General features: G+C 60.3%; 49 protein-coding genes, 1 tRNA gene and 1 pseudogene (2 of these 51 running past the window's edge). 34 read left to right on the top strand and 17 right to left on the bottom strand.

Annotation, left to right across the window (positions count from 1 at the left end; all coding sequences use genetic code 11):
- The 7 genes from KO536_RS06205 to KO536_RS06175 all read right to left on the bottom strand — a co-directional run.
- Positions 1–640, bottom strand: the 5' portion of a protein-coding gene (locus KO536_RS06205) for a FadD3 family acyl-CoA ligase (protein WP_219261449.1). Its footprint begins 947 nt before the window's first position; the window shows 640 of its 1,587 coding nt (coding positions 1–640); its start codon is at positions 638–640; its stop codon lies beyond the left edge, outside the window.
- Between the two features lie 17 nt (positions 641–657).
- Positions 658–1,689, bottom strand: a complete 1,032-nt coding sequence (locus KO536_RS06200) for a ferredoxin--NADP reductase (protein WP_219261448.1) — start codon at positions 1,687–1,689, stop codon at positions 658–660.
- Between the two features lie 33 nt (positions 1,690–1,722).
- Positions 1,723–3,483 carry an FAD-binding protein gene (locus tag KO536_RS06195; protein ID WP_219261447.1) on the bottom strand — a complete coding sequence of 587 codons (1,761 nt, stop codon included), beginning with the start codon at positions 3,481–3,483 and terminating at the stop codon, positions 1,723–1,725.
- Complete coding sequence (locus KO536_RS06190; protein ID WP_219261446.1) at positions 3,480–5,225, bottom strand: FAD-binding protein; 1,746 nt, start codon at positions 5,223–5,225, stop codon at positions 3,480–3,482. The genes KO536_RS06195 and KO536_RS06190 overlap by 4 nt, the downstream gene beginning before the upstream one ends.
- 59 nt (positions 5,226–5,284) lie before the next feature.
- Positions 5,285–6,472, bottom strand: coding sequence for an acyl-CoA dehydrogenase family protein (locus KO536_RS06185; protein ID WP_219261445.1), 1,188 nt, complete (start codon positions 6,470–6,472; stop codon positions 5,285–5,287).
- A gap of 135 nt (positions 6,473–6,607) precedes the next feature.
- Complete coding sequence (locus KO536_RS06180) at positions 6,608–8,173, bottom strand: amidase (protein ID WP_219261444.1); 1,566 nt, start codon at positions 8,171–8,173, stop codon at positions 6,608–6,610.
- A 59-nt stretch (positions 8,174–8,232) separates the two neighbouring features.
- Positions 8,233–9,669, bottom strand: a complete 1,437-nt coding sequence (locus KO536_RS06175) for a coniferyl aldehyde dehydrogenase (RefSeq protein ID WP_219261443.1) — start codon at positions 9,667–9,669, stop codon at positions 8,233–8,235.
- A 173-nt stretch (positions 9,670–9,842) separates the two neighbouring features.
- On the opposite strand from KO536_RS06175, the gene KO536_RS06170 reads away from it, so the two are divergent.
- The 6 genes from KO536_RS06170 to KO536_RS06145 all read left to right on the top strand — a co-directional run bounded on the left by KO536_RS06170 (position 9,843) and on the right by KO536_RS06145 (position 15,858).
- Complete coding sequence (locus tag KO536_RS06170) at positions 9,843–10,823, top strand: flavin reductase family protein (RefSeq protein WP_219261442.1); 981 nt, start codon at positions 9,843–9,845, stop codon at positions 10,821–10,823.
- A gap of 25 nt (positions 10,824–10,848) precedes the next feature.
- A complete protein-coding gene (locus KO536_RS06165) occupies positions 10,849–11,622 on the top strand; it encodes a glucose 1-dehydrogenase (protein ID WP_219261441.1) in 774 nt (257 codons plus the stop codon).
- Positions 11,623–11,695: 73 nt separating this feature from the next.
- Positions 11,696–12,487 carry a fumarylacetoacetate hydrolase family protein gene (locus KO536_RS06160; protein ID WP_219261440.1) on the top strand — a complete coding sequence of 264 codons (792 nt, stop codon included), beginning with the start codon at positions 11,696–11,698 and terminating at the stop codon, positions 12,485–12,487.
- Positions 12,488–12,508: 21 nt separating this feature from the next.
- The gene (locus KO536_RS06155; RefSeq protein ID WP_133077422.1) at positions 12,509–13,438 is read left to right on the top strand and encodes an acetaldehyde dehydrogenase (acetylating); all 930 of its coding nucleotides are present in this window, start codon (positions 12,509–12,511) and stop codon (positions 13,436–13,438) included.
- A 10-nt stretch (positions 13,439–13,448) separates the two neighbouring features.
- Positions 13,449–14,471: a 4-hydroxy-2-oxovalerate aldolase gene (gene dmpG / locus KO536_RS06150; protein ID WP_219261439.1), complete on the top strand. Its 1,023-nt coding sequence runs from the start codon at positions 13,449–13,451 to the stop codon at positions 14,469–14,471.
- Positions 14,472–14,544: 73 nt separating this feature from the next.
- Positions 14,545–15,858, top strand: coding sequence for an MFS transporter (locus KO536_RS06145; RefSeq protein ID WP_219261438.1), 1,314 nt, complete (start codon positions 14,545–14,547; stop codon positions 15,856–15,858).
- Here the strand turns inward: KO536_RS06145 and KO536_RS06140 are convergent.
- Together KO536_RS06140 and KO536_RS06135 are read right to left on the bottom strand one after the other, a co-directional pair.
- Positions 15,831–16,913: a nitronate monooxygenase family protein gene (locus KO536_RS06140; RefSeq protein ID WP_219261437.1), complete on the bottom strand. Its 1,083-nt coding sequence runs from the start codon at positions 16,911–16,913 to the stop codon at positions 15,831–15,833. The two genes, KO536_RS06145 and KO536_RS06140, sit on opposite strands and share 28 nt — an antisense overlap.
- Positions 16,914–17,004: 91 nt before the next feature.
- Positions 17,005–18,564 carry a murein L,D-transpeptidase gene (locus KO536_RS06135; RefSeq protein WP_219261436.1) on the bottom strand — a complete coding sequence of 520 codons (1,560 nt, stop codon included), beginning with the start codon at positions 18,562–18,564 and terminating at the stop codon, positions 17,005–17,007.
- 144 nt (positions 18,565–18,708) lie between these two features.
- Here KO536_RS06135 and KO536_RS06130 point away from each other — a divergent pair, with 144 nt between their 5' ends.
- The 10 genes from KO536_RS06130 (at position 18,709) to KO536_RS06085 (ending at position 28,728) form a co-directional block, all read left to right on the top strand.
- Positions 18,709–19,428: a murein L,D-transpeptidase catalytic domain family protein gene (locus KO536_RS06130; RefSeq protein ID WP_219261435.1), complete on the top strand. Its 720-nt coding sequence runs from the start codon at positions 18,709–18,711 to the stop codon at positions 19,426–19,428.
- A gap of 53 nt (positions 19,429–19,481) precedes the next feature.
- Entirely contained in the window at positions 19,482–20,339 is an 858-nt protein-coding gene (locus KO536_RS06125) for a GNAT family N-acetyltransferase (protein ID WP_219261434.1), read from the top strand.
- 223 nt (positions 20,340–20,562) lie between these two features.
- On the top strand, positions 20,563–21,333 hold the full coding sequence (locus KO536_RS06120; RefSeq protein ID WP_219261433.1) for a FadR/GntR family transcriptional regulator: 771 nt from the start codon (positions 20,563–20,565) through the stop codon (positions 21,331–21,333).
- A gap of 94 nt (positions 21,334–21,427) precedes the next feature.
- Positions 21,428–22,630: an ABC transporter substrate-binding protein gene (locus tag KO536_RS06115; protein WP_219261432.1), complete on the top strand. Its 1,203-nt coding sequence runs from the start codon at positions 21,428–21,430 to the stop codon at positions 22,628–22,630.
- A gap of 69 nt (positions 22,631–22,699) precedes the next feature.
- A complete protein-coding gene (locus KO536_RS06110) occupies positions 22,700–23,560 on the top strand; it encodes a branched-chain amino acid ABC transporter permease (protein ID WP_019821837.1) in 861 nt (286 codons plus the stop codon).
- Between the two features lies 1 nt (position 23,561).
- Positions 23,562–24,572, top strand: coding sequence for a branched-chain amino acid ABC transporter permease (locus KO536_RS06105; protein ID WP_133077413.1), 1,011 nt, complete (start codon positions 23,562–23,564; stop codon positions 24,570–24,572).
- On the top strand, positions 24,569–25,327 hold the full coding sequence (locus KO536_RS06100) for an ABC transporter ATP-binding protein (RefSeq protein ID WP_133077412.1): 759 nt from the start codon (positions 24,569–24,571) through the stop codon (positions 25,325–25,327). Before KO536_RS06105 ends, KO536_RS06100 begins: the two co-directional genes overlap by 4 nt.
- Entirely contained in the window at positions 25,327–26,022 is a 696-nt protein-coding gene (locus KO536_RS06095) for an ABC transporter ATP-binding protein (RefSeq protein ID WP_133077411.1), read from the top strand. Before KO536_RS06100 ends, KO536_RS06095 begins: the two co-directional genes overlap by 1 nt.
- A 16-nt stretch (positions 26,023–26,038) precedes the next feature.
- Complete coding sequence (locus KO536_RS06090; protein WP_133077410.1) at positions 26,039–27,319, top strand: Zn-dependent hydrolase; 1,281 nt, start codon at positions 26,039–26,041, stop codon at positions 27,317–27,319.
- Positions 27,316–28,728 carry an amidase gene (locus KO536_RS06085; protein WP_219261431.1) on the top strand — a complete coding sequence of 471 codons (1,413 nt, stop codon included), beginning with the start codon at positions 27,316–27,318 and terminating at the stop codon, positions 28,726–28,728. Before KO536_RS06090 ends, KO536_RS06085 begins: the two co-directional genes overlap by 4 nt.
- A 153-nt stretch (positions 28,729–28,881) precedes the next feature.
- On the opposite strand, the gene KO536_RS06080 is transcribed toward KO536_RS06085, so the two are convergent.
- Positions 28,882–28,956, bottom strand: a tRNA-Gln gene (locus KO536_RS06080).
- Positions 28,957–29,307: 351 nt separating this feature from the next.
- On the opposite strand from KO536_RS06080, the gene KO536_RS06075 reads away from it, so the two are divergent.
- Positions 29,308–29,814: a GNAT family N-acetyltransferase gene (locus KO536_RS06075; RefSeq protein WP_133077408.1), complete on the top strand. Its 507-nt coding sequence runs from the start codon at positions 29,308–29,310 to the stop codon at positions 29,812–29,814.
- Between the two features lie 127 nt (positions 29,815–29,941).
- Complete coding sequence (locus KO536_RS06070; protein ID WP_133077407.1) at positions 29,942–30,781, top strand: endonuclease; 840 nt, start codon at positions 29,942–29,944, stop codon at positions 30,779–30,781.
- 13 nt (positions 30,782–30,794) lie between these two features.
- On the opposite strand, the gene KO536_RS06065 is transcribed toward KO536_RS06070, so the two are convergent.
- Positions 30,795–31,373, bottom strand: a complete 579-nt coding sequence (locus KO536_RS06065; RefSeq protein ID WP_219261430.1) for a nucleotidyltransferase family protein — start codon at positions 31,371–31,373, stop codon at positions 30,795–30,797.
- A 213-nt stretch (positions 31,374–31,586) separates the two neighbouring features.
- On the opposite strand from KO536_RS06065, the gene KO536_RS06060 reads away from it, so the two are divergent.
- The 4 genes and pseudogenes from KO536_RS06060 to dusA all read left to right on the top strand — a co-directional run bounded on the left by KO536_RS06060 (position 31,587) and on the right by dusA (position 34,346).
- Positions 31,587–32,168: a hypothetical protein gene (locus tag KO536_RS06060; RefSeq protein WP_133077405.1), complete on the top strand. Its 582-nt coding sequence runs from the start codon at positions 31,587–31,589 to the stop codon at positions 32,166–32,168.
- Positions 32,169–32,480: 312 nt separating this feature from the next.
- The gene (locus KO536_RS06055) at positions 32,481–32,627 is read left to right on the top strand and encodes a hypothetical protein (RefSeq protein ID WP_257622818.1); all 147 of its coding nucleotides are present in this window, start codon (positions 32,481–32,483) and stop codon (positions 32,625–32,627) included.
- A gap of 3 nt (positions 32,628–32,630) precedes the next feature.
- A pseudogene (locus KO536_RS06050) lies at positions 32,631–32,942 on the top strand (helix-turn-helix domain-containing protein).
- 393 nt (positions 32,943–33,335) lie between these two features.
- Positions 33,336–34,346, top strand: coding sequence for a tRNA dihydrouridine(20/20a) synthase DusA (dusA, locus tag KO536_RS06045; RefSeq protein ID WP_219261429.1), 1,011 nt, complete (start codon positions 33,336–33,338; stop codon positions 34,344–34,346).
- 69 nt (positions 34,347–34,415) lie between these two features.
- Here the strand turns inward: dusA and rssC are convergent, their stop codons facing one another.
- The 3 genes from rssC to KO536_RS06030 all read right to left on the bottom strand — a co-directional run bounded on the left by rssC (position 34,416) and on the right by KO536_RS06030 (position 37,110).
- Positions 34,416–34,898 (bottom strand): anti-sigma factor antagonist RssC, encoded by a 483-nt coding sequence (gene rssC, locus KO536_RS06040; protein ID WP_133078382.1) that lies wholly within the window; start codon positions 34,896–34,898, stop codon positions 34,416–34,418.
- Positions 34,895–36,079 (bottom strand): two-component system response regulator RssB, encoded by a 1,185-nt coding sequence (rssB, locus tag KO536_RS06035; protein ID WP_219261428.1) that lies wholly within the window; start codon positions 36,077–36,079, stop codon positions 34,895–34,897. Before rssB ends, rssC begins: the two co-directional genes overlap by 4 nt.
- A 341-nt stretch (positions 36,080–36,420) precedes the next feature.
- Positions 36,421–37,110 (bottom strand): VacJ family lipoprotein, encoded by a 690-nt coding sequence (locus tag KO536_RS06030; RefSeq protein WP_219261427.1) that lies wholly within the window; start codon positions 37,108–37,110, stop codon positions 36,421–36,423.
- Positions 37,111–37,416: 306 nt separating this feature from the next.
- On the opposite strand from KO536_RS06030, the gene KO536_RS06025 reads away from it, so the two are divergent.
- Complete coding sequence (locus KO536_RS06025; RefSeq protein WP_133078380.1) at positions 37,417–37,680, top strand: DUF4404 family protein; 264 nt, start codon at positions 37,417–37,419, stop codon at positions 37,678–37,680.
- 75 nt (positions 37,681–37,755) lie between these two features.
- Here KO536_RS06025 and KO536_RS06020 read toward each other — a convergent pair whose 3' ends face one another.
- Positions 37,756–42,612 carry an NAD-glutamate dehydrogenase gene (locus KO536_RS06020; protein ID WP_219261426.1) on the bottom strand — a complete coding sequence of 1,619 codons (4,857 nt, stop codon included), beginning with the start codon at positions 42,610–42,612 and terminating at the stop codon, positions 37,756–37,758.
- Between the two features lie 493 nt (positions 42,613–43,105).
- Between KO536_RS06020 and KO536_RS06015 the strand changes: the two genes are divergently transcribed.
- From KO536_RS06015 to KO536_RS05965, 11 genes are all read left to right on the top strand, one after another.
- Positions 43,106–43,462, top strand: coding sequence for a hypothetical protein (locus KO536_RS06015; protein WP_219261425.1), 357 nt, complete (start codon positions 43,106–43,108; stop codon positions 43,460–43,462).
- A 35-nt stretch (positions 43,463–43,497) separates the two neighbouring features.
- Entirely contained in the window at positions 43,498–44,244 is a 747-nt protein-coding gene (locus KO536_RS06010; protein WP_219261424.1) for an amidohydrolase family protein, read from the top strand.
- Positions 44,245–44,611: 367 nt separating this feature from the next.
- Complete coding sequence (locus tag KO536_RS06005) at positions 44,612–45,571, top strand: MoxR family ATPase (protein WP_016780594.1); 960 nt, start codon at positions 44,612–44,614, stop codon at positions 45,569–45,571.
- A gap of 3 nt (positions 45,572–45,574) precedes the next feature.
- Entirely contained in the window at positions 45,575–46,519 is a 945-nt protein-coding gene (locus tag KO536_RS06000; RefSeq protein WP_095023509.1) for a DUF58 domain-containing protein, read from the top strand.
- Positions 46,516–47,010 carry a DUF4381 domain-containing protein gene (locus tag KO536_RS05995; RefSeq protein ID WP_095023508.1) on the top strand — a complete coding sequence of 165 codons (495 nt, stop codon included), beginning with the start codon at positions 46,516–46,518 and terminating at the stop codon, positions 47,008–47,010. Before KO536_RS06000 ends, KO536_RS05995 begins: the two co-directional genes overlap by 4 nt.
- Positions 47,003–48,079: a VWA domain-containing protein gene (locus KO536_RS05990; RefSeq protein ID WP_133078376.1), complete on the top strand. Its 1,077-nt coding sequence runs from the start codon at positions 47,003–47,005 to the stop codon at positions 48,077–48,079. The genes KO536_RS05995 and KO536_RS05990 overlap by 8 nt, the downstream gene beginning before the upstream one ends.
- Positions 48,076–49,809 carry a VWA domain-containing protein gene (locus KO536_RS05985; RefSeq protein WP_219261423.1) on the top strand — a complete coding sequence of 578 codons (1,734 nt, stop codon included), beginning with the start codon at positions 48,076–48,078 and terminating at the stop codon, positions 49,807–49,809. Before KO536_RS05990 ends, KO536_RS05985 begins: the two co-directional genes overlap by 4 nt.
- Positions 49,806–51,440, top strand: coding sequence for a BatD family protein (locus KO536_RS05980; RefSeq protein ID WP_095023505.1), 1,635 nt, complete (start codon positions 49,806–49,808; stop codon positions 51,438–51,440). Before KO536_RS05985 ends, KO536_RS05980 begins: the two co-directional genes overlap by 4 nt.
- 66 nt (positions 51,441–51,506) lie before the next feature.
- A complete protein-coding gene (locus KO536_RS05975) occupies positions 51,507–52,748 on the top strand; it encodes an exonuclease SbcCD subunit D C-terminal domain-containing protein (protein ID WP_219261422.1) in 1,242 nt (413 codons plus the stop codon).
- Positions 52,745–56,386 (top strand): AAA family ATPase, encoded by a 3,642-nt coding sequence (locus KO536_RS05970; RefSeq protein ID WP_219261421.1) that lies wholly within the window; start codon positions 52,745–52,747, stop codon positions 56,384–56,386. Before KO536_RS05975 ends, KO536_RS05970 begins: the two co-directional genes overlap by 4 nt.
- The gene (locus tag KO536_RS05965) at positions 56,383–56,970 is read left to right on the top strand and encodes a glutathione S-transferase (RefSeq protein ID WP_219261420.1); all 588 of its coding nucleotides are present in this window, start codon (positions 56,383–56,385) and stop codon (positions 56,968–56,970) included. Before KO536_RS05970 ends, KO536_RS05965 begins: the two co-directional genes overlap by 4 nt.
- Positions 56,971–57,079: 109 nt before the next feature.
- Here KO536_RS05965 and KO536_RS05960 read toward each other — a convergent pair whose 3' ends face one another.
- Together KO536_RS05960 and KO536_RS05955 are read right to left on the bottom strand one after the other, a co-directional pair.
- Entirely contained in the window at positions 57,080–57,253 is a 174-nt protein-coding gene (locus tag KO536_RS05960) for a hypothetical protein (RefSeq protein WP_162837101.1), read from the bottom strand.
- Between the two features lie 141 nt (positions 57,254–57,394).
- Positions 57,395–57,671 carry the 3' portion of a lactonase family protein gene (locus tag KO536_RS05955; protein ID WP_219261419.1) on the bottom strand. 896 nt of this gene lie beyond the right edge of the window, so the window shows 277 of its 1,173 coding nt (coding positions 897–1,173); its start codon lies beyond the right edge, outside the window; its stop codon occupies positions 57,395–57,397.

Below are 57,671 nucleotides of genomic sequence, written 5' to 3'. Positions count from 1 at the left end.
CCTTCACGTACTCGCTAAAGGCACGCAGGGTTTGACCGTGGGCGCTCATCACGCCTTTTGGCTTGCCCGTGGTGCCTGAGGTAAAAAGTAAATCGCTAAGGTCATCGGGCCCCACACTGGCTGCACGCAACAGCGCGGCAGATTCGCTGGTGGCCGCCCCCAGGGCCAGAAATCCATCCCAGGCCAGACCGCTGGAACTGGCTGGCGTGGCCTCTCCCAACAACACCAGGCACTTGAGGCTGGCCGGTCGATAAGACGCCAGCAAGGCCAGATAATCCGTACCCAGGAAGGCCGGCTGCATAAACAGCAGGCGACTGCCGCTGCGCTGCAGGATATCGGCCGCTTCAGGACCTTTCATCCGGGTGTTGATCGGCACCATGACCGCACCCGCGCAATGAATACCCAAGGCCGCAATGATCCAGTCGCGCCCGTTGGGAGCCCAGATTGCCACCCGGTCCCCCTTGCCGATGCCCTGGGCCATCAGGCTGCGCGTCACAGCCAGGGCTAGGCGCGGCAATTCGCTGTAGTCGGTGCATTCACCATGCGCCTCTATCGCCGTGCGCCCGGCATGTTGCACCGAAGCGCTGAACAGCAGTTGCGGGATCGAGCGCGGCAGGGTCTGTTGCAAGCTGGAAGTCATCGGTCACTCGTCTCAGGCTATTCGGGAAAACACACACGCAGTTGTTCGCTGTTGGGCACCGATTGGCACGCCAGCACCCAGCCGTCATTCAGTTCTTGTTGGTCAAGGGCATCGTTGCGCAGCATCTCTACACTGCCGCGCTCAACCGTACACATGCAGGTCGCGCAGGAACCCACCAGGCATGAACTGGGCGGTTTCAAACCCGCGCGCTGCATGGCGTTGAGCAGGGTTTCGCCTTCAGCACAGGGCACTTCGAACTCTTCACCGTCAAGGCGAACCGAAAGCTGGCTGCCAATCACATCGGTGTTGACCGGGCCCGGGACCGCCACGCTGCCCTCTTCAGGCAACGACACAAACCGCTCGACGTGGATGCGCCCATGGTCCATGCCAATGTCATGCAAGGCGCTGACAGCAGCGTCCATGAACGGGCCAGGCCCGCATATATAGGCCTGGGCATGAACGAACGGCAGGGCCATCTGCGCAAGTTGCGCCACGCCAGGAATACCCTGTACCGAGTCCAGCCAGTGAATCACCTGCAAGCGCTGGGGGTAGGCACTGGCCAGAGCTTTGAGCTCAGCCGCAAAAATCACCGACGCTTCATCGCGGTTGGCGTAAACCAGCAGAATCCGGCCTGTACCGGCAATCAAGGCCGAGCGCAGGATCGACAGCACCGGAGTCACCCCGCTGCCGCCACCAAACAGCACAAAGTCATCGTCAAAATGCCGAGGGACAAACACCCCGGCCGGGGCCAGCACCTCAAGTTGATCGCCTTCGCGCACGTGCTTGCACAACCAGTTGGAAGCACGCCCGTCCCGTACTTGCTTGATCGTTACGCGCAACGGTTCGTCTTGCAGCGGCGTGCTCGACAGCGAATAGCAACGCGGCAGCCAGCCGCCATTGAAGGGTACGCGCAGGGTCAAGAACTGCCCGGGTTTGTAGGCAAACTGTTCACGCTGGGCCAACGGGACGTCGAACACCAGGGATCTGGAGTCCGCCGTTTCAGTCACGACTTGCACCACACGCAGTGAGAAATACGCAGGTTGGGTCATATCAGATACTCATCACATTCGGGCTATTTACGCTCAAGGGGTCACCTTTGTGGATTCTGTGGGCGCGGGCTTGCTCGCGCTGGCATCATCGCGCTCACCGATGGAAACCGCGCCGCCTGCATCACGCGCAAGCCCGCTCCCACAAGCAGCAGCCAGCCCCGCACGGCGCCCCGAAAACACGCAGTCAGCCAGCGACAGTCCGCTGATGTAGAGGTGTGACGCCACGCCGATGGCTGTGCGCCCCGCACTGAACAGGCCCGCAATCGGCTGGCCTTGTGCGTCCAGTACTGCACCATTTGACTCATCCACCTTAAGGCCGCCCAACGTCAGCGCCCCCAGGGGGAATATCGGATTGCCAACGCTGATATCGCAGGCATAAAACGGCCCTTTGTCCAGCACCTGACGGCTGCCTTCAGACTTGCCAAAGGGATCCGGTGCGTCGCCTCGGGCGCCGGCGTTGTAGGCGCGCAATGCACCACTCAACTCCCCGGCCTGCATGCCACAGGCCGTCGCCAACCGGTCAGGGTTGGCGCCCTTGCGTACCTTGAGCAGCATCAAGGCCAGCGCCGGCAAGGTCTGGAACCACCAATAGCCACCAAACAGCGCCTGGCGGATCGCCTGCTTGCGCAAGCGTGCATCCATTACCAGCCAGGCCTGCCCCCCCTGCTCTTCGCACAACGGCTGGCCCAGGGTGGCGCCGTAGACTTCTTCGTTGCAAAACCGTTGGCCGAGGGTGTTGACCACAATGCCCTTGGGCCAACAGTGCGGCGGGTTGATAAAGCGCCAGGCCGATACCCGACTCAAACGCTCGCTTCTGGCACCCACCGACTGCCCCAGCAGCAGGCCGCTACCATCGCAACCGGTAGCGCCGACCTTGAAGTTGCGGCGAAAGTTGGGCGCATGATCGCGGATCAGCCCGCGGTTGAAGATAAACCCCCCGGTGCTGAGAATGACGGCGCGCCTGGCCCGGATCAGCACCGGCTGCCCATGATCGCGCTCCAGCTGGCTGACTTTTTGCCGCAGGCGATCGCAATAGCCGGGGGCGAAATTTTGCAGGCGCTCGGCCCGTGCCGCCAGGCGTGCATGCAAGCGCGCTTCGCGACTGCCCTCGGGCAAGCTCCAGAACTCGGCGCCAACCACACGCCCGCTGGCATCCACCACCAGACGCCGGGCAGCGGATTGCAGCAAGGGTTGCACTCCGGCACGCAGGCAGGCGGCTTTCAAGTGGGCGTACAACACCGCGCCGCACTGGCCCTTGCCTACGGTGCGATGACCCCGTGGCGCCGGGGGTTGATCACCGCCGTGGGAGGGCACCAGCTCATTGCCCGAGTAATACAGGAAGTAGCCATCGGACGGGTATGAGGTCTTGCCCCCCGGCGGCATGCTATGGGCGTAGCGGGCACCGTGACTCTCAAGCCAGTCGAGGTTGCTGACGCTGTCGTCGCAAAACTTTTGCAGGGTGGCATCGCTGATCACACCCCGGGTTTCGTGCTTGAGGTAGTCGAACATCGCTTGCGTGCTGTCGTTGAACCCTGCGGCCTGCTGGTGCCGGGTCCCACCGCCTGCATACACCACGCCTCCGCTCTTGGCACTGGCACCGCCACCGGTAAAGCGGTCGGCCACGATCACATGGGCGCCATTGCTTCTGGCCTCCAGCGCAGCGCAGGCGCCTGCCGCGCCCCAGCCGATCACCAGCACGTCGCAGGTGTCTTGCCAGTCCCGTGCGGTCAGTCGTTCGACCTGCAAGGGCGCGAGGATCTTGCTGTTGCTGGAGGTGTTCTTCGCTCGGCTCATGACAGTGCTCGTACCTTGGCGCTGGCGGTTGCCGACACGCTGCTGGCAATATGGTTGGCAGCGATGTAGCCGAAAGTCATTGCCGGGCCCAGGGTGCCACCGGCACCGGGGTAGCTGATGCCCATCACCGATGCCGAGCAGTTGCCGATGGCATACAGGCCAGGGATTGGCTGGCCGTCTTCACGTACGACCTGAGCGTGCTGGTTGGTCAGCAATCCGCCCTTGGTGCCGATATCCCCGGCATCCAGGCGCATGGCGTAATACGGGCCTTTGCGTAACGGTGCCAGGCACGGGTTGGGCTTGATATTGCTATCGCCGTAGTAGCGATCGAACACGTTGCCACCGCGATCGAAGTCAAGATCGACCCCGGTTTGGGCGTAACTGTTGATTTTTTGCACGGTGCTGCTCAAGCCCTTGGCATCGACCCCGATTTGGATGGCCAGCGCGTCCAGGCTGTCGGCCTTCCAGTACACGGCATTGAGCCATTCCTTGCGCAGACGGCTGTCGGGGACCACCTGGGCCGGCATCAACGGGCCCATGGCGTAGTGGAAACGGAAGTGACCATCGAATATCACCCACGACGGCACCGAGCGGCCGCCGGTCTTGCGGTTGTCTGTGTACATGGCATCGACGAATTCCAGGTACGGCGCCGCTTCGTTGACAAAGCGATGCCCCAGGCTGTTGACCACAATGGCCCCCGGGAACGCCCGTTCGGCAAACACGCCACGGGGTTTTTCCTCGCCTGGCACGGCAATGGTCGGAGCCCACCAGGCCCAGTCCATCAGCGCCGTGGCCGCACCGATATTGATCCCCGCCTCAAGTGCAGCCCCGGTGTTGTTGCCCGGTGGCGTAGCGCTCCAGCTGGCCCGGGTGGGTTGCGGCAAGTATTTCTCGCGCAGGGTTTGATTCTGCTCAAAGCCGCCGGAGCCAAAAATCACCCCACGGCGGGCCTTGATTTCCAGGACTTTGCCACCCGTTGCAACCTTGATGCCGCTGACCCGATCACCGTCGAGCAACACATCCTGAAAGTCGGTGTTGAGCCATAAAGGCACGTTGCGATCCATCAGGGAGCGGCGCAACGACGCCACCAGGGAGCTGCCCAGTGCGGCGCGGCGGTCGTATTTGCTTTTGCGGCGCCATTTGAAGTCGAGTTTGTAGCGGGCCATCAGCTTGAAAATCAGCCATTGCCAGCCAAAGCCGCGGGCCATGGCCTTGTGCGCGTCGCGGGCCGTCCAGGCAATGCAGCCCATCAGCAGGGTCGACGGCGAAGGCTTGCGCAGGTTGGGCAGTTCTTCGGCCAGCAGGCTGGTGTCGAACAGCTCCGGGTCCAGGGTGCGACCACCCGGCAAGGCACCAGGCAGTTGCGGGTAGTAATCGGGGTATTTGTCGGCCACGGCGTAACGCACGCGGCTGTTGTCGGTGAGCTTTTTGATCATCGGCGCGGCGTGGTCCAGATACGCCTGCAGGCGCTGTGGATCAACGTGCTCGCCGGCCGCGGCCTTGAGGTATTGCAGGGACAGCTCAGGGCTGTCCTGCCCGCCAATGGCAGCAAAATAATGGTTGTTCGGGATCCAGATACCACCGCCCGAAATCGCCGAGGTACCGCCATATTTATCGCTTTTTTCGACAATCAGAACCGACAGGCCCTGATCAGCCGCAAACAGGGCCGAGGTCATGGCGCCGGCACCGGAACCGACAACAATTACGTCATAACTGGACTGAGACTGATTGTGAGCCGTCATTATTGCTATGCCTTGCGCTGAGGTCAGAGGTTGATCACCGGGTCAGAGAATTGACCCGATCAGACAAAAGGGTCCGCGTTGGGCAGGCCCAGCTGTACAAGACCGTAACTGCGGCGGTAAGCCGCCTCGTTGTTGGCGATATGCCCGCGAGCCTGGTGCAGGTCACGGAAATAACGCCCCACCGGGTTGGTGTTGTACAAGCCCGAAGCGGCCATGCAGCGCAGCAGGTCACTGACCCGATCGGCGCAGACGTTGGTCACGTGGGAGGACTGGTAGCGATACAACAAACGGGTCTCGACATCCGGGTATTCCCCGGCAGCGGCCAGCGCCAACAGGTGCCCGTAGTTACGCATCAGCACCAGCTTGAGCGAGTCGACGGTGATGATGGCTTCGGCCACGACCGCTTGGGCCGCCGGGTCTTCGGCGGTTTTGGTACCGTGCTTGCCGATGTGCTTTGCTGCGTTGTCACGGAACTCGTTGATGGCCCCTTGCAAGGCACCAAGGGCCGACGTCGATACAGCGCGGGCAAACACCTGGGCAAACGGGATGGAGTACATCGGGTTGGTGTTGACCTGGCACCCCGGCGTAGCTTCGATGCTGTAGTTATTGGTGCGCTGGAGCCGGTGGGCCGGGACAAAAGCGTCTTCGACAACAATGTCGTGGCTGCCGCTGCCACGCAGGCCCAGTACGTCCCAGTTCTGTTCGATGCGATAGTCGCTGGCCGGAATCAGGAAGGTGCCGTGTTCGGTAGGGCCTGTTTCGTCTTGCGGTACGATGCCGCCGAGCAGGCACCACTGTGCATGCTGGCTGCCACTGGAAAAGCCCCAGCGTCCGCTGACCTGATAACCACCCTTGACCGGCGTGACCCTGGCCACCGGCATATAGGTGGACGCCACCAGCTCGGAGCTGTCCTCGCCCCAGACATCACGCTGGGCCTCCATCGGGTAACGCGCCAGTTGCCACGGATGCACCCCCACCACGCCAAAGACCCAGGCAGTGGACATACAGCCTTCAGCCAGGGTCATCTGGATTTCAAAAAAGGTACGCAGGTCGACTTCATGGCCGCCCCAAATCCTGGGCTGCAGGGCGCGAAACAAACCGGCTTCTTGCATGTCGCGAATGGTTTCGTCGGGCAGTTTGCAGTCTTTGTCAGCCTGGACTGAACGGCTTTTGAGCGCAGGAATCAGATTGCGCGCACGTTGCAGCAACTCAAGCTCAATCGGACTTTTCTCTCGTATCTGATCCATCCGTGCGTTCTCCGTCAGTCTCTCGCTGCGCGAATGTGCGGGCGGTGCATGACGAATAATCCTGCCTGCACGACGGTGGATCATCGTCAAAGCGGACTAGACACACGGCATCACACTGAGCCCGCTCCCACCTCCTCAGAGAATCGGCAATTTCGCGAAAGGCCGCACCTGTTCAATCTGCGCACTCAGACGCAGCAATATGTCTTCGCCGCCCAGGGGCCCGGTGAACATCATGCCGATGGGCAGGCCGTTGTCGCTCATGCCCACCGGCAAGGAAATGGCCGGCTGGCCGCTGACGTTGGCCAATACGGTAAAGGCCGCGCTGCCCATGGCATTGTGGGCATAGCTCTCCCAGGGCTGATTGAGGCTCAAGAGCCCCAGGTCCGGCGTGACATTGGCCGTCACCGGCGACAGGATCACGTCAAACGTCTGGAACTGATCTTCCATGTAGCCGCCGATGGTTTCGAACGACTGGCGCGCACGGTACAGGCCTTCTCCAGTGACTTTTTGGGCATTGCCCAGCACCACCTGGGTGATGCGCTCGTAGTCATCGGCAGTTGCGCTTCGCCCCAGCACTTGCTCACGATCGTGAACCATCGTCAGCAATGCATCGCCAATCACCGAACCATGGGCACCGAACAACTGCCTCGGATCGACGTTCAGGCGCAGTTCTTCAACTTCATGCCCCAGGGCTGCCAGGCGTTTGGCGGTGTCGTCCAGCACCCTCGCCACCTCAGGGTCCAGCGGTGCGCCGGTCAGCGAGTCACGTACCACGCCGATGCGCAAGCGACCGGGGGCCGTGCGCAGCTCTTCGACATAAGGGCGCACCAGCGGCTTGGCCCAGTACGGGCTGCCGGTCTCGTGCCCCTGCCCCGCATCCATGAACAACGCCATATCGCGCACATTGCGCGACACCACGTTGCCTACGCTGGCACCAAACCAGCCCTCATATTTTCCCGGACCGCTGGGGGTGCGGTAGCGCGTCGGCTTGAGTCCGACCAGGCCGCAATAGGACGCGGGAATCCGGATCGAACCGCCGCCGTCTGTGGCGTGGGCCACCGGAACAATCCCCGCTGCAACTGCCGCAGCCGCCCCACCGGATGAGCCGCCCGCGCTTTTTGCCAGATTCCACGGGTTGCGGGTTTGCCCCCACAGCAGGGATTCGGTGGTGGTGGTCAACCCGAACTCCGGGCAGGTGGTCTTGCCAAACGGCACGGCACCGGCCGCCTGATAACGGGCAATCAGGGTGCTGGTATGGGGGGCCAGCGGTGCATCTTTGTAGAGCCGGCAGCCATTTGTGGTGCGGGTGCCTTCCAGGTAGGTATTGAGGTCCTTGATCAGAATCGGCACACCGGCCAGAGGGCCCGTGGTCGATGCACCGCTGGCAGCACGGGCCTTGAGCAGCCCGTTGGCGTAGTCGTCATGGCGCATGTTGACGGCATTGACCCTGGGATTGACCGCATCACATCGGGCCATGGCCGCCGCGAGCAGATTTTGCGGGCTGAGTTCGCCTTTCTGTATGGCACGGGCCATGTCCGTGGCGTCCATTGCCAGGTACTCGGCAGGCGACAGCGCATCGGTGCTGTCGGCATGTGCAAAGCGTCCCAGCAGACCGGCACCCACGGCCAGAGCACCGGCCTTGAGAACGTGTCGACGCTGCCAGCCGGTGGATTCTTCAGGTGTTTGAGCAGGGTTGTGCAAGGTCAATCTCCAGAACAGATTGTGTTGTTTCAGGCGCCAGGGTCCTGTGGGGGCGGGATTCAGTCAGCCGTGACCATCGATTGCATGGTGGGCAAAAAGTGCTCGCCATACGGCGGCAGCAGGCCCCACTCACGCCGCGGGTCATGGGCCGGGGCCTTGTAAACGGTGCGCATATGGCTGAATTCCAGGAAGCCTTCACGGCCGTGATAATGCCCCATGCCCGAGGCGCCGATCCCGCCAAACGGTGCGTCGTGCAGAGCCGCATGCATCATCACGTCATTGATGCTCACGCCACCGGAAATCGTGTGCTGCAGCACATGGCGCTGCTCTTCTTCACTCTGACCAAAGTAATACAGCGCCAGCGGGCGCTCGCGAGAGTGAATGTCGCCCAGCGCCCGATCAATCTGCTCATAGGGCAGCAACACCAGCGCCGGGCCGAAGATTTCTTCGTGCATGATCTGGCTGTCGCGAGGCGGGTTGATCACCACCTGCAGCGCCCGCCGACGGGTTCGGGCGTCGGCCTCGGGTGCCTGCGGGAAGCTCTCGATCCGGGCGCCCCGCTCGCGGGCATCCTGCACGTAGCCGTCGATGCGTTGCACATGGCGGGCATTGACCACCGCCACCACATCCGGGTTGTCGTCCGTGGTGGGGAGCAATTCACTGTAGGCAGTGCCCAGCAGGCCGATAAAATCTTCCATCAGCTCGCGCGGCACATACACCACGTCCGGGTTGATGCAAATTTGCCCACCGTTATTGGCTTTGGCCACCGCAATGCTGAAGGCAGCCTTGGCCAGATCTGCGCTGCGGGAAATGATCACCGGGGACTTGCCTCCCAACTCCAGGGTCAATGGCACCAGATTTTCAGCCGCATTGCGCATGACCGAACGTGCCACTGCGGTGCTGCCGGTAAACACCAGATGGTCGAAGGGTTGCGAGGTGAAGACCTGCGCCAGCCCGGCATCTCCGGTCACCACACCGACTTCGAGTGGGTCAAACACGTCGGCAAAGGCCTGGGCCAGAACCCGGGCGGTGCGGGGCACCACTTCGGACGGTTTGAGAATGGCGCGGTTGCCCGCCGCCAGTACGCAGGCCAAAGGACTGAGCAAGGTGAACAGCGGCGCATTCCAGGTACCCAGAATGCCGATGGAGCCTTTGGGCTGGTGCATCACCCAGGCTTTGGCACCCAGTTGGTCATAAGGCGAAAACACCTCTCGCGGCTCATCTTCAACCCAGTGGGCAAGGTGATCGCGAGCATATTTGAGTGATGCCAGCGAACCCAGAACATCATTCATCAACGAGAAGCCCTGGGGGCGACCGCCAAAATCTTCATCCATAGCCTCGATCAGTGGCTGCTGATAGCGCACCACGAGCTCTATCACGCGCTGAATGCGTGCCCGTCGCAGCTCTGCGCTGACGTGCCCGGCATCGACAAAGGCTTGTTTTTGCGCCGCCAACAGGCTGGACAGCTGTTCTGGAGCAGTGCTGCTGAACGTCATGGATGAGTCCTCTGATACACCGGTTCAATGAGCTGACCCTAGTGAATAGCGCCCCGATTAGCCTCGTCCAATCGGACCATAATCGGCTGTATTCGTTAGTCCATTAAGACGATGTAGCGCACCGCTTCGGGGCGAATACTGCCAGCACGAAAATCCAATCCATGAGGTTCGTCATGGCAATGCAAAGCAGTTTCGACCCGCAGGCATTCCGTACCGCGCTGGGTACCTTTACCACCGGGGTGACGATCATCACCACCCAGGCTGAAGATGGATCGCCCATCGGCATTACGGCCAATAGTTTCAATTCGGTGTCGCTTAACCCGCCGCTGGTGCTGTGGAGTCTTGCCAAGTCCGCTCGCAGCCTGCCGGTGTTCAGTTCCGGAAAGCACTGGAACGTGCATGTGCTGTCGACCGAACAGGAACCTCTGTCCGGACGTTTTGCGATGCAGGGCGAGAACAAGTTTGCCGAAATCGAACTCGACAACGGCATCAGCGAAGCACCGCTGCTGCAGGACTGCACCGCCAGGTTTCAGTGCCGCACGGCCTTTCAATATGAAGGCGGCGACCATGTGATTTTTGTCGGCGAAGTGCTCGCCTTCGATCACAGCGACCGCGCACCACTGGCCTTTCAAAGCGGCCAATATGCCCTGGCGACCCGTAAACCACGTAGCGAGCTGCGCCTGGCAACCACTCCGCCACCGCCGGAATGCAGCTACACCGAAGACTTGCTCGGGTACCTGCTGGGCCGCGCCCATTACCAGTTGCTCGACGCCCTGCACCGCCTGCTCAACCATCAGCAGCTGGACGAGCATGCCTTCTTTATCCTTTCGGTCCTGTGTATTCGCGACAACCTGACCCTGGATGAAATCAATCATTTCGTCAGTTACACCGTGCATGTCGTGACCGTGGCAAGCATGCGTTTTCTTGAAAAGCAGAATCTGGTCGCCCTCGAAGGCAGCCAGCAGGCACCGCGTTATGTGCTGACCGCCAAGGGCCGTGAAGCGTCGCTGCAACAAGTGGCACTGGCCAAGGCCGTGGAGGAAAACGTGTCGGCCAGGCTCGCTCCCGGCGATGCCCAGGCCCTTAAAGTGCTGCTCAAGCGCCTGATTGCCGCCAGTGATCCCGGCTTGCCCGATCTGTGGGCGCCCCGCTAAATCCCTAGAAGGAACAGGACCCTTTATGAACATTATTCAACGCTTCAACCTGACCGGCAGCGTGGCCGTCATCACCGGCGGCGGGCGCGGCATTGGCCGCGGTATCGCCCTGGCCTGCGCCGAGGCAGGCGCCGATGTGGTACTGGCAGCCCGTACCTTGAGCGACGTTGAAGCTGTGGCCGAAGAAGTTCGCCGTCTGGGGCGCCGCGCCCTGGCCCTGAGCTGCGACGTGACTGACGCCGAGCAGCGCAGCGCGGTGATCAGCCAGGCCCGGGAGCACATGGGGCGTATCACCCATCTGGTGAACAACGCAGGCGGCGCAGGCCCCAACGATCCGCTGACCCTGAGTGTCGAGCGCTTCGAAGAAATCATGCGTTTTAACGTGTCATCGGCCTATCACCTGAGCCAGCTGTGCGTGCCGCACATGCGCGATGCGGGCAGCGGCAACATCATCAATATCACCTCGGGCGCGGCGCGCTATGCCCAAACCCAATTCAGCGCCTATGGCACCGCCAAGGCTGCGCTCAGCCACATGACCCGTTTACTGGCCCAGGATTTCGCCCCGCTGGTGCGGGTCAACGGGATTGCCCCCGGCCCGGTACTGACCGACGCCTTGAACCGTGTGCTGCCGGTTGCCATGCGCGAAGGCATGATCAAAGCCACCCCGCTGCAAAGCCTGGGCGAAGTTGAAGACATCGCGGCAGCGGCGCTGTACCTGGCCTCCCCGGCTTCACGCTGGGTCACCGGCAAGATCCTGGAAGTGGACGGAGGGGCAGAGTCGAGCGTTTGGCCGGGCTAGTACAGGGCACTACAAACGGTGTGGGAGCGGCTTGTTCCCACAAGGGGTTTTTCAGTTTCAAGAGAGCGTATTTATGGACACACAGTTGATTGAAGCCCTGGGCGATGAGCTGTTTCATGCGTTGCGCGAGCGCCGCAGCCTGCAGCCACTGACCCAGCGTTACCCGGACTTGACGCTGGACATGGCGTACCGGATTTCCCTGCGCTTTTTGCAACGCCGCCAGGCACTTGGCGAGCAGGTGATTGGCAAGAAAATCGGCGTCACCAGCCGTGCCGTGCAGGAAATGCTGGATGTGCATCAGCCCGATTTCGGTTTCCTGACCGATTCCATGCAGGTCCCGGACAGCAGCGATGTGAGCTTCGCCACCCATCAGTTGGTGCAACCACGGGCCGAAGGCGAGATCGCATTTATTCTCGGCGAAGACCTGCACGGCCCCGGCATTACCGCTGAAGACGTCATGGCTGCCAGCCTTTGGGTGGCGCCGTGTTTCGAGATTGTCGACTCGCGTATCGCCGACTGGAAAATCCGCATTCAGGACACCGTGGCCGACAACGCTTCGTGCGGCGTGTTCGCCTTGGGTGAGCAACGTATCAACCCCCGCGAACTGGACCTGGCCAAGGTCGAACTGCACATGCTGAAAAACGGCCAGCCAGCCGGTAACGGTTTCGGCTCGGCAGTACAGGGACACCCCTGCGCCGCCGTGGCCTGGCTGGCCAATACCCTGGGCAAGTTCGACATCCCGTTTCGCAAGGGTGAAATCATCCTTTCCGGAGCCTTGGCGCCGCTGGTGCCGGTGCAACCCGGCGATGAGGTCAGCCTGACCCTCAGCGGTCTGGGCTCTGCCCGCCTGCGCTTCGTGCCCTAACCCCTGTTCGAGAGCTTTCCCATGACCAAAAAGATCAAATGTGCCCTTATCGGGCCGGGCAATATCGGCACCGACCTGCTCTACAAGTTGCTGCGCAGTGACGTACTGGAACCGGTCTGGATGGTGGGCATCGACGCCACCTCCGAAGGCCTGAGCCGTGCCCGCGAGATGGGCCTCAAAACCACCAGTGACGGGGTCGACGGGCTGTTGCCCCATGTGCTGGCCGACAATATCCAGATTGCCTTCGATGCCACGTCGGCTTACGTTCACGCCGAAAACAGCCGCAAGCTCAATGAGCTGGGCGTGCTGATGATTGACTTGACCCCTGCCGCCATCGGCCCGTACTGCGTGCCCCCGGTCAACCTCAAGGCTAACCTCAAGCGCGGCGCGATGAACGTCAATATGGTCACGTGCGGCGGCCAGGCCACCATTCCTCTGGTGGCGGCTGTCAGCAGCGTGCAACCGGTGGCGTATGCCGAGATCGTTGCCACGGCGGCGTCCAAATCGGTCGGCCCGGGCACGCGCAAGAATATCGACGAGTTCACCCGCACCACCGCCAGTGCCATCGAACAGGTGGGCGGCGCCAAAAAAGGCAAGGCGATCATTATCGTCAACCCGGCCGAGCCACCGCTTATCATGCGCGACACCGTGCACTGCCTGACTGAAACCGAACCGGATCAAGCCGCGATCAGCCTGGCCATTGCCAACATGATCGAGCAGGTACAGCAGTACGTCCCGGGTTACAAGCTGGTCAACGGGCCGGTGTTTGATGGCAACCGCGTGTCGATTTTCATGGAGGTAGAAGGCCTGGGCGACTACCTGCCCAAGTACGCCGGCAACCTGGACATCATGACTGCCGCCGCTGCGCGCACCGCAGAGATGTTCGCCGAGGAAATCCTCAAGGGTGAACTGCACCTCAAGGCATCTGCCCCTCAACCTGCCCTCGCTTAAGGAGTCGACCATGGATCTTCGCGGCAAAAAAATTACCGTGCATGACATGTGCCTGCGCGACGGCATGCACCCCAAACGTCACCAGATCAGCCTGCAACAGATGAAAGACATCGCCTGTGGCCTGGACGCCGCCGGTGTGCCCCTGATTGAAGTCACCCACGGCGACGGCCTGGGCGGCAGCTCGGTGAACTACGGGTTCCCGGCGCACACCGACGAGCAGTACCTGTCGGCCGTGATCCCGATGATGAAACAGGCCAAGGTTTCGGCCCTGCTGCTGCCCGGTATCGGCACCGTGGACCATCTGCAAATGGCTTATGAGCTGGGGGTCAATACAATCCGCGTAGCGACCCACTGCACCGAGGCCGACGTGTCGGAGCAGCATATTTCCTATGCACGCAAGCTGGGCATGGACACTGTGGGGTTCCTGATGATGGCCCATATGAACACCCCCGAAGGCCTGGTCAAGCAGGGCAAGTTGATGGAGAGCTTCGGCGCCAACTGCGTGTACCTCACCGACTCGGCCGGTTACATGCTGCCCCACGACATCAAGGCCCGGGTCGAGGCCCTGCGTGCGGCATTGCACCCGGACACCGAGATCGGCTTTCACGGCCATCACAACCTGTCCATGGGCGTGTCCAACTCCATTGCTGCCATCGAAGCCGGTGCCACACGCATCGACGCCGCAGCAGCCGGGCTGGGCGCAGGTGCGGGTAATACGCCGATGGAAATCCTGGTGGCAGTGTGCGACCGCATGGGCATTGAGACCGGAGTCAGCGTGTTCGGTATTCAAGATGTGGCTGAGGATCTCGTCGTACCGATCATGGACTTCCCGATCCGCAGCGATCGTGATGCCCTGACCATGGGCTATGCCGGGGTGTACGGCTCGTTCCTGCTGTTCGCCAAGCGCGCCGAGAAAAAATACGGCGTACCGGCGCGGGAAATTCTCGTCGAGATGGGACGTCGCGGCATGGTGGGCGGTCAGGAAGACATGATCGAAGACACTGCCATGACCCTGGCCCGCCAGCGGGCCTGAGGCTTTGCTCCTTTTGTCAGGGGCGCTGATCTGATCAGCGCCCTTGGCGTTTCCATCTGACAGGAATTCAACCATGCCCAATGCTCAGGTCGGCTGGCGCAGCCATGCTTTGCTGTTGTTGCTGGCGGCCATGTTTGCCGACAATTTTGTCGGCCGCCAGATTCTGGCGGTGATGATTGAACCGATCAAGGCAGAGTTCGGGGTCAGTGATACGGCGATGGGGCTGATCTCGGGCCTGGCATTTGCCGGAATCTACGCCCTCCTCGCCTTGCCTGCCGGGCGACTGGCAGATCGGATGTCCCGTACCCGACTGCTGGCGATTGCCTGCCTGTTATGGGCGGTGGCGACCATGATCTGTGGCCTGGCGGTCAGTTTCTGGATGCTGGCCGTGGCACGCATGGCGGTTGCCGTGAGCGAGTCGCCGACCACCTCGGCGTCGATGTCGGTCATTGCCGATTTGTACCCGCCACATCGCCGCTCGTTTGCCATCAGTTGCTTCACGGCCGCCCCGACCTTTTCCGCCGTCATCGGCCTGAGCCTGGGGGCGTGGGTGGTCGAGCAGTATGGCTGGCGCACGGCATTCATCGTGATCGGTCTGCCCGCACTGTTGTTCTCCACGTTGCTGGCCTTTGTCGCAAAAGACCCGGCCAGGGGCCGTTGGAGTCTGGCCAGCGCCCATGCTGCCCATCCCCTGCAAAGCATGGGCAGTGAAGCCCGCAAACTCTGGGCACTGCCCGCCTACCGCTGCCTGGTTCTGGCGGGCGGCCTGACCACGCTGGGCTCCTATGCGATCGGCATGTGGAACACCAGTTTCCTGGTGCGCTCCCACGGTTTGTCACTGCAACATGCAGGGCTGCTGGCAGGTTTCATCTGTGGCGGTTTTGCCGGGATCGGCGCGTTGTTCAGCGGTTGGCTGAGCGACCACCTGACGCCACGCAACCCGCACTGGCAAGTGGGTATCCCGGTGATCGGCAATGTGGCCGCGCTGGCTGCGCTGTTCGCCTATCTGCTGTGGCCAAACACGGTGTGGACGCAACTGGGCAGCGTGCCCGTCCCCAGCTCGATGCTGTGGTGCGCGCTGTACAGCTTTTTTGTGGTGTGGTGGGTGGCGCCGTCTTACAACCTGGTCACCCAACTGGTCCCTGCCAACCGCCTAGGCACGGCCATGGCCTTGCAGACCATCATCTCGACAGTGTTGGGGGTTGGGGTTGGTCCTTTGCTGGCCGGACTGTTCAGTGATGCCTTGCAACCGTCCTTCGGCGTTGAATCCCTGCGCTACGCGTTATTGCTGGTGAGTCTGCCGGTAGCCGGTGCGGTCGTGTTGCTGATCCGCACCTCCACCCATGCTGCACACACCCATTATTTAGCGGCGGAGCGTGCGGCATAGTCATCGACAAATTTGCGGGTCAGCTTATAGGACGACAGCTCGGCCGTGCGTCCGGGGCTCAAGGGGAAGGCCTGGCCCGCCCACAGGTTGATGAAGTCTGCGCAGCCAGGGTCGGATTTGGCCTTGAGCGGTAATAACACACCGCCCGCCAGCGGGAAGGCAGGTGCCTGCGTATTGATCGGGCCCAGTTCGCGCATCACCCGATTGACGATGCCGCGGGCCGGTCGACCGGTGAACAGGTTGGTGAGCGCGGTGTCACTGGCGTCGGCTTCGCGCAAGGCACGGTGATGGGGTGCGGCCAGTTTCGCCTGCGGGCAAAACAGGTAGGCGGTGCCGATTTGCACGGCGCTGGCCCCCAGCGCAAACGCCGCCGCAATACCCCGTGCATCGGCGATGCCGCCTGCGGCAATTACCGGTATGTCCACGGCATCGACGATTTGCGGGACCAGGGCAAAGGTACCGATTTGGGTAGTCAGCTCACGACTCAAGAACATTGCCCGATGCCCGCCAGCTTCGTAGCCCATGGCGATGATCCCGTCACAGCCGTGGCGTTCCAGCCATCGGGCCTCTTCGACCGTGGTGGCTGAACTGAGGATTTTTGCTCCGCAGGCCTTGACCCTGGCCACCAGCTCCGGGGCAGGCAGACCGAAGTGGAAACTCACCACTTCGGGGCGCAAGGCTTCGACCAGGGCGCAGGTGGCTTCGTCAAAGGGCGCGCGGCTCGACACGGGAGTGGGCGCGTCATAGTCGGCCCCAAGCTCGGTGTAGTAGGACTTGAACAACGACTTCCAGTGCTCGATCGCGGCTTCATCGTAAGCAGGGGCTTGATGGCAGAAAAAATTCAGGTTCAGGGGCTGCTCGCTCTCGGCCCGAAAGGCCGCCACTTCGGAGCGAATCGACTCAAGGTTCAACGTGGCACAGGCCAGAGAGCCCAGGCCACCGGCCTTGGCGACACCGATCATCATATCGGCGCCAGCGCCCAGCATGGGGGCCTGGATGATGGGATGGGTGATGCCGAGCAAGTCGATAAGGCGAGAATCGGGCCAGCAGCTCATGAGGGCACTCACGGGTAATGATCGGGATGCCAATACTAGCGGCTGGCTTGCGAAGGCGCAGCCTCGCACCGCTCGTCAGCGACTACAGTTCTTATTTCTTTCCGGCCAACGCCGCAATCAAAGCCGGGTCATGGTTGTAGATGTCTGGCGCATAGGTCACTTTTCCATCCTTGTTCGCCTGGGCCGTCCAGTAGGTCATCAAGATCGGCATCGGCCGGGACAATCTGAATTCATGGGTCAATCCCGTACTCAACAGCTCTTCGGTACGGGCCTTCTCGGCCGGTGTCACCAGCAAGTCACGCAGCTGGAAGACCGACTCGACCCGCACACAGCCCGAACTGAAAGCCCGCGGTCCCTTGCTGAACAACGCCTGGCTAGGGGTGTCGTGCAAGTACACCGAGAACGGGTTGGGAAACCGGATGGCAATTCGGCCCAGGGGGTTTCTCGGCCCCGCGCCCTGACGCAGAAGGATATTGCCCGGGCGGTCCCAGTCGATGTCCTGGGCCGCCAGCGGCTGGCCATTGCTGTCCACTATCTGCAGGTCCTGGCGGCTGAGGAAAGACGGATCGCGGCGGATCTGCGGCAGTTTGTCTTCGCGGAAAATGGTCGGCGGGATGGTCCAGGTCGGATTCAGGGTCAAGCGATTCACCCTGGATTTGAGCAACGGCGTCTGACGCTCGGCACGGCCAACCTGGGTGCGGGTCTGCCACACGGGCACGCCATTCTGGTACACGGTCAATTGTGCAGCAGGCACATTGATCAGGAGGCTGTCAGGCTCAAAATCCTGGGCTATCCAGCGAAATCGCTCAAGGTTGATGCGCAGCTGTTCGAGCCGATCCCGGGGGCTGATATTCAGCTCTTTCAAGGTCCCTGCCCCGATCACACCGTCGGCCTGCAGCGAGTGATCAAGCTGAAAGCTCTTCACGGCTGCCGCCAGCTCATTGGTGTAGGTGTGATCGACAGAAGCCGGCAGGTGGTTCAGGTAGCCTTCGTTGAGCAGCCGTCGGGCCAGTTCGGGCACCCGGGCATCCTGCATGCCGGGCCGCAACAAGGGGCCGCTGGCCAGAGGCTGCCATTGTGGCAGTGGTTGCAGACGCTGGCGGGCATAGACCCGGCGCAAGTTCTGATACAGCTCGCCTTGGGGACGCGCCTGGGCAAAGGCACGGGGAATATCGTTCAGGCCGGGTCCTGCCAGGGCCAGAATCCGCGCCTGACGGTCTTGCGGCACCTCGCTGGCATGCCATACCGGCTCGAACTGCGACTGGGGCAGACGCCCATAGTGCAGATCCTGCAATGCCTGCAGGTACTGCTGGCTGATCTCGATATCGGCGCACACGTCCCGAGTGGCTGGCAGCTTGTAGTTGTCAGGGTTCAGACCGTCATCCGCCAACTGCCCCAGTGCCGACTGCAAGGCGCTCAGGCGTTGGTTGTCGGTCCAGACCAACTGATCGTTTTGCCCCAGATAAAAACCCTGCAGCAGTTGTTTGGCAGCCCCATTGACTCGCGCCGCCAGGCCCGGGCAGTCCTGGGGCAGTTGACTGAGTGCCTGCTGAACCGGACTCAGGGAACCCTCAGGTAGGGGATCGGCTACAGCGACCAATGGCGCAGTCAGCAGGACAATGCTCAAGTAAAATGCGCGTTTTTTGAACAACTGCTTAACTCCAATTAAGGGCCGTCACCAGGTACATCAACTGAATCTGCAGTTACGGTAAACCCACAGGCTAGCATCTAACGCAGGATCGCCAAGTTATCGGCGCAGGATTGCCGGCCTGACATCATCGAGAACACGCTATTTATGCTTATCTTTTTACGTCGCCTTTGTTTCGCAGCCCTCGCACTGGCTGCAACCTGCAGCACTGCATACGCTGCCAATCCCCAACTGCTCAGCAAACTCAGCCATGCCGCCCCCGAACTCAACCCGCAGGCCCTGAAAAGCGCTCTGAGTGCCATGCAATGCGCGGTCAACAATGGTGCCAAGCAGGCCCAGCATCTGGCCGTGATCGACTTCTCCCAGCCTTCAACGGCACGACGGCTCTGGATCTTTGACCTGAACCGCAAGACGTTGGTTCTACGAGATCTGGTGGCCCACGGAAAAGAATCCGGCGAGAACTTCGCCACCAGTTTCTCCAACACCGAAGGCAGCAACCAGTCCAGCCTTGGGCTGTTCAGTACGCAGGAAAGCTATGTCGGCAGCCACGGCTATTCGTTGCGCATGGACGGCCTGGAGCCGGGCATCAATGATCAGGCCCGCGAACGGGCGATCGTGATCCACCCCGCAGATTACGTTAATCCGCTGTGGAGCAAGACCCAGGGCCGTATCGGCCGCAGCCTTGGCTGCCCGGCAGTACGCCCGCAAGTGGCGCGCAAGGTGGTCGACAAGCTCAAGAATGGCCAGTTCATGTTCGCCTGGTACCCCGACAAGCGCTGGCTGCAATCCTCGGCCTACCTCAACTGCCAGCCACGGCAGGTGGCAAGCATTGTGTCAGCCAGGCATGAGGTCATGCCCGGGGGTTGAAAGCGAAGGCGCAATGCCGGTACATAGTGCGTACATGTCCAAGGAGATTCACCATGTCCGCGCTGCACACGAGTGCCTGTATTTATCGTCCCATGACCCAGGCCGATTTACCCGCAGCCCACGGGCTGTCCTCGCAACTGGACTGGCCCCACCGACTGGAAGACTGGGGCCTGTTGCAGCGGGTCTTCAAAGGATTTGTAGCGACGGTCGATGAGCGTTTGATCGGTACGGCATTTGCCTGCCCCCAGGGCGACTTTGCAACCATTGGCCTGGTGGTGGTCAGCCCCGATTTTCAGGGCCAGGGCATTGGCCGCCTGCTGATGGAACAGGCACTCGACGCTTGCCAGCCAGGCACTCCGATCCTCAATGCCTCCGTTGCTGGCGTCCCGCTGTACCTGAGCCAGGGCTTTGTCGAGTTCGGCACCATTGAACAGCGCCAGGGCCTGGCCCACGCCGTGACACTTGAACCCCTTGCAGAAGATGAGCAGCTGCGTGACCTCTGCGAACAGGATCAGGCCCGGCAACTGTTGCTGGCCAACGCAGGCAGCGGGCTGGACCGAAGCGCCCTCTTCGAGCAGTTGCATGACATGATCGTGCACTCGGCGGGGATCGTGCGCGAGGGTCAACTACAGGCGTTTGCCCTGTTGCGCCGGGCCGGACGCGGTCACTGCATTGGCCCTGTCATTGCACAAAACACCCGCCAGGCCAGGCACCTGATCGCCACCCTGCTCGCCCGGATCCCCAACCAATTTGTGCGCATCGACGTCCCGATGGATAGCGGCCTGGGTGAATGGCTGACCCTGGCGGGCCTTGAACCGGTGGACCGCGTAACCCAGATGGCTCTAGGTACGCCCCCGCAGCCTGGCGACTTCGTACACCAGTTCGCACTGGTTTCCCAGGCCATTGGCTGAGCTGTCGAACGAGTAACCTGCCTCGCGAGCAAGCCCGCTCCCACAGGGGATGTGGGAGCGGGCTCGCTCGCGATAGCATCACTGCAGTACCCCGCCCTGCCGTTTCTTATCCGTTACCGACCCTTTTCCATTGAAAACGACACCTCCCCGGGCCTGTTGTTGACTCATCGGGCTCGGCGCTATTTATTACTATTAATCCGCATTAATACGATAAATAGAAAATATGCTCAGTCGCCCCCTGCACCGTAAACGCCAGAAGCTCTCCGATGTGATTGTCGAGTCGGTCAAGCGCTCGATCGTCACCGACGCACTCAAGCCCGGTGACCGGTTGCCCACGGAGCGGGAGCTGATGGAGAGCTTTCAGTGCTCCAAGGGCTCTGCCCGCGAAGCACTCAAGGCGCTGGAAGTCGAAGGCCTGGTCAACACCCGCACCGGCCCCAGCGGCGGCGCCTACCTGAATCAGGCCGGGACCGAGCCCGCCAGTCGAGCCCTGCGCAACTACCTGCACTTTCAGCACCTGGATGGCGAACAGGTTTACCAGTTGCGCAAGGTGATCGAAGTCGAACTCGCGGTGTCGGTGATTGGCCGACTGAGTGCCGAGGACTATCTGGCCCTGCAAGCCAACGTGGATTTTTGCAGCGCCCCCGAAGACAGTGAAGCCGGACAACGGGAACAGCGGCTGGCAGAGCTGGAATTTCATAACCTGCTGGCACGGGCATGCCCCAATCCACTGCTGAGTTTCATGGCGCAATTTCTCAACGATCTGCTGCGCGACCTGGTGGTGCTGAAGAAAGCCTACAAACCCAAGCGCAAGCAGTTCGACGCCGCCAACCTCGACTATCACAAGCAACTGCTGATTGCCTTGCAAGCAGAGGACGAAGCCTCTGTGCGCAGCCTGATGCACGAACACATGTGCGACGCCGAACATCATATGACCGCCCTCGAGGGCCAGGTCAGCCCGCATTTCCTGCTGGAATTCGATCACAACCACTAATCGCTGTGCCAATAAAAGGCCTGCCCACAGGCCATGATCCGCCGTTTGCCATTGCTACTCCTGCCAATAACTAATCAAACCAGGGAGTTTCCCCATGCAACGTCGCACTTTGTTGAAAGCAAGCCTGGCCGCTGCCAGTGCCCTGAGCCTTCCGCTGGGCATGCGCCATGCCTTCGCCTCCGAACCCTTTACCTTCTATGGCCTCAAGTCCATGTCCGGTGCCTTTGCCAGTTATGGCAAGTTCGCCGACATGGGCTCGCGCCTGGCGGTAGAGCAGTATCCGCAGTTGCTGGGCAGACCCCTGAACTACAAGGTGATCGACACCGAGGGCAACGCCGGCAAGGCGGTGCGCAAGGTACAGGAGGCGATTGCCCAGGACGGCGCGCGCTTCTTTCAGGGCTGTACCTTGTCGTCTTCAGCACTGGCCGTCGCAAAGGAAGTGGATAAGGCAGGCGGTGTCTTCATGACCCCCGTGGGTGCCGACGAAGTAACCGGCAAGGACTGCAACAAGGCGACGTTTCGCTGGTCGGTGCCCACCTACGGCGCCGTGCGCGAAACCCTGGTGCCGCTGATCAAGCGATTGCCCGAGGCCAAGCGCTGGTACACCATCACCCCGCAATATGTATTCGGCGAAGCACTGCTCGAGGGCACCAAAGAGGTGCTGAAGGAGCATGGCCTGGAACATGTCGGCAACAGCTATCACTCCCTGCAGGAACAGGAATTCTCCGGCTACCTGACCAATGCCATTGCTGCCAGGCCCGATGTGCTGGTGCTGCTCAACTTTGGCAGCCAGTCGTCCAACACCCTTCGCCAGGCGGTGAATTTCGGGATCAAGGAGCGAATGAACGTTCTGCTGGTGTGGTCGGCTGGTCTGGATCAATTCCAGGAACTGGGCAGCGACATTCTCGAAGGCGTTTACCTCGGCGCCCAGTACTGGCATCAGGTGGATACTCCGCTCAACCGCGAACTGGTCAAGATCACCAAGGCCAAATACGGGATCAATCCCACCTACCCCCTGGCCGCTGACTACATCAGTACCAAGGTCATGCTCGACACCATCGCTGCCACCGGCAGTTTCGATGGCCCCACGGTGGCCAAAGCCATGCAGGGCTTGAGCTACGAAGGCCCGACCGGCCCCGAATCGATTCGCGCCGGTGACCATCAGGTGATCAAGGATTACTACCTGCTGGTCGGCAAACCGGCTGACCAAATGAGTGACAAGGACGATCTCGCCCAAGTGGTCAGCTCCGGTCAGTCGTTTGCCCCGGTACAAGACACCGGCTGCGTTCTGGGCTGAGCCCCGGCACTTCTTCAGCTTTTGCTACTGGCAGCCGATCACCCGTGATCGCCTGCAGAGGGTATCTGCATGCTCGAACTCTACCTGTTTCAGATTCTCAACGGCCTTGGCCTGGGGATGATCTACTTTCTGATTGCCGTCGGACTGACGATCATTTTCGGCCTGCTGAACTTCGTCAACTTCGCCCACGGCGCGTTTTTCCTGCTGGGCGCTTACATCTGCTACACCGCGGTCAGCCTGACCGGCAATTTTTGGCTGTCGCTGCTGCTTGCGCCCTTGCTCGTCGCCGCACTGGCCTGGGTGATTGAGCGATTGCTGATCCAGCGGATTTATCACTTGCCCCACATGTTCCAGATTCTGGTGACCCTGGGGATCGCGCTGATCATCCAGGAAGCCAGCGTGATGATCTGGGGCCCGGTGGGCAAAAGCGTCGCCGTACCGCAGTTGCTGCGCGGCGTGCTGGTGATCGGCGACTTTGTCTACCCCTACTATCGCCTGTTCCTGATTGTGTTTTCAGCCCTGGTGGGATTCGGTCTGTGGCTGCTGCTGGAGCGCACGCGCTTTGGCGCCCTGGTGCGCGCCGGCAGTGAAAGCACGGAAACCGTATCGCTATTGGGCACCAACATTTTCCGCCTGTTTTCCATGACGTTCGCCCTGGGCGCTGGACTCGCCGGTGTGGCCGGCGTGCTGTTTGCGCCATTGCGCGGCGCCCAGCCCTTTGTCGGCCCGGAAATTCTCGGGGTGGCTTTTGTGGTGGTGGTGATCGGCGGCATGGGTTCATTCAGCGGTGCGCTGGTGGGCGGCCTGTTGGTGGGCGTGGTGCAAAGCCTGATGACAACTATCTGGCCCCAAGGGGCGAGCCTGATGATTTACGGCGCAATGGCCGTGGTCATTCTGCTGCGGCCTTACGGCCTGTTCGGGAGAGCCTGACATGAGCGAGAAAAACCCCCTGCCCTTCGCCAAAACCCAGTCGCGCTCCATGCTGCTGTTGGTGGTGGCGGTACTGGTCGGTTTGCCACTGGTGTTGCCTTCCGCGACCCTGGCCACTGAAATCCTGATTTTCGCCATGGCAGCTCTGGCCTGCAACCTGCTGCTGGGCTACACCGGGCTGTTGTCGTTCGGCCAAGGGATCTTCTTTGGCGCCGGGGCCTACTGCGCCGCCTTGCTGATGATCCATCTGCACCTGGGGCTGTTCAGTGCCTTGCTGGGCGCTGCACTGGCCGGCGGTTTCCTGGCGTTTCTGGTGGGCGCCCTGGCCATTCGCCGCACCGGCATCTACTTCGTCATGCTGACCCTGGCCTTCAGCCAGATGGCGTACTTCCTGACCTACACCCTGAGTGACTGGACCGGCGGCGACAACGGCCTGCTCAACGTGCCACGGCCTGAAATCCGTATCGGTGACACCGTGCTGATGTCCTTGAGCGACGCACGTTACTTCTACGGTTTTGTCGCGGTGTTGTTCCTGTTGATTTTCATCGGCGCCCGCCGCGTTATCAGCTCGCCTTTTGGCAGCACGCTGATGGCGATCCGCGAAAACGAAACCCGCGCAGCTGCCATTGGCTACGACACCCGGCATTTCAAAATCCTGGTGTTTATGCTCTCGGGCGCCGTCACCGGTATTGCCGGAGCGCTCTACGCCATGCTGCTGCACTTTGTACCGCTGTCCAATATCGACCTGGCGATGTCGGAAAACATTCTGATCATGACCATCGTCGGCGGTACCGGGTCCTTGTTCGGCTCCTTGCTGGGCGCAGGTTCCATCGTGTTGCTGGGCGAATTCCTGTCTGATCTGTGGCCACGCTGGCTGATGCTGCTGGGGGTCATTTTGATTCTGGTGGTGGTGTTTATGCGCGGCGGCTTGTGGGGCGGATTCTCGAGCCTGTTCGAACGAATCAAAGGGCAACGTAAAACCAGCCTGCCCGTGCAGGAGGAGCAGCCATGAGCGCGCCTGAATATCTGCTGCAAACCGACAATCTGGAGCTGGCCTATGGCGCCTTTCGTGCGGTCAACGGCGTCAGCCTCAACGTCGAACAAGGCACCATCCATACCGTGATCGGCCCCAACGGCGCGGGCAAGACCAGCCTGTTCCACTGCCTGACCGGCGAGCGTCAGGCCACTGGCGGGGCAATTCTGTTTGATGGCAAGAACATCATCAAGAAGCCGTCCCACGGCCGCGTTGGCCTGGGCATGGCCCGTTCGTTCCAGCTCACCAGCCTGTTTCAAAACCTCAGTGTTCGGGAAAACCTGCGACTGGCGGCCCAAGGCCGGGATGGTCTGGCGGCCCTGAATTTCTGGCGCCGTGTGGACAGTCGCCGCGAACACCTGGAGATGGCCGATCAGGTGCTGGAGCGCCTGCAACTGACCCAGCGTGCCGACACCCTGGCCGGTGAGTTGTCCCACGGCCAGCAACGGGTGCTGGAGGTGGGCATGTCGATCTGCTCCAAACCCAAGCTGCTGATGCTCGACGAACCGACGTCCGGCATGGGCATTGACGATATTCCGATCATGACCCAGTTGATCAGTGACCTGGGTCGCGATCACACGGTGCTGCTGATCGAGCACAACATGAGCATCGTCATGTCCATCAGCCAGCGCATCACCGTGATGAGCCACGGCCAGATCCTGGTCGAAGGCACACCCGAATTTGTTCGCGCCGATGAGCGCGTACGTGTCGCCTATCTGGGAGAAGCCGCCTGATGCTGACCGTCGAGAACATCCATTCCTACTACGACAAAAGCCACGTCCTTGAAGGCGTCTCGCTGCAGGTCAACCCAGGGGAACTGGTGACGCTGCTGGGCCGCAACGGCGCGGGTAAAACCACCACCTTGCGCAGCATTCTGGGAATCATTTGCCCGCGTAAAGGCCAGATCCGCTTCAACGGCCAGGACATGGTCGGGCGCAAGATTTTCGAGATCGCCCGCGAAGGACTGGCCCTGGTGCCGGAGCATCGCGGCATCTTCCGCCTGCTCAGCGTCGAGGAAAACCTGCGCATTGCTCAACGCAAAACCAGCCGCTGGCAACTGGAGGATGTGTACACCATGTTCCCGCGCCTCAAGGAGCGGCGCAAAAATGCCGGCCACGCGTTGTCCGGCGGCGAGCAGCAAATGCTCGCCATCGCACGGGCACTGCTCAATGACCCCAAGCTGCTGATCCTGGATGAACCTACCGAAGGCCTGGCCCCGGTGATCGTCGACGAGCTGGTGAAAATCCTGCGCAAGATCAAGGACGATGGTCTGCCTGTGTTGTTGGTGGAGCAGAACCTAATGGTCTGCGACAAGCTGGCCGACCGTCATTACGTACTGGAGCAAGGCCGCGTGGTGTACGAAGGCAGTGCCGCCGATTTCCGCGCCAACCCGACCATCAAGAACCGTTACCTGGCCCTGAGCGCCTGAAGGGAGATTCGTGTCCATGAACAGTCCAATCCTGTTATCCGACCTTTTCAACAGCAACGCGCCATTGATCAATCGCGATCGCTTGTGGCAATCGCTGATGGACCTGGCGCAACTCGGTGCCACGGCCAAGGGCGGTGTCTGCCGCCTGGCCCTGACCGACCTCGACCGCCAGGCCCGTGACCTGTTTGTACGCTGGTGCGAAGAAGCCGGCTGCACTGTCACAGTCGATGGGATCGGCAATATTTTTGCCCGTCGCGCCGGTCGCCAGCCGCACCTGCCGCCGGTGATGACCGGCAGCCATATCGACACCCAGCCCACGGGCGGCAAGTTCGACGGATGTTACGGCGTCATGGCCGGGCTTGAGGTGATTCGTACCCTCAATGACCTGAAGCTCAGCACCGAGGCCCCCATTGAAGTGGTGGTGTGGACCAACGAAGAAGGCTCGCGCTTCCCGCCGTGCATGATGGGTTCCGGCGTGTTCGCCGGTAAGTTCGACCTCGACGAGACCCTGAGCAAAGAGGACGAGCAAGGCCTGTCGGTAGGTGCAGAGTTGCAGCGCATTGGTTACGCCGGCAGCCGAGCCGTGCTCGGGCATCCGGTGGGGGCCTATTTCGAGGCGCATATCGAGCAAGGTCCCGTACTGGAAGACCGCAACATCACCTTGGGTGTGGTGATGGGATGCCTGGGGCAGAAGTGGTTTGACCTGACCCTGACCGGCGTCGAAGCCCATGCGGGCCCAACGCCGATGCATTTGCGCAAGGATGCGCTGGTGGGCGCCGCCCATGTGGTCAGCGCCGTCAACCGTATCGCCCATGAGCATCAGCCCCACGCCTGCGGCACTGTCGGCTGCCTGACCTTGCACCCGGGCTCGCGCAATGTGATTCCTGGCCAGGTGCACATGACCATCGACCTGCGGCATTTGCATAGCGACCGGCTGCAAGCGATGGTCGATGAGGTGCGCGAGGCCATTGAAGTTGCGTGCAGCGAGCATGGGTTGAGTTTCGAGCTGACGCCCACTGCCGATTTCCCGCCGCTGGACTTCAACCCGGCGTGCATCGAAGCCGTGCGCCAGGGTGCGCAACAGCTGGGCCTGAGCCATATGGACATTGTCAGCGGTGCAGGCCACGACGCGATTTTCATCGCTGAGCTGGGCCCCGCCGGGATGATCTTCGTACCCTGCGAAGGTGGCATCAGCCATAACGAAATCGAAAATGCCGCGCCTCAGGATCTGGCTGACGGCTGCGCCGTGTTGCTGCGGGCAATGGTCAATGCGGCGCAGGCAGGAGTTACAGCATGAGCACCCCTGATATCGGACAAATGAACGCGGTTGAGCTGCTGAGCCGCTTTCGCGACAAGAGCCTGTCGCCGGTAGACGTCACCGAAGATGCCTTGCTGCGTATCGAGCGCTACAACCCGGCGGTCAACGCTTACTGCCACGTGGACCACGAAGGTGCGATGCAGGCTGCCAGGGAATCCGAGCAGCGTTGGTTGAAAGGCCAGCCCTGCGGCGCGCTGGATGGTGTGCCGGCATCGATCAAGGACCTGACCCTGACCCGCGGCATGCCCACGCGCAAGGGTTCGCGCACCACATCGCCCCAGGGACCATGGGAGGTGGATGCACCGTTCACGGCCTTCATGCGCCAGGCTGGCGCCGTGCTGTTGGGCAAAACCACCACACCGGAATTCGGCTGGAAAGGTGTCACCGACAATCCGCTATACGGCATCACCCGCAACCCGTGGGATACCCGCCTGACGGCGGGCGGTTCTTCGGGCGGTGCAGCCGCAGCCGCGTCACTCAACCTGGGGGTGTTGCACCAGGGCAGCGACGCGGGCGGTTCGATCCGCATCCCCTGCGCCTTTACCGGCACATTTGGCATCAAGCCCACTTTTGGTTATGTGCCCCAGTGGCCAGCCAGCTCGATGACGATCCTCTCCCACCTGGGACCGATGACCCGCACGGTGGAAGATGCCGTGCTGATGTTGCAAACCGTGGCCCGGCCGGATGTTCGCGATGGCCTGATCGGCGCACCGCGCAGCCTGCCGTGGCTGCCTGAAGGTGACAGCCTCAAGGGGCTGCGCATCGCCTACAGCCCGGACTTCGGCCATGTGAAGGTCGATCCGCAGGTCGCCAGGGTTGTGGCTCGGGCCGTCGAACGACTGGTGGAACTGGGAGCCCATGTCGAGCAGGTTGATCCGGGGTTCAGCGATCCACTGGATACGTTCAACACTCTGTGGTTTGCGGGGGCTGCACGTCTGGCCGGACAACTCGACAGCGCCCGGCGCGACCTGCTCGACCCGGGTCTGCAACGCATTGCGGCACTGGGCGAACGCATCACCTTGAGCGAGTACAGCGCAGCCCTTGAAGCACGAGCGGCGCTGGTGGCACAGATGGCGGCGTTCCATGAGCGCTACGATGTGCTGGTCTCGCCGATGCTGCCCATCACGGCGTTTGCCGCCGGGCATAACGTACCACCGGATTCGGCATATACCGAGTGGATGCACTGGACGCCCTTCAGCTACCCCTTCAACCTGACTCAGCAACCGGCGGCTTCAATCCCTTGCGGGCTTACTGAAAACGGCTTGCCAGTGGGGTTGCAAGTGGTGGCTGCGCGGTTTGCGGATGACCAGGTGCTGCGGGTCTGCCGGGCGTATGAACAACACTTCCCGGCCACACACCCTCTGGTGCCGAAAAACGGCCAGGACTGATCCGGGAAAAACGTTGCCATGCTGCATGAGCCGGCATGGCACGCAGAAGACGTTGAAGCAGATGGATTGTTTGCTGATAAGTGCGCGTCAGGCCCGATGGCGTTGACGCTGAACTTGAAGATATCCATCACGTGGCGGATGGACTCTGGAAAATGGCAGGGGCGGCTGGATTTGAACCAACGCATGGCAGGATCAAAACCTGCTGCCTTACCGCTTGGCGACGCCCCTGTATCTGTAGCGATGAGTGCCTGGCACTCTTTTACTGATGCTTGCAGCCTGCAAATGTCTCCATTCGCTGCGAGCCTGTAAGGGTTCGCTGCAAGAACGGGCGCAAATATACCAACACTCTTTGGATTGGGGAAGCACTTTTTAAATAAATTTATTCAAAAACAGCTACTTAGTGAAAATCGGGGCCAAATGAGCGTTTTGGCCGTCGTGCTGTCCGCCCTTTCCCGGTGTCTGCCCTCTCGAAAAATAGTGCCTGAGCAATAGACGGTTATAGTTGTCGGGACCGGGTTCAGACAGACGCAGGCAACGCAGGCATGCCTGACAGCTTAAAAAGACCAAAGGGAAAACAACATGAACATGACTGTCCGCAATGAACGGGCCGAAGACATCGAGGCCATCGCACAGTTAACAGCGGCTGCTTTTTTAAACGAAAAACACTCAAGCCATACAGAACACCACATTGTGAATGCGTTGCGACGCGCAGGTCAGCTGAGCATTTCTCTGGTGGCAGAAGAGCACGGCTCAGTCATCGGGCATGTTGCTGTTTCTCCAGTGACGATCTCTTCGGGAGCCACCGGATGGTACGGCCTAGGGCCGATCTGTGTTTCGCCTGACCGGCAAGGGAAAGGTATTGGTTCAGCGCTGATGAACTCGGCACTGACTGAGTTGCGACGCATGGGCAGTGCAGGCTGCGTGGTATTGGGGGATCCTGCCTATTACAGTCGTTTCGGGTTCAAGACATGCCACGGCCTTGAGCTTCCCGGGGTTGATCCAGAGTACTTTCAGGCAATCCTCCTGAAAGGTGAGCTACCTTCGGGGGTTGTGAAATACGACGATGCATTTGATGCCACCGAGTAATAGCGATAAGCGCCACCCTTGCACCCTCCGTAGAGGCGCATTCAATCGAAACTCGCCAATAAGATAAGTGTCAGAAGATCTGATGACTGGTTAACCACCACACTGATCCGCCACAAAGGCTTCCGGTATGCCCGCCCCCTCTGCTCGTCCAGACCTTGTTTATGAATATCCAGCGCACCTGCGCGCTCAGGTCGAAGCGGCCCCCCGGGCACCAGGGGTGTATTTCTTTTACGCGGAAGACGACTCGATACCGCTCTATATCGGCAAAAGCATCGATATTCGCAGTCGACTGCTTGCGCACCTGCGCGCCCCCGAAGAAGCCAGAATGCTGCGCCAGGCGCAACGAATCGAGTACCGGCAAACTGCCGGGGAAATAGGCGCCCTGCTGCTTGAGTCCCGACTGATCAAAGAACTGCAACCCTTGAAGAACAAGCGGCTTCGTCGCCAGCAACGCCTGTGCTCACTGCGCATTCGCGACGGGGTACTGGAGATCATCGACACCACCACGATGTGCGACGGACCTCAGTTGTACGGACTTTTCCGTAACCGGCGCATGGCCACCGAAGCGCTGATGCTGATTGCAGATGAACAGCGCCTTTGCCATACATTGCTGGGCATTGATAAACCGACAGGACGTCCCTGCTTCAGGGCTCAAATAGGCAAGTGCGCCGGAGCCTGCAAAGGCGCAGAAAGCCATGAGGCGCATACCGAACGGTTGCTGGGTGCTCTAGAACGCTGGGCAGTGCATCACTGGCCGTTCCCCGGCGCTATCGCTTTGCACGAGCGGCATGGCCAGACCGAGGAATACCACGTCGTGGACAGTTGGCGTTACATCGGGACTTACGCCTGCGAGGCTGATGCCAGACGGGCCCCCAAACTCACGGGGCAAGCATTCGATGCCGACTGCTACAAGATCCTGGTGCGACCGGTGCTGCTCGAAAGCACGGCCATTATCTTGCTTTCTTAGCGCAGGATCGTCGTCACCCCAAACCCGGCGAGCCGGGTACCAGGACCTTCAGCCAAGGCCAGCGCTCCTGGTAACTTCGAGCCTTGTACGCGAATAAATCCGGCTGGAGATTTTGGGGGTTGGGACGCAGCAGCCCTTGTCCGACATCATCCAGACCATAAGGCACATACACCTCGCCGGTTTCAGGGTCAAAACCAATACAGGTTCCTGCAACAAGATAACGATCGACACCATCCCTTGCAGACCCAAGCCGAGGGCAAGCCCTGCCAAACCGCTCGCCGTACCATAGATGGACCCGGGCCTGATTCTTGATATCGATCTTGACGCCCAAGTCATTGAACAGTTGCCGGGTTTCAAGGATGACTTCGTTCTCTGCTTCCCAGGACAGGTCCGCGTCAAAGTAAAAAATGTCGTAATCCTTCACTCCCGATGCGGCAGGCAGACCCGCCTGATGACTCCATACAGCCTGGAACAAACAGCCCGCTGTCAGCATGCATTGACTCAGCCCCAGTGAAGGCAAGCGTGAGGCAATGTGTTTATTAATCGGGTTACTCATCGCTATTGTGACCAGGCATTCAGGTGTCAACTTCACTTTTAGTCCTCGGGATTCAATTCGACACACACTTTATTATGGCAACCAGCATAAAGTACGCCCTTAACGCCCAATTCACTTGCACCGTTTAAAAACATGTTACAACTGATCAGATGCACGCCGGTTAAAATACGATTAGGTTCACCAGAAGCAAACCATTAGCCTACGCGAAACACTAGAAAATATCCTCCCACACATATTTAAGGATTTGATGTGACACGACTATTTTATAGCCTCACCTTGAGTTTTTGTCTTTTTCTTAGCGGCTGCGTTTCCTATTCCCTACATCAGTTGCCCCCCGTTAAAACTTGGCCGCCAGCGGCCAGTAACAACAAGACCAAGCCTGTGGTGAATATATCTTATATGCCGACCAGCGCCTTCATTACGCAGCAGAATGCTCGGCGTGGCGGAACAGGCCAGATTAAAGGAATCATAGTCGATACATTTGCAAAATCCGGGCGCTTCAAGCAAGTCACCACACAACCGCAAGGAGCTGATCTGTTCGTGAATGCGATATTGAGATCACATGAATCCGGCAGCCAACTCAGCGCGATTATTAGCGGAGCCACATTGCTTGTTGTACCCATGACATTTGGTACGAGCTACACCCTTGAACTGGTCTATAGAAACGCAAATGGCAAAGTGATTGGCCGCACTGAAAAAACCGAATACATAAGAACCTGGGTGCAACTGTTGTTAGTGGTCGCAATCCCCTTCAATAACCTGCCAGACAAGATTATTCAGCAACTGGCGCAAAGCTCAATTGAAGAAGCGATCAGCCTTAATTTAATTTAACTCAATTCATGAAAGCTTTAACGAGGTAGTTGCCACTTCAGTGATTGCTCGTTTGGGCCGGATAACACGTGAGACCTCGTCAAGTACATGAACTGCTTAGCGACGAGTTAGACCTACCAATTGACGGCTCGGTACCACATCTCAGAAAGATGCACTCGGGGTCCATCTCAGCGATCTGGCTGATTATATCGACAGGTAGCGCAATGCAGCCGCTGTTGAACGAAAGCTGTTGATGGGCCGATATAAACGGGCACGTTAAGCCAGGACGCAGTGCCTCCAGGGTCCGGCGGTTGTCGTAAAGTTCGCTGGAGCATGGAGGGACGCGGCAAAAGCGGTGCCGTCCGCGTCATCTACACCGTTCAGTTGAAAAGCGGTGCGTTGGTCGCCCTGTTGATTTACGGCAAGGGTGCCATTGAAAATATTCCAGCGCATATCCTGCGCAAGATTGCCAGGAGATGAACCATGCCCCTGAGTGAAAAAGAACTAATGGAGCACGACGCCAAACGTAATATTGGCGAAGAACTGCTGGCGTCGATCATCGACGTAAAAGCAGGGCGCCATGGCCAAGTGCATCATGTGGAAGTCACAGAAGCCGCCGAAGCGCGCATCAAAACCGGGCTCTCCCAACCACGATTCGCAGAATTGCTGGGAGTGTCCGTACGCACGCTACAGGAGTAGGAGCAAGGTCGACGCACGCCATCAGGCGCCGCCCGCTCTCTGCTGCACATTGCAGCGTTACGACCAGACGTTTTCCGCGACGTTCTATCACGCTAACCCTGGGTACTTGCCTGCGATGACTGTGCTAATCAGTGGCCTTTTTTGGGTACCGCTGTATCAGGGATCTGAGCGCCTCACCCTCCTGAAAAAAACGCTTTTGACCTCGGCATCGGCCAGCCCGGTCTCACGTCGGCTGAGCCAAGCTTTGGCTAGTTGTCTGCGTCCGAAGGTTTGGAATTCCTGATAAACTATTACTCCGTTACGCCGCAACCTAATCTGCGCCGTATACCTCTTTTCTCCATTTTTAGCCTTTCTTACTGTAATCGTTCCCATGACAAATCCTCGATAGTACAAGGATTTTGATGTTGCATTTTCGTAGCACTACAGTGCTACAAATGGCAAGAAACGGCTAAAAAGCGCTACAAATGAAACAAATGTGAACGAAAAAATATGAGCGAAAACACCGCTACAAACCCCGTCCTAGAGCGCTTAGAACCATCCAGGAAATTTAGCGTTGCCCCTATGATGGATTGGACCGATCGCCACTGTCGATTTTTCCTGCGCCTGCTGTCCAAAAACGCGTTGCTGTACACCGAGATGGTCACCACGGGTGCTCTGCTCAATGGTGATGCCGAGCGCTTTTTGCGTCATGACGAAACCGAGCATCCGCTGGCCTTGCAGTTGGGCGGCAGTGTTCCAGCTGACTTGGCCGCCTGCGCACGCATGGCTCAGGACGCAGGTTATGACGAGGTGAATCTCAATGTTGGCTGCCCGAGCGATCGGGTTCAGAACAATATGATTGGCGCCTGCCTGATGGCGCACCCTGCACTGGTGGCAGACTGCGTAAAGGCTATGCGTGATGCAGTGTCCATCCCCGTTACGGTCAAGCACAGGATTGGCATCAACGGGCGCGATAGCTACGAGCAACTGTGCGATTTTGTCGGCACTGTTCGTGATGCCGGCTGCACAAGCTTCACCGTGCACGCGCGCATTGCCATTCTCGAAGGACTGTCGCCGAAAGAGAATCGCGACATCCCTCCCCTGCGTTATGACGTTGCCGCACAGTTGAAAACAGATTTCCCGGAGCTGGAGATCATTCTCAATGGCGGGATCAAGACGCTTGAGCAATGCCAGGAGCATTTGCAGGTGTTTGATGGCGTGATGCTCGGCCGTGAGGCGTATCACAATCCGTATATTCTGGCGGCTGTCGATCAACAGCTGTTCGGCAGCACTGCCCCTGTTATTTCACGGGCGCAAGCCCTGGCGCTGCTACGGCCCTATATCGCTGCACATATCGCCGCTGGCGGGTCGATGCATCACATCACGCGCCATATTTTGGGGCTGGGCCAGGGGTTCCCGGGCGCTCGTCGCTTCCGTCAGTTGCTGTCCGTGAACATCCACAAGGCCAAGGACCCTCTGGCGTTGCTGGATCAGGCCGGGGAGCTGCTGGAAGGCCGCTGAATCGCGAGCAATAAAAAAAGGGGCCGTTCCTGCACAGGACGGTCCCTTCTTAATGTGCGCAACTTGCGATCAGTGTCGCTCGAGTGCATTCACCAGATCATGAAACGCTTCACGGTTGGAGTCGTTGAGGCCCATTAGAATTTTGTGTGCCTCAAGCACTTTCACGCGGACCACTTCTTCGGACTGATCCTGTGAAGGCAAGTCTGTCAGGCACCCCGGGCACGGAATCGGCTGGCCAATGATGTTGAACACCTGATCGAAGCCCATCGACTCCAGCAGTCGGGTGATGTCTTCGTGGGTGGTCACGACCGTCGGCAGCAAGCCTATTTTTTGGCGCGACAAGATCGACAGTTTCGCCAGCAAACCCAGTGTGGTGCTGTCGATACTGCGGGTCTCGGTGAGGTCAATCACGATGGCGTTGAAGTTCAGCGCCGTGAAAATCCTCTCGATTGTTGCATCCAGGGCCGAACACAACGTCAGACGCACTTCACCCACAAACTTCAGGACGAAGGTGCCATCCTGTTCGGCGAACTGAATTCTACCGGTACTCATTTAAGATTCCTGCTCAACACCAACAAGGCGATATCATCCGGCATCTCCCCTAGCGTAGCTAATCCAAACACCTGGCGCAGACCATCCAGGCTGCCGCCTGCTGCTTTCACCAATTGAGGTAACGCAGCTTCTTTCTCTTTGAGCGTCGGCTCAGTCAAAAGATCCAAAATTCCGTCAGACATCAGCGTCAGGCTGAAGGATTCAGGCAATTTCAGAACCTGGTCTTCATACGTGGCTTCGTTGAACAGGCCAACGGGCAACCCGCGTCCTTCAAGATAACTCACACTGTCTGGAGTGTAGAGCACCGGTAGTGGCAAGTGCCCACCAATGCTGTAGGTCAGCAAACCGGTTTCTTCGTCAATCACGCCACCCACCATGGTCACATGCTTGCCCAGCTTGCAGTTGATCAGGCCACGGTTGATGTGCCCAAGCACCTCGGAAGGCTTGAACTCCGGCAAGGTGCCATTGCGCTTGGACTCAAACAGCAAGCGCGTGGTCATGAACTTGAGCAGCACCGTCACGAACGCTGACGACGCACCGTGACCGGAGACGTCAGCCAGGTAGAACGCGACCCGGCGCTCGTCGACCCGGAAGTAGTCAACAAAATCGCCAGACAGGTACAGGGACGGAATGATCTGGTGAGCGAAGTTGAAATCGTCAATGGACCAGGGGTTGACCGGCAGCATGTTCATCTGCACCTGACGGCCGGCGTTCTGGTCTTCCTGCAGCAAGTGCAGACTGGCCTCAAGCTCCCGGTTGGCAGACTCAAGCTTGTCCCGATAGCGCTTGTTTTCGAGCTGCAGCCGTGCACGATCGAGCGCACGGTGGACCGAGTGCTCCAGAACGGCAAGGTCTTCGAGCGGCTTGATCAGGTAGTCGGCAGCGCCAAGGCGCAACGCCTCGACCACATCGCTCATTACGCCCGCACCGGAGATAACGATCACTGGCGTCTGCACAGACCGCAGGCTGACCTGGCGAATCAGCTCCAGACCACTCATTTGCGGCATGCGCAGGTCACAGATGACTAAATCCGGCTGCTCTTGCTCGAACACCTGTAGCCCTTGCAAGCCATTACTGGCCTGAAGGACGCTGAAGCCGCTGTCTTCCAAGTAGGCCGCCAGACTGGCGCGTACTACTTCGTCGTCATCAATGATCAGCAGCGTGGCACTGGTTTTTTGCATGTGGGCAAACGGCGCCAGAATTAGGTTGCCGCGAGAGCTCGAATACGTCGGACTCACGACTGAATTGGCTTGTGAACATCCCTGATTCAAATCGACTGTGTTGCTCGATCCTACAAAGGTGCCCGTGTAAGGCGCAGACGGTACTCCCATCCGCGGGGGGTTTCAAGCTCAGGCCGATGGTGGTTTGAGGTGTTCGTCACGTTAAATTCCCACGGGTTATAAGAACCACGTTAACGGCAACTAAAACCATGGTCCGAAAGGCTCCAAAGAGGATTCTTTCTCATCTGCCACGATAAAAAAAACGGCCACTCGGGCCGTTTTTTTCACTGTGTTCCCGCGAATTAAAAGTCGTCGACTACCTGTCCGTCCTTGACTTTGAATTCACGATTTTGCAGGTACGCATTGCGGATAAAGATGTACTTGTCGCCCGTGATCAGTTTTTCGGCTGACAACAAGCTGGCGCGGGTATCAATCAAGTCCATGCCGATGGTCATGTTACGGGCCGGCACATCACTGATGTAGCGGTACGGTTCGGTGAAGGAATCCGGGTAAATACCTACCGCATCACGCACGGTGCTAGGGCCCAGAAGCGGCAGCACCAGGTAAGGGCCGCTTTCAACGCCCCAACGCCCGAGGGTCTGGCCAAAGTCTTCGCTGTTGCGATGCAGGCCCATCTTGGTGCCCAGATCAAAGAAGCCGGCCACACCCAGCGTGGTGTTGAGCAACAGACGGGCGGTGTCTACACCGGCAGCATGGGGCTTGGCCTGCAGGACATCGTTGGCCAGGTTGCGGATGTCACCGATGTTGCGGTACATGTTGTGGATACCATCCTCCAGGAACTGAGGAGTGATGTATTGATAGCCTTGGGCAAGTGGCTTCAAGGCATAGGTATCAATCGTGTCGTTGAATTTGAACACGACACGGTTAAACCCTTCCCACGGGTCATCTTCAGTGGCGGCATTGGCAGCCAATGGCAACATGGCCACACCGGCACAAACAAATAGCTGAGCAAGACGATCAGTCCAGCGCATAGCAAAAACTCCCTGAAGTTACTTGATACTTGGGCGCTATGCCCTGAGTCAGATCATCAGTATAACGGCAAATGTCTTTTAGGCAGCCCCCAAGCAATACCCTAAACAGACTTGAGTAGATGATAGACGTTCCACAGCCCCGGGATTCTTTTGAAACCACCGACTGGCCACCCCGAAAAAACACGCACAAGGGATTGTGATTGAGATCATGCACTCCAGGCGCGAGTGGATTAATCTAGGGTTCTTACAGACCTTTTGTTCATTGCGAAGGTCTACACCAGAGCCTATCAATAAAGGATGAATGCTATGCCTGCCCGCGACCTGCAAGAACAACTCAATACCTTGCGCGAGCAACTGGAACAGAATCCGCCGCTCACTCAAGAAGAGCGTGAGCACTTGGTCCAGCTCTCAACACAAATCCAGGCTCAGATCGACATCGAGAAAGCGACCAACGACACCAGCCTGGCCGACAGCGTCAACCTCGCCGTAGAACGCTTCGAGGTCGAACACCCTACCCTGGCCGTCACGCTGCGCAACATCGTACAAACCTTGGGCAACATCGGGATCTGATCACCCGACACCCCACAAACAACAAAGCCCCGACTCACTAAACATGAGTCGGGGCTTTTTTTGCTACTCAGCCAGTCAGACCACTGATTGACCGCTCAGTGCCAGGTCTAGCAGCTCGCGGTTGGCAACCGCGTACATCGCGTAGTCGTTGCCAGTGGCGGCACGCAGATCGACCAGCATCGAGCGCCAGCGCTCAACCATCGAGTTGTTCTGCTCAAGCCACAAGGCAAGACGTGCTTCGATACTTTCACCGGCATCGGTCATCTGCAACACCGACACGGTAATTGCACGCTGCTGCCAGTCGATATCGTCGCGGAACGCTTCGCGAGCCAGCGCTTGCCAGTTGTTTTCTACCGGCAAGTTGCTGATCTGCTGCAAGTACCAGGTCAGGTCCAGTGCGCTGCCCACGGCGAAATACGCCTTGGCTACATCCGCAGCGTTCTGGCCGGTCACATCCGAGGCTTCGATAATTGGCAGTAAGGTGTACAGGTGCGTAGTACCCGCCACCATCCGCGCCAGCAACTCCGGCACGCCCGCCGCTACGTAAGCCTGATAGCGGGTCTGCCAGCCTTCGCGGGTAGGGCCTTCCAGCAGTTCGTCGAGCTTGAGCCCCAACGCAGCCAGATGCGGCCCGAAGTGCGCCACATCGCGCGCCGCGTCCAGCTCGTTACGACGGCTGCGCAGGAACCAGCGCGTAGCACGGCGGCCCAGTCGCATCAGCTCATCCATCAGCGCCAGCTGGATTTCAGCCGGTACCTGATAGTCCAGCGCTTCGATCTGACGGAACCAGTGCGGGAGGTGGAAAATATCCCGCACGATCACATAAGCACCGGCCACGTTGGCCGCACTCATGCCGGTCGACTCTTTCAAGCGCTCCACAAAGGTGATGCCCATGTGGTTGACCAGATCGTTGGCGATCTGGGTGCTGACGATTTCACGCTTGAGACGGTGACGACGCATGGCTTCGGCAAACTTGCTGACCAGCATCGGCGGGAACGCGGTTTCCATGTCCCGGGTCAGATAGTCATCATCGGGCACCAGAGAGTTGAGCAAGGCTTCCTTGAGGTCGATCTTGCTGTAGGAGATCAGCACCGACAGCTCGGCACGGGTCAGGCCATGACCTGCAGCAACGCGCTCGTTGAGCTGCTCTTCTGACGGCAGGAACTCAATGGCGCGATCCAGCTTGCCACGGGCTTCCAGATCGCTCATCAGGCGCTTGTATTCAGCAATTCGCTCATAAGCACGACGGGCCGCCAACGAAATGGCCTGGGTCTGCTTATAGTTGTTGCCCAGCACCAGACCGCCCACTTCGTCAGTCATGCTGCCCAGCAACTGATTGCGCTGCTTCTCGGTCATATCACCCGCCTGCACAACTTCGTTGAGCAGGATCTTGATATTCACTTCGTGGTCAGAGCAGTCAACGCCACCGGCGTTGTCGATAAAGTCGGTGTTGGAACCACCGCCATTGAGGTTGAACTCGACACGACCCAGTTGAGTCATGCCCAGGTTGCCGCCCTCACCCACCACCTTGCAGCGCAATTCGTTGCCATTGACGCGCAACGCATCGTTGGCCTTGTCGCCGACATCGGCGTGGCTTTCGCTGCTGGCTTTGACGTAAGTACCGATACCGCCGTTCCACAACAGATCCACAGGCGCCTTGAGCAAGGCGTTCAGCAGTTCGGTCGGGGTCAGCTTGTCGGCAGTGATTGCGAAACGCTCTTTCATCTCTGGGGAGATGGCGATGCTTTTTGCACTACGGGAGAAAATACCGCCGCCCGCCGACATGATGCTGGTGTCGTAATCCGACCAGGCCGAACGCGGCAGATCGAACAGGCGCTGACGCTCAACGAAGCTATTGGCAGGCTCCGGGTTTGGATCGATGAAGATATGCAGGTGGTTAAAGGCCGCAACCAGCTGCAGTTTGTCGGACATCAACAAGCCGTTGCCGAACACGTCACCGGCCATGTCGCCGACACCGACCACACTGATGCTGTCTTTCTGGACGTTGATCCCGCGCTCTTTAAAGTGACGCTGCACGCCAACCCAGGCGCCCTTGGCGGTGATGCCCATCTTTTTATGGTCATAACCGGCCGAACCGCCCGACGCGAACGCATCACCCAGCCAGAAGCCGTAATCGATGGCAATGCCGTTGGCGATGTCGGAGAAGGTCGCAGTGCCCTTGTCGGCAGCGACCACCAGGTACGGATCATCGTCGTCGTGACGAACCACGTTCAAAGGCGGCACCAGCGCGCCGTCCTTCAAGTTGTCGGTGATGTCCAGAAGGCCGGAAATAAAGATCCGGTAGCAGGCAATCGCCTCGGCCTGGATCTCGTCACGACCGCCGCCCAATGGCAAGCGACGCGGTACGAAACCGCCCTTGGCACCCACCGGCACGATGACCGAGTTCTTCACTTGCTGGGCTTTAACCAGGCCCAGCACTTCGGTACGGAAATCTTCTTCACGGTCCGACCAGCGCAAACCGCCGCGAGCCACGTTACCGAAGCGCAGGTGCACGCCTTCAACCCGTGGCGAGTAAACGAAGATTTCAAACTTCGGCACCGGCTTTGGCAGCTCGGGGATCAGGTGCGGGTTGAACTTGAAGCTGAAGTACGAACGGTTGTGACCGTTGGCGTCCGGCTGGTAGAAGTTGGTACGCAGCGTGGCTTTGATCAGATCCAGATAGCGACGCAGGATACGGTCTTCGTTAAGCACCTGAACGTCGTCCAGGGCCGTCAGAATGGCCTGCTCCAGACGCAGTTGCTTGTCTTCCAGGTCTTCGGCCGTGAGCTTGCGCGCCAGGTAGAAGCGGGTCTTGAACAGCCGGGTCAATTCGCGAGCGATGTCGGTGTGGTTGTTCAGGGTGCTGGCGATGTAACCCAGGTCAAAGCCCAGGCGGATCTGCTTCAGATAACGGGCGTAAGCACGCAGCAACGCCACATCACGCCACGGCAAGCCGGCGGTCAGTACCAGACGGTTGAACGCATCGTTCTCGGCATCGCCGCGCACGATATGCACGAACGCATCCTGCAGCGTGTCATTGAGCTGCTGGATATCCAGGTTCAAGCCTTCACCCGCGGTAAAGGCGAAGTCATGGATCCAGAACTCACGACCATTGGCGTGACGCAGGCGATACGGGAATTCACCCAGGACGCGCAGGCCAAGGTTTTCCAGAATCGGCAGCACATCGGACAGCGCCAGCGGCGTGTCGGCGTGGTACAGCTTGCAATGCAGTTCCTGACCGGCGCTCTGACCCAGAGGCTGATAGAAACTCATCACCAGCGGGTTTTTATCGCTCAGGCTCATCAGGTGCTGCATGTCGACCACGGCCGAGTGCGCGGCAAAGCGCTCGCGGTAACCTGCCGGGAAGCCTTTAGGGAAGTCAGACAGCACTTTAGTGCCGTTGGCCTCGCCAAAGCTTTCAACCACCAGACTTGCATAGTCGTCCTGCCAGCTGCGGCAGGCCTGGATCACTTCTTTTTCCAGCAGCAGCGGGTCGATATCGATCCGATTCTTTGGATCAACCCGCAAAATCAGCTGCACACGGGCCAGTACCGACTCAGAGAAGAAGGTCCAGAACTCGCAATCAGAGGCCTGCAGACGCTCCATCAGCACCTGCTGGATCTTCTGCCGCACTTCGGTGGAATAGACGTCACGCGGCACGTAGGCCAGGCAATAGCAGAAACGGCCATACGGGTCTTTGCGCAGGAACACGCGAATCTTGTTGCGCTCCTGGATTTGCACAATCGACATCACAGTGGTGAACAACTCATCCACCGGCGTCTGGAACAAGTCATCACGGGGCAGCACTTCAACGACCTGGGCCAGTTCCTTGCCCAGGTGAGCCTTGGGCTGGAAGCCCGAGCGACGTTCGATTTCTGCAACCTTGCGACGGATATAAGGGATCACCCGCACGCTTTCGCCGTACACCGAGGAGGTGTACAAGCCCATGAAGCGGCATTCCTTGATGACTTTGCCGTCAGCATCGATCTGGCGGATCGACACATAGTCCGGATAAGCCGGGCGATGAACGCGGCTAGGATGTGCCGCCTTGGCAAACGACAACAGGGTCGGCATGCGCAGGTAGCTGACGGCGTAATCTTCGATACGCAGGTCTTCGGCAGTCAGGCCCGCGCGCAGCAGCTTGGTCAGACCGAGGAAGGAGTCGGCGTCATATTCAATATGCCCGCCATCCGCCTCGTCACGTACCACAAATTCTTCGTAGCCCAGGAAGGTGAAGTGGTTACCCACCAGCCATTCCAGGAAGCTTTTGACTTCGGCTTTCTCATCGGCATCGACGGCGTACTGGCAGTGATCGACACTGGCCAGCAACTCCTGAACCTTGGCCTTCATCGGCTCAAAGTCAGCTACCGCCACGCGCACTTCACCCAGAACCTGCTCCAGTTCCTTGCTCAGCACATTCAATTCGGCTACGTGGGCGCAGCGATCGATTTCCAGGTACATCAGCGACTCTTGCGAGACGCCTTCCCCTGAAGTGCCCTTGGGCAGGATTTCCAGCAACTCCCCCTTGCTGCCGCGACGAACGCTCAATACCGTGGTTTGCAGGGTATGGATGCTGTAACCGCGACGGTTCAGCTCGGTACGCACCGAGTCCACCAGGAACGGCAAGTCATGATGCAGCACCTCGACGGCAGTGTGCGTCGACTGCCAGCCGTGGCGTTCGTAATCGGGGTTGAAGACCCGCACTTGCGGCTGCGCAGGGTCGAAGCGTTCCAGCAGACGCCAGGCCGACAGTGTGCAGCCGGCCAGGTCGGACATCCGACGTTGGGTGAGCTCATCCAGAGAAATGATGCCGAAGAATTGCTCAGCGAACAGCGCCACTTGTGGCAGTGCCTGTTCACTGATGTGCTGCGCCAGTGCTGCTTGCAGTTGATGCTGGAAGTCGGCTTTGCTGGCTGCGGTGAAGAACGCCATCTGTGGTACTCCGCTTGGGCTTGTTATTGAGAGAAGCGTCGCATGCTGTTCCCGCGAGGGAGCTGTCAATACTGTGCAAGGCCTATCTTGGCAGTTACCTTCTACGCACAGCATGACAGGGAGGTGAAGCTGGCCGTGACCCACGGGTCACATTCACGCTCCAGGATGGGTATCTACAAAAACGACTGCCGGATAAACAGGCTGTGCCTTTAGAGATAACTATCACCGCGCAGCTTAACGATTGAGCCGCACAACCTGCTTACGGTGCGGCGACATATTCGGTCATCGGGACGCAACCTCACGTGCTGTCAGGAAATAACCCTAGCATTCACAAGCGAAAAACCTTCATAGAAGCACCGTACTTTCTCAAGTCAGTCTCAGAAATAACTGACCATTTGCCCTGTTGCGCCATTCCCGCATGCACAAATCGGTTGAGACTGGCAAAATCCGCCCCTGTTCGACTTGCCCGCGCCCAGAGCGCCAGGAACTCCCCATGCAAATGACCACCGACCACCTGCTTGCCAACCCGTGCGACGACGAAGAAGACAACATGGCCATGCTGTGTTGCCACACTGACAGCGGCGAAATGTTCCTGATGACCCGCTACCCCGACGAAGACGAGCTGGAAATCACCCTTGAGGACGAGCCTTCGACACTGGACGGCATCAAGGTCACCTTGAGCCCTACCCGCCTGTTGATCGAAATCGGCGCGGGCGATACAGACGTGCTCAAGGGCGACGACCACCTGGAAATCCGCCACAACACGGCAGCCGCAGACCTGGCAGAAGTCGAAGAAACCTTGCAGAACATCCTCAGGGGCACCGGTACCTACGTCAGCGAACTGGGCTAACCCCCTCCACCTGAGACCCCAAAGGTATCAACCGGATGCTCCCGATCTTCGACGCCCACTGCCACATCATCGACGGCGCTTACCCGCTAGTGCCCAACAACGGCTACCTGCCTGATTTTTTCAGTGTCCCTGACTACCTGATACGGGCAGAACCGCTGGGCATCGTCGGCGGGGCAGTGGTTTCGGGGTCCTTTCAGGGGTTTGATCAGACTTACCTGATCGCTGCGTTAAAACGTTTAGGCCCCGGCTTCGTGGGCGTCACCCAGCTTGCAGCCAGCGTTACTGATGAGCAGTTGCACACCTTGCACCTGCACGGCGTGCGCGCCCTGCGCTTCAACCTCAAGCGCGGCGGATCAGAGCAGCTCGACCAGCTCGAATTCCTGGCCAGGCGGGTACATGAGCAAGTCGGCTGGCACTCGGAGCTGTATATCGATTCTCGCGAATTGTCCGGCATTGAGGCCCGGCTGCGCCGATTGCCAGCACTGAGCATCGATCATCTGGGACTGAGCCGCGAAGGGCTGCCCTGCCTGCTTCGCCTTGCCGAGCAGGGTGTACGCATCAAGGCCTGCGGATTTGGCCGGGTTGATTTTGATGTCCCACCCGTGTTGCAACAGATACACAGTGCCAACCCCAACGCCCTGATGTTTGGCACCGACCTGCCCTCAACCCGGGCACCTCGGGCTTTTGCAGACAGCGACATTGCCTTGCTGATCGACGCACTGGGCGAAGACGGCGCCCGGCAAGCCCTGTGGCACAACGCCCGGGCATTTTATGGGCTGTAGCCGTTGCGACCGCTTCGCGATCGATCGCAGCCTCGCGGAGCTCGTCAGCGACTACAGATTCGTCGCCTACCCCGCACCGTAGTCGCTGACGAGTAGAACGAGGCTGCGTCAGGTTTGGTGCGCCACTGCGACGAAGCAGTCGTAAAACCGGCCACCATGGTTCATCAGGCAAACCGCGCGCACCCCGTTTTATCTTCCATTCACCCACCCAGATGCGCACCATTCTCAACAACAGCATGCTTTTCCGAATTTTCCTACAAAAAGCCCCACCGCCATTAGTCCGCAGCGCCCTCAATGGATTAAAGTAACGCCCCCAGCCCCGGTGTAATTCTTGCGCCGCCGGTGTCCTTTTCAGGAACAGTCATCGATGGAACATCGTGAAGCGCTGCTTGCGCTGCGAACCTTTCTCTCAACGCAGATCCTCGGTCAGGAAAAGTTGATCGATCGCCTGCTGATCGCGTTGCTCGCAGACGGCCACATGCTCGTCGAAGGCGCACCGGGTCTGGCCAAGACCAAGGCCATCAAAGAACTGGCCGAGGGCATTGAAGCGCAGTTCCATCGTATCCAGTTCACCCCCGACCTGCTGCCAGCCGACATCACCGGCACCGAGATCTATCGCCCCGAAACCGGCAGCTTCGTGTTTCAACAAGGGCCGATTTTTCACAACCTGGTGCTGGCGGATGAAATCAATCGTGCGCCGGCCAAAGTGCAATCGGCCTTGCTTGAAGCCATGGCCGAGCGCCAGGTCAGCGTCGGGCGCAGCACCTACGAGTTGTCGCCGCTGTTTCTGGTCATGGCCACGCAAAACCCCATCGAGCAGGAAGGCACTTACCCGCTACCCGAAGCCCAGCTCGACCGCTTCCTGATGCACGTCAAAATTGGCTTTCCGGACGCTGCCGTCGAACGCCGCATCCTGCAACAGGCCCGTGGCGAAGCCCTCAACGGTGAAACCAAGCCCGAGCGCCGGGTCAGCCAGCAGGCCATTTTTGCTGCGCGCAAGGAAATCCTCGGCCTGTACATGGCCGATGCGGTGGAGGAATACCTCGTACAGCTGGTGATGGCGACCCGTACCCCCGGCAAGTTCGACCCCGAAATGGCGGAATGGATTGCCTACGGCGCCAGCCCCCGTGGCTCGATCGCCCTCGATCGCTGTGCTCGGGCCCACGCCTGGCTGGCCGGACGCGACTTCGTCAGCCCCGAAGACATTCAGGCCGTGCTGTTTGACGTGCTGCGCCATCGCATCATCCTGTCATTCGAAGCCGAGGCCGCCGGTATCGACCAGGACCGCGTGGTACAGCGCATCCTCGACGTCGTTGCCGTTGCCTGACCGATGAACAACCCCCTGCCCGCCGAACCCGGTATCCGCGTCACGCTCGCCGAACTGATCGAGATGCGCCATCGGGTACGCGAAGTGCAACTGTTCTCCTCCCCCAGCCAGCGCAGCCCGCTGGTGGGGTTGCATCACTCGAAATTGCGCGGGCGCGGGGTCGACTTCGATCAGGTGCGGGTCTACCAGGCCGGGGACGATGTGCGCACCATCGACTGGCGCGTGACAGCTCGCACCCAGGAACCGCACACCAAAATGTTCCATGAGGAACGCGAGCGGCCGATCTTTATCCTGGCCGAGCAAAGCCGACGGCTGTTTTTCGGCTCGGGGCTGATGTTCAAGTCGGTGCTCGCCGCCCAGGCTGCCAGCCTGATCGGCTGGGCCGCACTGGGTCACAACGACCGCGTCGGCGGGCTGGTGTTTGGCGACCACGAACACTACGAAATCAAACCCCGGCGCAGCAAGCAAAGCCTGCTGCAATTGCTCAACCGGCTCGTGCGGGTCAATCAGTCACTGCACACCGACGTGCAATCGGACCGCGATGCCCTGGGCATGGCGCTGATCCGCGCCCGTGAAGTGCTGCGCCCCGGCAGCCTGGTGATCGTGATCTGTGATGAGCGGGGCCTCACCGACGCTGCCGAGCAGCAATTGAGCCTGCTATCACGCCATTGCGACCTGATCCTGCTGCCGCTGTCCGACCCGCTGGATCACGCCCTTCCCGCTGCCGGGCTGTTGCGTTTTGCCGAGCGTGGCGCCCAACTGGAACTCGACACCCTCAATTATGATTTGCGCCAGGCCTACCGCGCCCAGGCCGAGGCCCGGATTGCCCGCTGGGAACTGCTGGCGCAAAAGCTGCGGGTTTTACTCATGCCCCTGAGCACCCAAAGTGAAATGGTCGAGCAACTGCGTGAATACCTGAACGCCAAGCGTCCCGGCAAAACCTCATGAAAGAACTCGAACAGCTGCAACCCCTGATCACGCCCCCGGCGATTGGCTTCTGGCCGCCAGCGCCGGGCTGGTGGTTGCTGCTCATCATACTGCCCGCGCTGGGCTGGGGACTGTGGTGGTTGCGCCGCTACCTGCCCGCCAAACGCCAGCCGGGCCGTACCGAACAACCCCTGGACCCGGTGCGCCTGGCCGCCCTTGAAGAACTGGCGCGTTTTCCAAAACCTTACGACGGCGCGCCCGCAGGCGCCTGGCTGCAACAGCTCAACGGCCTGCTCAAGCGCCTGTGCCGCAACCATTACCCCTACAGCCAAAGTCACACACTCAATGGTCGCAAGTGGCTGGCGTTCCTCGACAACCGTTGCCCGGCTGCCGGGTTGACGCGCTGGATGGTACTGGTTGAAGGCGCCTACAAGCCCGAGTGCAAGCTCGACGACAAAGCCATCGCCGGACTCAATCAAGCGGTTGAGACCTGGATTCGCAAACATGTTTGAATTTGCCTGGCCGTGGCTCTTCGCCCTGCTGCCCCTGCCCTGGCTGATGCGCCTGGTACTGCCGGCCGCCGACAGCGGTGAGGCTGCGCTGCAGATCAGCTTTCTGGGCGATCTCGAAGAACTGGCCCGGCGCAAGGCGCGAGCCACCCTGCCTTCGTGGCGCCAGCAAACCCCCTATGTGCTGCTCTGGCTGTTGCTGTTGACCGCCGCTGCCCGCCCGCAATGGCTGGGTGAGCCGCTGCCCATTGCCGCCAGTGGCCGCGACCTGCTGGTTGCGGTAGATGTCTCGGGCTCGATGGACTACCCGGATATGCAATGGCAAGGCGAAGACGTCAGCCGTCTGGATCTGGTCAAAAGCCTGCTCGGCGACTTTCTGGAAAAACGTGAGGGTGATCGCGTGGGGCTGATCCTGTTCGGCAGCCAGGCCTACCTGCAAGCGCCCCTGACTTTCGACCGGCGCACTGTGCGCACCTGGCTCGACGAAGCGCGCATCGGCATCGCGGGCAAGAACACCGCCATCGGTGACGCGATTGGCCTGGCCCTCAAACGCTTGCGCCAGCGTCCTGCACAAAGCCGGGTGCTGATCCTGATAACCGACGGGGCCAACAATGGCGGCCAGATCGACCCGCTGACCGCCGCCCGCCTTGCCGCCGAGGAAGGCGTGAAAATCTACCCCATCGGGATTGGCGCCGACCCGGAAGAAAGCAGCAGCAAAGGCATGTTCACCATCAACCCCGGAGTGGACCTTGATGAACCGGCGCTTGAAGAGATCGCCAAAGTCACCGGCGGCCAGTACTTCCGTGCCCGAGACGGCGGTGAACTGTCAGCCATCAAGGACACCCTCGACCAACTTGAACCCGTGGCCCAGCAACCCACCCAGGCACGCCCGGCACAGGCACTCTACAGCTGGCCATTGGCGGCAGCCCTGCTGCTGAGCGTGCTGCTGGTGATCCGCGAGCTGTGGCCCAACAACCCTGTACAACGCTGGCTGAGCAAGGAGCATTTTTTGCAGCAACATCCTGACTGGCGCGCACGGCTCAAACGCCTGCGTCTGCGCAGGCGCCGATGAGCGCGCTCTGGCCCCACTGGTTTCGCCCCGAATGGCTGCTTGTCCTGCCGCTGCTCGGCTGGCTGCTATGGAAACGCTGGCACCGTGAAAAACGCGCAGGCCGCTGGCAGATGATCCTGCCGGTGGCGTTTCATCGCGTATTGCTCAGCGGCGGTAATGGCCGTAACAGCAAGCTGCCCTGGATTACCCTGGGCCTCGGCTGGCTGCTGGCTGTACTGGCGTTGCTGGGGCCCAGCTGGCAAAGGGTTGAGCAGTCCACACAAAAGCCCGCCGACCCGCTGGTCGTCATGCTGGAACTGACCCCGAGCATGCTCGCCACCGACAGTTCGCCCAACCGTCTGGAGCAGGCGCGACGCAAGATCTATGACCTGCTGCAAAACCGTACCGATGCGCAAACTGCCGTGATCGTCTACGCCGGCAGTGCCCACACGCTGGTGCCGCTGTCCGATGACCTGGCCACCAGCCGCAACCTGCTTGAAGCCCTCAAGCCGTCGATCATGCCGCAACCGGGCCATCGTGCCGATCTTGCGGTCACCAAGGCCCTTGAGCTGCTCGATCAGGGCTCTCTGGGTGAGGGGCGCCTGCTGTTGATCACCTCATCGCTCAGCGACCAGGAACGCAGCGGCATCCGCCAGGCCCTGAATGGTCATGCCCCGCAACTGCTGATACTCGGCGTGGGCAGTCGCGAAGGCGCCCCCGTGGTCGACGAAGGCGGGCAGTTTCTCAAGGACGATCAGGGCGCCATTCTCCTGCCGCGCCTGGACAGCCCAAGCCTGCGGGCATTTGCCCTGGATGTGGACGGACGCTATCGCCAGGCACGCCTGGATGACAACGACTTGCGCGGCCTGGGCCTGCTCGACGGCCCAGCGCATCTGCGCGATGACGGCCAGACCCTGCATCTGGACGCCTGGTCTGACCAGGGTTACTGGCTGCTGCTCCCGCTTCTGTTGCTGGTGGCCTGTGCCGGACGGCGTGGCTGGCTGTTCTGCCTGCCCTTGCTGTTCATGCTGGCACCCCAGCCCGGCTACGCCATGAGCTTTACCGACCTCTGGTTGCGCCCCGACCAACAGGGCGTACGCCTGCTGCAGCAAAAAAAACCATTGCAGGCACTCGAACACTTCAGCGATCCGCTCTGGCAAGGCGTGGCGCTGTACCAGGCGGGCGACTACGCCGGTGCAGCCCTGCGTTTTGCCGAGGTCAACAGCGCCAGCGCGCACTATAATCGCGGCAATGCACTGGCCATGAATGACGAGCTGGAAGCCGCCATCGATGCCTATGAACAGGCACTCGAGCTGCAACCCGAGCTTCAGGCCGCCGCGCAAAACAAAGCCCTCGTCGAGCAAATACTGGAACAACAGCGCGCTGAGGCCCAGGCAAAAGCCGAACAGACACCCGAGCCGCCACCTGCGCCAGCCGAATCGCAAAACCCGCTCAGCACCAGTGCCCAGGGCGCGTCCAGCACCACGGGGCAAAATGAGGACAACAACTCGGCCGCCACCCCCACCACCGAAGCGCCCCCGGACGAGCCGCTCAACCCCGGCGCCGAAGCCGACGGTCAGCCCGGTGACGAACAGACCACGCGCCCGCCGGTACCGGCCGCCAAACAGACCGGCGAAGAACAGCGCCAGGCACTGGAGCAATGGCTCAGACAGATTCCCGACAACCCCAGCGAATTGTTGCGACGCAAATTCTGGTACGAACAGCAGCAACATCAGGACACGCCTAAATGAACCGCCTCTGCGTTTTGCTTCTTTTGCTGTGTTGCTGGACCCTGCCGGCCCATGCCGGCGGCCTGGTTGCCAGCGTTGACCGGGACCAGCTCAGCTCCGGTGAAACCGTCGAGCTGACACTGGAGTCCACCGACGTCACCCAGTTTGGCAAGCCCGACCTGACACCACTGGACAACGGGTTTGAAGTGCGCGGCACGCGCCAGGTCAACCAACTGACCAGTCTCAGTGATGACAACAAAGCCACTACCCGCTGGATCATCACCCTGCAACCCAAACAAACCGGCACCGTGACGATCCCGGCACTGCAAGTCGGTGAATACCACAGCCAGCCGATCAACCTGACCGTGACCCAGAGCGTGGCCAGCGACAACGAACTGGCCCCGGTTTTTATTGAAGTCAGTCTGGACCAGCCCAGCGTCTACGTGCAGGCCCAGGCCCTGCTGACCCTGCGCGTCTACCATTCCGTGGCGCTCTACGACGACAGCAGCCTGACCCCGCTGCACATTGACGACGCCATCGTCGAGCAACTGGGCGAGTCGCGCACCTATGAAAAGTTGATCAATGGCGTACGCCACGGCGTGATCGAGCGCCGCTACGGAATCTACCCCCAGCGCAGCGGCGAACTGCTGATTCCGGCACAAACCTTCAGTGCCACCCAGGTCGACAGCCAGCAATCCACGGCCCCCGCTCCCCTTGGGCCCAAGCCTGGAAAGCTGCTGCACGTGACCTCCACCGAGATCCCGCTGACCGTCCTGCCCAAGCCCGAGACCTATCCACCCAATGCCCCGTGGTTGCCAGCCCGAAGCCTGAGCATGAGCGAAACCTGGAACCCCGAGCCTGACCATACGCTGGTGGGTGACTCCCTGACCCGAACCCTCACCCTCAAGGCTGAAGGCCTGTCCAGCGCCCAGTTGCCGCCCCTGCCTGCCACTGACGTCAACGGCTTGCGGCGCTACCCGGACTTGCCGCAGTTGAGCAATCAAGTCACCGAAAACGGCCTGATCGGCAGCCGCGAAGAGCGCGAGGCGCTGGTGCCGACACGGGTTGGCCAGATCGAATTACCCGCCGTCGAAGTGGTGTGGTGGAACACCCACGAAGACCATCTGGAGCGGACCTACCTGCCCGCCCGCACCCTGCTGGCAGCAGCCAACCCCAACCTTGCGGTGGACACGCCCGTCAGCGGTGCCGTGGCAGCCATGAGCGAAGAATCGTCGCTGTGGATCTGGCAGCTCAGCACCCTGTTTCTGGCCTGCACCACCCTGGCGAGTCTGGGCTTGTGGTGGCGTGCCCGCTGGCAGCCTGCAATCTTGCGTGCAGCGCAAACCGGGCCCAGCCCGCGCACCCTGCTCGACGACCTTAAACGCGCTTGCCTGGCCAACGACCCCCACGCCACACGCCAGGCACTCGATGCCTGGGCGCGGCAACAACCCGAAACCCTGGCCGACATGGCCGCGCGTTTCGTGTTGCTGTCCGATGCCCTCGATGGCCTCAACGGCGCGCTGTACAGCGAAACCGGCCAGTACTGGCAAGGCGAAGAGCTGTGGAAGGCCATTCGCAGCATTCCGGCTACCGAGCGCGAGCAAGACGCCGCCAGCGAGCCAAGCAGCCTGCCGCCGCTCTACCCCAAATAAATTTCCAGGCAACCCGAGGACCGCCCGAGCGAGCGGGTTGCCAACCCCTTTAAAACGGATTCTGTTATGCGCCTGTTTCACACCTCCGACTGGCACCTGGGGCAAAACCTCCACGGCCAGGACCGCGACTTCGAACACGCCTGTTTTCTTGCCTGGCTACTGACACAGCTCAGTGAGCAGCAGCCGGACGTACTGCTGATTGCCGGTGATATCTTTGACACCGTCAACCCGCCGGTAAAAGCCCAGGAACGGCTCTACGACTTTATCGTCAGCGCCCATGAGCAACAGCCGAAACTGACCATCGTGATGATTGCCGGCAACCACGACTCCGGCTCGCGCATCGAACTGCCCGCGCCCTTGATGCGCCGTTTACGCACCCATGCACTGGGGCGCGTGCTGTGGCTCGACGATGGCCAGCTCGACGCCGAACGCCTGCTGATCCCCTTGCCCGATGCCAGCGGTGAAACCGCTGCCTGGTGCCTGGCGCTGCCCTTTCTGCGCCCTGCAGAAGTCACCGGAGCGCACCTGGGTGATGACTACCTGCGCGGCATCGGCCAGGTCCACGAGTGGCTGATTGAAGCCGCCAACGCCAAGCGCACGCCGGGTCAGGCCCTGATTGCCATCAGCCACGCCCACATGGCGGGCGGTTCGGTGTCCGAAGACTCCGAGCGCAGCCTGATTATCGGCAACGCCGAAGCCCTGCCCGCCAGCCTGTTCGGGCCGAGCATCAGCTACGTTGCCCTGGGCCATTTGCACAAGCCACAACGGGTCAACGGCGAGGAGCGGATCCGCTACTGCGGCTCACCGATTCCGTTGTCATTCTCTGAAATCGGCTATCAACACCAGATTCTCGACGTGACACTGGAGGGCGAAACCCTGGTCAGCGTCGAGCCGCTACTGATCCCGCGCGCGATCAATCTGCAACGCATTGGCCCACTGCCCCTGGCTGACATCCTCACCCAACTGGCCGACCTGCCGGACACCGACCTGCTGGCCGATACCCAGCGCCAGCCGTGGCTCGAAGTGCGGGTCAAGCTCGACGAACCGCAGCCCGATTTGCGCCAGCAAATCGAAACCGCACTGCAGGGTAAATCCGTGCGCCTGGTGCGCATCTCGGCCGAATATGCTGGCAGCGGCAGCCGTGCCTCGGACGACGACGCGCGCCTGATCGAACTGGACCAACTGACACCCCAGGAACTGTTCAGCCGAGCCTGGCAAGACAACTACGGCAGTGAAGCCGACGAACAAACCCTCAAGGACTTTGCCGTGCTGCTGCAAGAAGTTCAGCTGGAAGGTGAACAGCCATGAGAATCCTCGCCATTCGCCTGAAAAACCTCGCCTCACTGGCCGGGCCCTTTGAGCTGGATTTCACCGCCGAGCCCCTGGCCAGTGCCGGGTTGTTTGCGATCACCGGCCCCACCGGCGCCGGCAAAAGCACCCTACTCGACGCCCTGTGCCTGGCCCTGTTTGGGGCTGTGCCGCGACTCAACAACACGGGGCGCGATGCAAAAGTACCGGATGCCGATGGCGAAATTGCCACCGGCGACCCGCGCACATTACTGCGCCGTGGCACTGGTGAAGGCTATGCCGAAGTCGATTTTGTCGGCATCGACGGCCGCCGCTACCGCGCCCGCTGGGAAGCCAACCGTGCTCGCGAAAAAGCCACCGGCAAGTTGCAAGCCAGTCGCCAAAGCCTGCGCGACCTGGACAACGATCAACTGCTGGCGAGCCAGAAAGGCGATTACAAAGTCCAGCTGGAAGCGCGACTGGGGCTCAATTTCGAGCAATTCACCCGTGCCGTGATGCTGGCCCAGAGTGAGTTCAGCGCCTTTCTCAAGGCCGATGACAACGAGCGCAGCGAACTGCTGGAAAAGCTCACCGACACCGCGCTCTACACCCGCCTGGGCAAGCGCGCATTCGACAAGGCCAAAGAGGCCAGGGACGCACACAAGCAACTGCAGGACCAGGCCGTCGGTGTCACGCCTCTTGAGCCCCAGGCCCGTGCCGAACTGGATCAACAGTTCAACGACGCGCAGCAGCAGCTAAAGAACCAGCAAGGCCAGCTCAAGCAGCTGGAGATGCAACACACCTGGCTCAAAACCCTGGGCGAACTGCAAGAGCAGCAACTCAGCGCTGCGGAGCAATTACAGCAAGCGCAAACCCTGTGGGACAGCCAGGCCACCCAGCGCCAGACCCTGCACCTGCTCGAACAACTGGCACCACAACGTCATCAGTTTGCCCGCCTGGCCGAGCTGGAAGGGCAACTGAGCCCATTGGCCGGGCACATCAACGCCCATCTTGCTCAACAGGCCGAACTGGGCCAGCGCCAGACCCGCCTTGAAGCAGAGCTGCAAACCGCCCGCCTGGCTACAACCCAGGCCCAGGCCCTTCAGCGCGAATGCGCGCCCCAGGTGCAGCAGGCCCTTCTGGAGCAGGCCAACCTTGACCGCCTGACCCAGGCCCTCAACACCCAACAAACCCTCCAGCAGCAGGCCGAACAGGCGTGCGTCGAAGGGCAACTGGCGCTCAACACGCTGCTTGAGCGCCAGCAACAAGGCGCTGAGCGGCTTGTACTCATCACCACCCAGCTCGAACACAGCAATGCCCTCGCACCACTGGCCAGCGCCTGGGACGCCTATCGCCCAAGGCTTCAGCAACTGGTGCGGTTGAGCAATAACCTGAGCACCGGCCGCAAGGAACTGCCGGGGCTTGAACAGCGGGCCCTGCAGGCCACGCAGGAACTGACCGGGTTGCGCGACAGCCTGGAAATCTTGTTCCAGGAAGCCGGCGCAGAACCCCACGCGGTCAACGAGCAAATCCAGACCCTGGGCAGCCTGCTGCAAGACAACCGTCAGCAACAGCGGGCCTATGAAGACCTGCAGCGCCTGTGCAGCAGTCAGCAGGCGCTCGATAGCCGCCTGCACGAACTGCAACTCAAGCAACAGGAGGTGCAGCAGGAGCGCGAGCGCCTGAGCCAGCAAGGCATCAAGGCCAAAGCCGACCTTGAAGTGGCTGAGCAAACCTTGCAGGTCACCCGCCAACTGCTGGAGCGTCAGCGCGTGGCCCGTAGCGCCAGCGTCGAGGAACTGCGCGGGCAGTTGCAGGATGACCAGCCCTGCCCGGTGTGCGGCAGCGCCGAGCATCCGTATCATCAGCCTGAAACCTTGCTGCACAGCCTGTCCCGCCATGATGAGCAGGAAGAAGCCAGTGCCCGCGCCGTAGTCGACGGGCTCAAGGAAACCCTCGCCCAGCTGCGGGAAAAAGTCGGTGGCCTGATCGCCCAGCAAAAAGAATTTTTGCTCCAGCAAGAGCGCATCCACCAAGAACAGCAAGCCCTCGCCCCGAGCCTTGAAGCGCATCCGCTCCACGAGCAATGGCTGGCACAGGACCCGGCCAAGCGTGAGCAATGGCTGACCCTGCGCCTGAATCAGTTGCAGCACAGCATCACCCAGGACGAACAGCGCCAGAACGCCCTGCTCGCCTTGCAGAAAGAAGCGGCCCACTTGCAGCAGCAAGTCCAGCGCTGCACCGAAGCCAGCCAGCTCGCCACCCAGCAGCTGGCTGAGCAGCAATTGCACCTCAATGCCGACACTCAGCGCCTTGAGGATGAACTCGACGAGTTTGCCAGCGTGCTGGCCCCGGCCACCCTCGACGCCCTGCGCGAAAACCCGTCCGCCTGCTTCATGGCCCTCGACCAGCAAGTGGCTGATCGTGTGGCCCAACTCGATCAGCAACGGGACGAACAGGCGGAGCAGGCTGAAAGAGCGAGCAGCATCGAGCGCGAGCAGTATCAGCAGGCCAATCGCAGCAAGGAACTGGACACCCTGCAGCACAGCGTCAAGGCGCTGGGCGAGCAGCAACAGGCCAGCCAGCACAGCCTCAAACAATGGCTGGGTGACTTCAGCAGCGCCGAGCAGTGGCAGCAAAGCCTCGAGCAGGCCGTCGAACGGGCCCGCACGGCCCAGACCCAGGCCGAACAAGCCCTGCAAGCTACCGCCAACCAGTTGCTCCAGCTCGCGACCGAGCTCAAGTCCGAGCAAGAGCGCCTGCACGCCCTGCAGCAAGAACACGACACCCTCAACGCTCAGCTCGCGCAATGGCGGGCACAGCACAGCGAGGTCGATGACAGTCGACTGCTGCACTTGCTGGCCCATGACGAAGCACAGGTACGCGAACTGCGCCTGCACCTGCAGAACAGCGAAAAAGCCGTCGAGCAAGCCCGGGTATTGCTGCAAGAACGCGAACAACGCCTGGCCCAACACCAGGCCCATGCCAATGGCAACCTGGACAGCGAGTCACTCAACATCGCCCTTGAGGCGTTGCACGCGCAACTGGCTGCCAGTGAGCAGCAATGTGCCGAACTACGTGCCCAACAGAGCGAGGATCAACGTCGTCAACAGGCCAATCAGGCATTGGCTCAACGCATCGCACTGGCCTATGACGAATGGCAGCGCTGGGCACGCCTCAGTGATCTGATCGGTTCCGGCACTGGCGACAAGTTCCGCAAAATCGCCCAGGCCTACAACCTCGACCTGTTGGTCCATCACGCCAACGCGCAGTTGCGCCAACTGGTCCGCCGTTATCGCCTCAAGCGCGGTGGCAGCATGCTCGGCCTGCTGGTGATGGACACCGAAATGGGCGACGAACTGCGCTCGGTGCATTCGCTTTCCGGCGGTGAAACCTTCCTGGTGTCACTGGCATTGGCCTTGGGCCTGGCCTCGATGGCCTCCAGCACATTGAAAATCGAATCACTGTTTATCGATGAAGGTTTTGGCAGCCTCGATCCCGAGTCCCTGCAACTGGCGATGGATGCACTGGACGGCCTGCAAGCCCAAGGGCGCAAGGTGGGGGTCATCTCCCACGTACAGGAGATGCACGAACGCATCCCGGTCCAGATCCAGGTAAAACGTCAAGGCAACGGTTTGAGCACCGTGGAGGTTAAATGACCGGGCATGTGCTGTATTCATTCCGCCGCTGCCCCTACGCCATGCGGGCGCGCATGGCCCTGCGCTACAGCGGCGTGCCGTTGTCGATTGTGGAGGTCAACCTGAAAGCCAAGCCAGCCGAAATGCTCGCTGCCTCACCCAAGGGTACGGTGCCGGTGCTGGTGTGTGCCGATGGCAGTGTGATCGAGCAAAGCCTGGACATCATGCACTGGGCGCTGGCCCGGCATGATCCGGATAACTGGTTGCAGCCGGGCTGCGCGGCATTGATCGAAGAAAACGACACCCGCTTCAAGGGGCTGCTGGACCGCTACAAATACGCCATTCGCTACCCTGAGCACCCGATGGAGTATTACCGGGCGCAAGGGGCAGAGTTTTTGCAGCGGCTGGAAGACGTGCTTGCGCGCTCGGCATACTTGGCCGGGCCAGCGTTGAGCCTGGCGGATGTAGCCCTGGCGCCGTTTGTGCGCCAGTTTGCCCATGTGGACCGCGACTGGTTTGAGCAAGCGCCCTACCCGCGCCTGAATGCCTGGCTGGAGCAGTTTTTGGCATCGGAACTGTTCAGTTCGGTGATGAAAAAACCCTGATAACTCCATGGTGGGAGCGGGCTTGCTCGCGATACAGGCACGGTGGTTCAGATACACCCCGTTGCCTTTATCGCGAGCAAGCCCGCTCCCACAGGAAAACAGGTGCCGCTCAGCTTCGGGTTTTATGATCCAGGGCCGCATAGAAATTGGCGCTTTGTTGCAGGTATTTTTGGGTGTAGGCCGCGGATTTCTTGTCACTGACCAGGGTGGTTGCGCTGGCAGGCAGGGCCACGGTGGCGGAGATGGCGCAAGCGGAAATCACGGAGAAAAGATTGAAATTCATGACGATAACCCTCGACGATTCAGTTGGCGTGCTTGCCTGTTAAGGCCGTGAAACCAACTTAACGCCAAGGGTCATCCTGAAGAAATTCATTGCAGCACTAGCGTCTATCAGCGGGATTGATGGACAGCTGCACGCCTTTGATTACGGGCGGTTGATAAATTTCAGATCGGACGGTGCATCCATTGCCAGGGTTTGTAGGGTCTTGCCCAACGTGCCGGTTTCAGGGTCGCGCTCCAGTACCACGATGGCATTGCTCATCTGGTTGGCGATCAACAAAAACTTGCCGTTGGGGCTCAGGGCAAACTCACGTGGGTGATCGCCATCCACCGAGCGACGCTGGATTTCAGTCAACTCGCCATTGCCCGGATTGATTGCAAACACCAGGATTTCATTGGCCTTGCCACGGTTGCTGACGTAC

It is taken from the genome of Pseudomonas sp. NKUCC02_KPG, from assembly GCF_019345465.1.
Lineage (GTDB): Bacteria > Pseudomonadota > Gammaproteobacteria > Pseudomonadales > Pseudomonadaceae > Aquipseudomonas.
Note: the sequence above shows the minus strand (reverse complement) of the source record. Positions and strands in the feature narration are given on the sequence as shown.

Coding starts and splice junctions, on each gene's coding strand:
- KO536_RS06200 (WP_219261448.1), bottom strand. CDS start 1,689: ATGACCCAACCTGCGTATTTCTCACTGCGTGTGGTGCAAGTCGTGACT.
- KO536_RS06195 (WP_219261447.1), bottom strand. CDS start 3,483: ATGAGCCGAGCGAAGAACACCTCCAGCAACAGCAAGATCCTCGCGCCC.
- KO536_RS06190 (WP_219261446.1), bottom strand. CDS start 5,225: ATGACGGCTCACAATCAGTCTCAGTCCAGTTATGACGTAATTGTTGTC.
- KO536_RS06185 (WP_219261445.1), bottom strand. CDS start 6,472: ATGGATCAGATACGAGAGAAAAGTCCGATTGAGCTTGAGTTGCTGCAA.
- KO536_RS06175 (WP_219261443.1), bottom strand. CDS start 9,669: ATGACGTTCAGCAGCACTGCTCCAGAACAGCTGTCCAGCCTGTTGGCG.
- KO536_RS06170 (WP_219261442.1), top strand. CDS start 9,843: ATGGCAATGCAAAGCAGTTTCGACCCGCAGGCATTCCGTACCGCGCTG.
- KO536_RS06165 (WP_219261441.1), top strand. CDS start 10,849: ATGAACATTATTCAACGCTTCAACCTGACCGGCAGCGTGGCCGTCATC.
- KO536_RS06160 (WP_219261440.1), top strand. CDS start 11,696: ATGGACACACAGTTGATTGAAGCCCTGGGCGATGAGCTGTTTCATGCG.
- KO536_RS06155 (WP_133077422.1), top strand. CDS start 12,509: ATGACCAAAAAGATCAAATGTGCCCTTATCGGGCCGGGCAATATCGGC.
- dmpG (WP_219261439.1), top strand. CDS start 13,449: ATGGATCTTCGCGGCAAAAAAATTACCGTGCATGACATGTGCCTGCGC.
- KO536_RS06145 (WP_219261438.1), top strand. CDS start 14,545: ATGCCCAATGCTCAGGTCGGCTGGCGCAGCCATGCTTTGCTGTTGTTG.
- KO536_RS06140 (WP_219261437.1), bottom strand. CDS start 16,913: ATGAGCTGCTGGCCCGATTCTCGCCTTATCGACTTGCTCGGCATCACC.
- KO536_RS06130 (WP_219261435.1), top strand. CDS start 18,709: ATGCTTATCTTTTTACGTCGCCTTTGTTTCGCAGCCCTCGCACTGGCT.
- KO536_RS06125 (WP_219261434.1), top strand. CDS start 19,482: ATGTCCGCGCTGCACACGAGTGCCTGTATTTATCGTCCCATGACCCAG.
- KO536_RS06120 (WP_219261433.1), top strand. CDS start 20,563: ATGCTCAGTCGCCCCCTGCACCGTAAACGCCAGAAGCTCTCCGATGTG.
- KO536_RS06115 (WP_219261432.1), top strand. CDS start 21,428: ATGCAACGTCGCACTTTGTTGAAAGCAAGCCTGGCCGCTGCCAGTGCC.
- KO536_RS06110 (WP_019821837.1), top strand. CDS start 22,700: ATGCTCGAACTCTACCTGTTTCAGATTCTCAACGGCCTTGGCCTGGGG.
- KO536_RS06105 (WP_133077413.1), top strand. CDS start 23,562: ATGAGCGAGAAAAACCCCCTGCCCTTCGCCAAAACCCAGTCGCGCTCC.
- KO536_RS06100 (WP_133077412.1), top strand. CDS start 24,569: ATGAGCGCGCCTGAATATCTGCTGCAAACCGACAATCTGGAGCTGGCC.
- KO536_RS06095 (WP_133077411.1), top strand. CDS start 25,327: ATGCTGACCGTCGAGAACATCCATTCCTACTACGACAAAAGCCACGTC.
- KO536_RS06090 (WP_133077410.1), top strand. CDS start 26,039: ATGAACAGTCCAATCCTGTTATCCGACCTTTTCAACAGCAACGCGCCA.
- KO536_RS06085 (WP_219261431.1), top strand. CDS start 27,316: ATGAGCACCCCTGATATCGGACAAATGAACGCGGTTGAGCTGCTGAGC.
- KO536_RS06075 (WP_133077408.1), top strand. CDS start 29,308: ATGAACATGACTGTCCGCAATGAACGGGCCGAAGACATCGAGGCCATC.
- KO536_RS06070 (WP_133077407.1), top strand. CDS start 29,942: ATGCCCGCCCCCTCTGCTCGTCCAGACCTTGTTTATGAATATCCAGCG.
- KO536_RS06055 (WP_257622818.1), top strand. CDS start 32,481: ATGGAGGGACGCGGCAAAAGCGGTGCCGTCCGCGTCATCTACACCGTT.
- dusA (WP_219261429.1), top strand. CDS start 33,336: ATGAGCGAAAACACCGCTACAAACCCCGTCCTAGAGCGCTTAGAACCA.
- rssC (WP_133078382.1), bottom strand. CDS start 34,898: ATGAGTACCGGTAGAATTCAGTTCGCCGAACAGGATGGCACCTTCGTC.
- rssB (WP_219261428.1), bottom strand. CDS start 36,079: ATGCAAAAAACCAGTGCCACGCTGCTGATCATTGATGACGACGAAGTA.
- KO536_RS06030 (WP_219261427.1), bottom strand. CDS start 37,110: ATGCGCTGGACTGATCGTCTTGCTCAGCTATTTGTTTGTGCCGGTGTG.
- KO536_RS06025 (WP_133078380.1), top strand. CDS start 37,417: ATGCCTGCCCGCGACCTGCAAGAACAACTCAATACCTTGCGCGAGCAA.
- KO536_RS06020 (WP_219261426.1), bottom strand. CDS start 42,612: ATGGCGTTCTTCACCGCAGCCAGCAAAGCCGACTTCCAGCATCAACTG.
- KO536_RS06015 (WP_219261425.1), top strand. CDS start 43,106: ATGCAAATGACCACCGACCACCTGCTTGCCAACCCGTGCGACGACGAA.
- KO536_RS06010 (WP_219261424.1), top strand. CDS start 43,498: ATGCTCCCGATCTTCGACGCCCACTGCCACATCATCGACGGCGCTTAC.
- KO536_RS06005 (WP_016780594.1), top strand. CDS start 44,612: ATGGAACATCGTGAAGCGCTGCTTGCGCTGCGAACCTTTCTCTCAACG.
- KO536_RS06000 (WP_095023509.1), top strand. CDS start 45,575: ATGAACAACCCCCTGCCCGCCGAACCCGGTATCCGCGTCACGCTCGCC.
- KO536_RS05995 (WP_095023508.1), top strand. CDS start 46,516: ATGAAAGAACTCGAACAGCTGCAACCCCTGATCACGCCCCCGGCGATT.
- KO536_RS05990 (WP_133078376.1), top strand. CDS start 47,003: ATGTTTGAATTTGCCTGGCCGTGGCTCTTCGCCCTGCTGCCCCTGCCC.
- KO536_RS05985 (WP_219261423.1), top strand. CDS start 48,076: ATGAGCGCGCTCTGGCCCCACTGGTTTCGCCCCGAATGGCTGCTTGTC.
- KO536_RS05980 (WP_095023505.1), top strand. CDS start 49,806: ATGAACCGCCTCTGCGTTTTGCTTCTTTTGCTGTGTTGCTGGACCCTG.
- KO536_RS05975 (WP_219261422.1), top strand. CDS start 51,507: ATGCGCCTGTTTCACACCTCCGACTGGCACCTGGGGCAAAACCTCCAC.
- KO536_RS05970 (WP_219261421.1), top strand. CDS start 52,745: ATGAGAATCCTCGCCATTCGCCTGAAAAACCTCGCCTCACTGGCCGGG.
- KO536_RS05965 (WP_219261420.1), top strand. CDS start 56,383: ATGACCGGGCATGTGCTGTATTCATTCCGCCGCTGCCCCTACGCCATG.
- KO536_RS05960 (WP_162837101.1), bottom strand. CDS start 57,253: ATGAATTTCAATCTTTTCTCCGTGATTTCCGCTTGCGCCATCTCCGCC.